General features: G+C 60.8%; 55 protein-coding genes (1 of these 55 only partly in view). 15 read left to right on the forward strand and 40 right to left on the reverse strand.

Annotation, left to right across the window (positions count from 1 at the left end; genetic code table 11):
* Positions 1-164 precede the first annotated feature (164 nt).
* The 3 genes from trhO to PIB16_RS10935 all read right to left on the reverse strand — a co-directional run bounded on the left by trhO (position 165) and on the right by PIB16_RS10935 (position 2,781).
* Entirely contained in the window at positions 165-1,109 is a 945-nt protein-coding gene (gene trhO, locus PIB16_RS10925; protein ID WP_104679886.1) for an oxygen-dependent tRNA uridine(34) hydroxylase TrhO, read from the reverse strand.
* A gap of 291 nt (positions 1,110-1,400) precedes the next feature.
* Entirely contained in the window at positions 1,401-2,309 is a 909-nt protein-coding gene (locus PIB16_RS10930) for a CHAD domain-containing protein (protein ID WP_065655373.1), read from the reverse strand.
* Positions 2,293-2,781 (reverse strand): CYTH domain-containing protein, encoded by a 489-nt coding sequence (locus tag PIB16_RS10935; RefSeq protein WP_065655372.1) that lies wholly within the window; start codon positions 2,779-2,781, stop codon positions 2,293-2,295. Before PIB16_RS10935 ends, PIB16_RS10930 begins: the two co-directional genes overlap by 17 nt.
* Positions 2,782-2,952: 171 nt before the next feature.
* Here PIB16_RS10935 and PIB16_RS10940 point away from each other — a divergent pair, with 171 nt between their 5' ends.
* The 4 genes from PIB16_RS10940 to PIB16_RS10955 all read left to right on the forward strand — a co-directional run bounded on the left by PIB16_RS10940 (position 2,953) and on the right by PIB16_RS10955 (position 5,615).
* The gene (locus tag PIB16_RS10940) at positions 2,953-3,591 is read left to right on the forward strand and encodes a 2-dehydro-3-deoxy-phosphogluconate aldolase (protein WP_065655371.1); all 639 of its coding nucleotides are present in this window, start codon (positions 2,953-2,955) and stop codon (positions 3,589-3,591) included.
* Between the two features lie 108 nt (positions 3,592-3,699).
* Entirely contained in the window at positions 3,700-4,395 is a 696-nt protein-coding gene (locus PIB16_RS10945; RefSeq protein ID WP_004445183.1) for a tellurite resistance TerB family protein, read from the forward strand.
* Between the two features lie 265 nt (positions 4,396-4,660).
* Complete coding sequence (locus PIB16_RS10950) at positions 4,661-5,353, forward strand: GNAT family N-acetyltransferase (protein ID WP_065655370.1); 693 nt, start codon at positions 4,661-4,663, stop codon at positions 5,351-5,353.
* Positions 5,340-5,615: a hypothetical protein gene (locus PIB16_RS10955; protein WP_065655369.1), complete on the forward strand. Its 276-nt coding sequence runs from the start codon at positions 5,340-5,342 to the stop codon at positions 5,613-5,615. The genes PIB16_RS10950 and PIB16_RS10955 overlap by 14 nt, the downstream gene beginning before the upstream one ends.
* Here the strand turns inward: PIB16_RS10955 and PIB16_RS10960 are convergent.
* From PIB16_RS10960 to PIB16_RS10970, 3 genes are all read right to left on the reverse strand, one after another.
* Positions 5,612-6,661, reverse strand: a complete 1,050-nt coding sequence (locus PIB16_RS10960; RefSeq protein WP_065655368.1) for a nickel/cobalt transporter — start codon at positions 6,659-6,661, stop codon at positions 5,612-5,614. The genes PIB16_RS10955 and PIB16_RS10960 overlap by 4 nt on opposite strands.
* Complete coding sequence (locus PIB16_RS10965) at positions 6,655-7,296, reverse strand: DUF1007 family protein (RefSeq protein ID WP_004433429.1); 642 nt, start codon at positions 7,294-7,296, stop codon at positions 6,655-6,657. The genes PIB16_RS10960 and PIB16_RS10965 overlap by 7 nt, the downstream gene beginning before the upstream one ends.
* A gap of 107 nt (positions 7,297-7,403) precedes the next feature.
* Positions 7,404-8,582: a hypothetical protein gene (locus PIB16_RS10970; protein ID WP_065655367.1), complete on the reverse strand. Its 1,179-nt coding sequence runs from the start codon at positions 8,580-8,582 to the stop codon at positions 7,404-7,406.
* A gap of 270 nt (positions 8,583-8,852) precedes the next feature.
* Between PIB16_RS10970 and PIB16_RS10975 the strand changes: the two genes are divergently transcribed.
* The 3 genes from PIB16_RS10975 (at position 8,853) to PIB16_RS10985 (ending at position 11,825) form a co-directional block, all read left to right on the forward strand.
* Complete coding sequence (locus PIB16_RS10975) at positions 8,853-9,140, forward strand: hypothetical protein (RefSeq protein WP_004433441.1); 288 nt, start codon at positions 8,853-8,855, stop codon at positions 9,138-9,140.
* 527 nt (positions 9,141-9,667) lie between these two features.
* On the forward strand, positions 9,668-10,315 hold the full coding sequence (locus tag PIB16_RS10980; RefSeq protein WP_065655366.1) for an outer membrane protein: 648 nt from the start codon (positions 9,668-9,670) through the stop codon (positions 10,313-10,315).
* Positions 10,316-10,643: 328 nt separating this feature from the next.
* Positions 10,644-11,825 (forward strand): MFS transporter, encoded by a 1,182-nt coding sequence (locus tag PIB16_RS10985; protein ID WP_065655365.1) that lies wholly within the window; start codon positions 10,644-10,646, stop codon positions 11,823-11,825.
* A gap of 28 nt (positions 11,826-11,853) precedes the next feature.
* Here PIB16_RS10985 and PIB16_RS10990 read toward each other — a convergent pair whose 3' ends face one another.
* The 3 genes from PIB16_RS10990 to PIB16_RS11000 form a co-directional block, all read right to left on the reverse strand.
* Entirely contained in the window at positions 11,854-12,846 is a 993-nt protein-coding gene (locus PIB16_RS10990; RefSeq protein ID WP_271045618.1) for a WD40 repeat domain-containing protein, read from the reverse strand.
* A gap of 483 nt (positions 12,847-13,329) precedes the next feature.
* Positions 13,330-14,445, reverse strand: coding sequence for a CobW family GTP-binding protein (locus tag PIB16_RS10995; protein ID WP_065655364.1), 1,116 nt, complete (start codon positions 14,443-14,445; stop codon positions 13,330-13,332).
* A gap of 113 nt (positions 14,446-14,558) precedes the next feature.
* Positions 14,559-15,359 carry a creatininase family protein gene (locus PIB16_RS11000; RefSeq protein WP_065655363.1) on the reverse strand — a complete coding sequence of 267 codons (801 nt, stop codon included), beginning with the start codon at positions 15,357-15,359 and terminating at the stop codon, positions 14,559-14,561.
* A gap of 79 nt (positions 15,360-15,438) precedes the next feature.
* Here PIB16_RS11000 and PIB16_RS11005 point away from each other — a divergent pair, with 79 nt between their 5' ends.
* From PIB16_RS11005 to PIB16_RS11015, 3 genes are all read left to right on the forward strand, one after another.
* Positions 15,439-15,948 (forward strand): MarR family winged helix-turn-helix transcriptional regulator, encoded by a 510-nt coding sequence (locus tag PIB16_RS11005; RefSeq protein WP_035263256.1) that lies wholly within the window; start codon positions 15,439-15,441, stop codon positions 15,946-15,948.
* Between the two features lie 134 nt (positions 15,949-16,082).
* Positions 16,083-17,105 carry a LacI family DNA-binding transcriptional regulator gene (locus tag PIB16_RS11010; protein WP_003505469.1) on the forward strand — a complete coding sequence of 341 codons (1,023 nt, stop codon included), beginning with the start codon at positions 16,083-16,085 and terminating at the stop codon, positions 17,103-17,105.
* A gap of 339 nt (positions 17,106-17,444) precedes the next feature.
* The gene (locus PIB16_RS11015) at positions 17,445-18,407 is read left to right on the forward strand and encodes a 2-hydroxyacid dehydrogenase (RefSeq protein WP_065655362.1); all 963 of its coding nucleotides are present in this window, start codon (positions 17,445-17,447) and stop codon (positions 18,405-18,407) included.
* A 162-nt stretch (positions 18,408-18,569) separates the two neighbouring features.
* Here the strand turns inward: PIB16_RS11015 and PIB16_RS11020 are convergent, their stop codons facing one another.
* The 11 genes from PIB16_RS11020 to PIB16_RS11070 all read right to left on the reverse strand — a co-directional run bounded on the left by PIB16_RS11020 (position 18,570) and on the right by PIB16_RS11070 (position 31,452).
* Positions 18,570-19,697 carry a Gfo/Idh/MocA family protein gene (locus tag PIB16_RS11020; RefSeq protein WP_065655361.1) on the reverse strand — a complete coding sequence of 376 codons (1,128 nt, stop codon included), beginning with the start codon at positions 19,695-19,697 and terminating at the stop codon, positions 18,570-18,572.
* Between the two features lie 215 nt (positions 19,698-19,912).
* Positions 19,913-20,725: a 5-deoxy-glucuronate isomerase gene (iolB, locus tag PIB16_RS11025; RefSeq protein WP_065655360.1), complete on the reverse strand. Its 813-nt coding sequence runs from the start codon at positions 20,723-20,725 to the stop codon at positions 19,913-19,915.
* A 187-nt stretch (positions 20,726-20,912) separates the two neighbouring features.
* Complete coding sequence (gene iolE, locus PIB16_RS11030; protein ID WP_065655359.1) at positions 20,913-21,821, reverse strand: myo-inosose-2 dehydratase; 909 nt, start codon at positions 21,819-21,821, stop codon at positions 20,913-20,915.
* 1 nt (position 21,822) lies between these two features.
* Positions 21,823-23,649 (reverse strand): 3D-(3,5/4)-trihydroxycyclohexane-1,2-dione acylhydrolase (decyclizing), encoded by a 1,827-nt coding sequence (iolD, locus tag PIB16_RS11035; protein ID WP_065655358.1) that lies wholly within the window; start codon positions 23,647-23,649, stop codon positions 21,823-21,825.
* Positions 23,646-25,562 carry a bifunctional 5-dehydro-2-deoxygluconokinase/5-dehydro-2-deoxyphosphogluconate aldolase gene (locus PIB16_RS11040; RefSeq protein WP_174000562.1) on the reverse strand — a complete coding sequence of 639 codons (1,917 nt, stop codon included), beginning with the start codon at positions 25,560-25,562 and terminating at the stop codon, positions 23,646-23,648. Before PIB16_RS11040 ends, iolD begins: the two co-directional genes overlap by 4 nt.
* A gap of 208 nt (positions 25,563-25,770) precedes the next feature.
* On the reverse strand, positions 25,771-26,586 hold the full coding sequence (locus PIB16_RS11045; protein WP_065655356.1) for a MurR/RpiR family transcriptional regulator: 816 nt from the start codon (positions 26,584-26,586) through the stop codon (positions 25,771-25,773).
* 274 nt (positions 26,587-26,860) lie between these two features.
* Positions 26,861-27,577 carry an ABC transporter ATP-binding protein gene (locus tag PIB16_RS11050; RefSeq protein WP_065655355.1) on the reverse strand — a complete coding sequence of 239 codons (717 nt, stop codon included), beginning with the start codon at positions 27,575-27,577 and terminating at the stop codon, positions 26,861-26,863.
* Positions 27,558-28,322, reverse strand: a complete 765-nt coding sequence (locus tag PIB16_RS11055; protein ID WP_065655354.1) for an ABC transporter ATP-binding protein — start codon at positions 28,320-28,322, stop codon at positions 27,558-27,560. Before PIB16_RS11055 ends, PIB16_RS11050 begins: the two co-directional genes overlap by 20 nt.
* Complete coding sequence (locus tag PIB16_RS11060; protein ID WP_065655353.1) at positions 28,319-29,326, reverse strand: branched-chain amino acid ABC transporter permease; 1,008 nt, start codon at positions 29,324-29,326, stop codon at positions 28,319-28,321. The genes PIB16_RS11055 and PIB16_RS11060 overlap by 4 nt, the downstream gene beginning before the upstream one ends.
* 1 nt (position 29,327) lies before the next feature.
* Entirely contained in the window at positions 29,328-30,191 is an 864-nt protein-coding gene (locus PIB16_RS11065; RefSeq protein ID WP_065655352.1) for a branched-chain amino acid ABC transporter permease, read from the reverse strand.
* A gap of 88 nt (positions 30,192-30,279) precedes the next feature.
* Positions 30,280-31,452: an ABC transporter substrate-binding protein gene (locus tag PIB16_RS11070; protein WP_065655351.1), complete on the reverse strand. Its 1,173-nt coding sequence runs from the start codon at positions 31,450-31,452 to the stop codon at positions 30,280-30,282.
* A gap of 377 nt (positions 31,453-31,829) precedes the next feature.
* Between PIB16_RS11070 and PIB16_RS11075 the strand changes: the two genes are divergently transcribed.
* The gene (locus tag PIB16_RS11075) at positions 31,830-32,201 is read left to right on the forward strand and encodes a hypothetical protein (protein ID WP_065655350.1); all 372 of its coding nucleotides are present in this window, start codon (positions 31,830-31,832) and stop codon (positions 32,199-32,201) included.
* Between the two features lie 27 nt (positions 32,202-32,228).
* Here the strand turns inward: PIB16_RS11075 and PIB16_RS11080 are convergent, their stop codons facing one another.
* The 7 genes from PIB16_RS11080 to PIB16_RS11110 form a co-directional block, all read right to left on the reverse strand.
* Positions 32,229-33,962, reverse strand: a complete 1,734-nt coding sequence (locus PIB16_RS11080) for a M14 family metallopeptidase (RefSeq protein WP_271045619.1) — start codon at positions 33,960-33,962, stop codon at positions 32,229-32,231.
* Between the two features lie 5 nt (positions 33,963-33,967).
* Positions 33,968-34,816 (reverse strand): ABC transporter permease, encoded by an 849-nt coding sequence (locus tag PIB16_RS11085; RefSeq protein WP_020811984.1) that lies wholly within the window; start codon positions 34,814-34,816, stop codon positions 33,968-33,970.
* Between the two features lie 6 nt (positions 34,817-34,822).
* Complete coding sequence (locus tag PIB16_RS11090) at positions 34,823-35,746, reverse strand: ABC transporter permease (protein ID WP_271045620.1); 924 nt, start codon at positions 35,744-35,746, stop codon at positions 34,823-34,825.
* A gap of 75 nt (positions 35,747-35,821) precedes the next feature.
* Positions 35,822-37,357 carry an ABC transporter substrate-binding protein gene (locus tag PIB16_RS11095; RefSeq protein ID WP_271045621.1) on the reverse strand — a complete coding sequence of 512 codons (1,536 nt, stop codon included), beginning with the start codon at positions 37,355-37,357 and terminating at the stop codon, positions 35,822-35,824.
* Between the two features lie 41 nt (positions 37,358-37,398).
* Positions 37,399-39,219 carry an ABC transporter ATP-binding protein gene (locus PIB16_RS11100; protein WP_271045622.1) on the reverse strand — a complete coding sequence of 607 codons (1,821 nt, stop codon included), beginning with the start codon at positions 39,217-39,219 and terminating at the stop codon, positions 37,399-37,401.
* Positions 39,216-39,386 (reverse strand): hypothetical protein, encoded by a 171-nt coding sequence (locus PIB16_RS11105; RefSeq protein WP_271045623.1) that lies wholly within the window; start codon positions 39,384-39,386, stop codon positions 39,216-39,218. Before PIB16_RS11105 ends, PIB16_RS11100 begins: the two co-directional genes overlap by 4 nt.
* Positions 39,387-39,862: 476 nt before the next feature.
* Positions 39,863-41,764, reverse strand: a complete 1,902-nt coding sequence (locus tag PIB16_RS11110) for a bifunctional sugar phosphate isomerase/epimerase/4-hydroxyphenylpyruvate dioxygenase family protein (protein WP_065655382.1) — start codon at positions 41,762-41,764, stop codon at positions 39,863-39,865.
* A 124-nt stretch (positions 41,765-41,888) separates the two neighbouring features.
* Between PIB16_RS11110 and PIB16_RS11115 the strand changes: the two genes are divergently transcribed.
* Entirely contained in the window at positions 41,889-42,581 is a 693-nt protein-coding gene (locus PIB16_RS11115; protein ID WP_065655345.1) for a TetR family transcriptional regulator, read from the forward strand.
* On the opposite strand, the gene aroQ is transcribed toward PIB16_RS11115, so the two are convergent.
* The 11 genes from aroQ to pcaD all read right to left on the reverse strand — a co-directional run bounded on the left by aroQ (position 42,556) and on the right by pcaD (position 51,155).
* Positions 42,556-42,999, reverse strand: coding sequence for a type II 3-dehydroquinate dehydratase (aroQ, locus tag PIB16_RS11120; RefSeq protein ID WP_065655344.1), 444 nt, complete (start codon positions 42,997-42,999; stop codon positions 42,556-42,558). The genes PIB16_RS11115 and aroQ overlap by 26 nt on opposite strands.
* Entirely contained in the window at positions 42,996-43,865 is an 870-nt protein-coding gene (locus PIB16_RS11125) for a shikimate dehydrogenase (protein WP_065655381.1), read from the reverse strand. Before PIB16_RS11125 ends, aroQ begins: the two co-directional genes overlap by 4 nt.
* A 72-nt stretch (positions 43,866-43,937) precedes the next feature.
* Positions 43,938-44,696 carry an amino acid ABC transporter ATP-binding protein gene (locus tag PIB16_RS11130; RefSeq protein WP_065655380.1) on the reverse strand — a complete coding sequence of 253 codons (759 nt, stop codon included), beginning with the start codon at positions 44,694-44,696 and terminating at the stop codon, positions 43,938-43,940.
* 204 nt (positions 44,697-44,900) lie between these two features.
* Positions 44,901-45,740 (reverse strand): transporter substrate-binding domain-containing protein, encoded by an 840-nt coding sequence (locus PIB16_RS11135; protein ID WP_065655343.1) that lies wholly within the window; start codon positions 45,738-45,740, stop codon positions 44,901-44,903.
* 41 nt (positions 45,741-45,781) lie between these two features.
* A complete protein-coding gene (locus PIB16_RS11140; RefSeq protein ID WP_035262651.1) occupies positions 45,782-46,432 on the reverse strand; it encodes an amino acid ABC transporter permease in 651 nt (216 codons plus the stop codon).
* A gap of 10 nt (positions 46,433-46,442) precedes the next feature.
* Positions 46,443-47,111, reverse strand: coding sequence for an amino acid ABC transporter permease (locus tag PIB16_RS11145; RefSeq protein WP_059758436.1), 669 nt, complete (start codon positions 47,109-47,111; stop codon positions 46,443-46,445).
* A gap of 369 nt (positions 47,112-47,480) precedes the next feature.
* Positions 47,481-48,542 (reverse strand): 3-carboxy-cis,cis-muconate cycloisomerase, encoded by a 1,062-nt coding sequence (locus PIB16_RS11150; protein WP_065655342.1) that lies wholly within the window; start codon positions 48,540-48,542, stop codon positions 47,481-47,483.
* A gap of 32 nt (positions 48,543-48,574) precedes the next feature.
* The gene (gene pcaG, locus PIB16_RS11155) at positions 48,575-49,195 is read right to left on the reverse strand and encodes a protocatechuate 3,4-dioxygenase subunit alpha (RefSeq protein ID WP_065655341.1); all 621 of its coding nucleotides are present in this window, start codon (positions 49,193-49,195) and stop codon (positions 48,575-48,577) included.
* A gap of 2 nt (positions 49,196-49,197) precedes the next feature.
* Positions 49,198-49,938, reverse strand: a complete 741-nt coding sequence (gene pcaH / locus PIB16_RS11160; protein ID WP_065655340.1) for a protocatechuate 3,4-dioxygenase subunit beta — start codon at positions 49,936-49,938, stop codon at positions 49,198-49,200.
* Positions 49,935-50,354, reverse strand: a complete 420-nt coding sequence (gene pcaC, locus PIB16_RS11165; RefSeq protein WP_065655339.1) for a 4-carboxymuconolactone decarboxylase — start codon at positions 50,352-50,354, stop codon at positions 49,935-49,937. The genes pcaH and pcaC overlap by 4 nt, the downstream gene beginning before the upstream one ends.
* A 3-nt stretch (positions 50,355-50,357) precedes the next feature.
* On the reverse strand, positions 50,358-51,155 hold the full coding sequence (pcaD, locus tag PIB16_RS11170; protein ID WP_065655338.1) for a 3-oxoadipate enol-lactonase: 798 nt from the start codon (positions 51,153-51,155) through the stop codon (positions 50,358-50,360).
* A gap of 94 nt (positions 51,156-51,249) precedes the next feature.
* Between pcaD and pcaQ the strand changes: the two genes are divergently transcribed.
* Positions 51,250-52,191 carry a pca operon transcription factor PcaQ gene (pcaQ, locus tag PIB16_RS11175; protein ID WP_065655337.1) on the forward strand — a complete coding sequence of 314 codons (942 nt, stop codon included), beginning with the start codon at positions 51,250-51,252 and terminating at the stop codon, positions 52,189-52,191.
* A 198-nt stretch (positions 52,192-52,389) separates the two neighbouring features.
* Here the strand turns inward: pcaQ and pobA are convergent, their stop codons facing one another.
* Positions 52,390-53,562, reverse strand: coding sequence for a 4-hydroxybenzoate 3-monooxygenase (gene pobA / locus PIB16_RS11180; protein WP_065655336.1), 1,173 nt, complete (start codon positions 53,560-53,562; stop codon positions 52,390-52,392).
* A 117-nt stretch (positions 53,563-53,679) separates the two neighbouring features.
* On the opposite strand from pobA, the gene PIB16_RS11185 reads away from it, so the two are divergent.
* Positions 53,680-54,603: a helix-turn-helix domain-containing protein gene (locus PIB16_RS11185; protein ID WP_065655335.1), complete on the forward strand. Its 924-nt coding sequence runs from the start codon at positions 53,680-53,682 to the stop codon at positions 54,601-54,603.
* Here PIB16_RS11185 and PIB16_RS11190 read toward each other — a convergent pair.
* Positions 54,573-55,334 carry an IclR family transcriptional regulator gene (locus tag PIB16_RS11190; RefSeq protein WP_065655379.1) on the reverse strand — a complete coding sequence of 254 codons (762 nt, stop codon included), beginning with the start codon at positions 55,332-55,334 and terminating at the stop codon, positions 54,573-54,575. The genes PIB16_RS11185 and PIB16_RS11190 overlap by 31 nt on opposite strands.
* A gap of 136 nt (positions 55,335-55,470) precedes the next feature.
* Between PIB16_RS11190 and PIB16_RS11195 the strand changes: the two genes are divergently transcribed.
* Positions 55,471-55,626 carry the beginning of a 3-oxoacid CoA-transferase subunit A gene (locus PIB16_RS11195; protein WP_065655334.1) on the forward strand. 552 nt of this gene lie beyond the right edge of the window, so the window shows 156 of its 708 coding nt (coding positions 1-156); it begins with the start codon at positions 55,471-55,473; the stop codon falls past the right edge of the window.

Raw genomic sequence — 55,626 nt, forward strand, 5'->3', positions numbered from 1 at the left:
AAACTGAACTGCCTGTTGTCCCGAACCGACATCGCAACCTCTCCGTCATCGCGACAGGAGTGAATCACAATCGTGGGATTTTGCAACGGGCTCCGGCGGGGAGAAGAAATACGCGGGGGCCGCTCAATCGAAATCCTACTCTGAATGCCGATAGCCGACCGGGCTTACCGCCCCAGATGCCGCTCGCCGCGCTTCTTGGCCAGTTCGATCTGCTGCTGCCGGTCGCGGAAGCGCTGGCGATCCTCTTCGCTGCGATCATCGTAGCAGCTTGGGCAGGACACGCCTTCCTCGAATTTGGGGGATAGGCGCACTTCCGGTGTGATCGGATTGCGGCAGGCGTGGCAAAGCTGGTGGTCGCCTTCGGCAAGGCCGTGCACCACCGAGACGCGCTCGTCGAAGACGAAGCAGGCGCCTTCCCACAGGCTTTCTTCTTCCGGCACTTCTTCCAGATATTTCAGGATGCCGCCCTTGAGGTGATAGACCTCGTCGAAACCCTGTTCCTTCATGAAGGCGGTGGCCTTTTCGCAGCGAATGCCGCCGGTACAATACATGGCGATCTTCGGCTTGTTGTGCAGGCCGGGATTGTTCTTCACCCAGTCGGGAAATTCGCGGAAGGTTTTCGTCTGCGGATCGACCGCGCCCTTGAAGACGCCGATGGCGGTCTCGTAATCGTTGCGGGTGTCGATGACGATCGTATCCGGATCGGAGATCAGCGCGTTCCAGTCGCGCGCCTCGACATAGGTGCCGACGATGCGGTTCGGATCGATATCCGGCACGCCCATGGTGACGATCTCTTTCTTGAGCTTCACCTTCAGCCGCACGAAAGGCATGTGCGAGGCGCGGCTTTCCTTGTGCTCCAGCGCGGTAAATTCCGGCTGAGCGCGCAGGAAGGAGAGCACGGCGTGAATGCCCGCATCCGGCCCGGCGATGGTGCCGTTGATACCTTCGGCGGCAAGCAGCAGCGTGCCCTTGACGCCGTTTTCCTGGCAGAGCGCAAACAACGGCTCGCGCAGGCTCTCGAACCGCGGCAGGCGGGCGAAATGATAAAGCGCGGCCACAAGGAAATCACCAGAGACTTCCGGGCGGGGGAAAATGGTCGTGTCGGTCATGGGCGCTGAAATACAGCGACGGCGGCCGCAAAGCAATATTTATCGGTGGGTTCGGGTATTTTGAAAATCGTCAAATCGGGAGGGTTTGCGGGCTTTCTGTCGCTCCTGCCGCCGTGTGCAGGCAACAGGGTGTTGCATTGGCGCCTCCGTCATTCCGGCCTTGAGCCGGAATCCAGCCGACTCGCGTCTGCGCGGCGGAGAGAATCTTTTCAGCCCAAGGACTTGGGCTGGCTGGATTCCGGCTCAAGGCCGGAATGACGGAGGTGGGTGAGCGCCGAAAGTGGCGTTAGCCTATTTCGCCGCCTGCCGCCACAACAGGCCGACGATGCGGCTTTCGGTGCGGACGGATTCGGAAAACACCTCGTTTGCCAGCGCAAGGCCTTCCGTGCGCAGCGCCTGCTGCCTCTCGATGATGGCGTCGAGCAGCAGGGCCAGCCGCTCGCCATTGCCGAAACGCTCCGGCTCGCGGTCGGCGACGGCGGCAAGAACCGAGAGATCGTGCTCGTGGCCGAGAATATCCACCAGCCGCTTGGTATCGGCCCGCTTGGCGCGCATGGCGGAAGGCCAGAGCCGGCGCATCAGGCCGAGATGCATCCAATAGGCCTGCCCGGACTTGCGCAATTCATGGAAATGCTCGGCGTCGGCCTGCTTATGGCAATCGGTGAGCGCCTTGCGCGCCCTTTTTCTCTGTTTCGCCCAGGCGCTTTTCAGCAGCCGGGCGGTGTCTTTCAACTCATCCGGCAGCGACAGGTCCTCGAGCTTCTGGCGCGCTTCCCCGCAGCCGGCAATGGCGGCGGCTATGGCCTCGTCGAGACCCGCTTCATGTTCTATGGCGTCGTCGCGGCGCGCGCGCAGCATCGCGGTGATCGAGCGCAGCGCTTCGCCCTGCGCATCGGAACGCGCGAAGGCCTCGAGATATTCCGCTGTTTCCACCAGCGCCGTTGCATCGCGCGCAAAGGCGAGGGAGCGGGCGATATCGCGAATACGGGCGTTTTCCTCGCGGCCGAAATCCGGTGCCGCCTTGCGGATGAGGCGATAGAGCGCGCGCAGCCGCTTGAACCGCTTGCGGGCGTCGTGCACGGCCTCGTGCGATCCGGACGGCTGGTCGCGAAGGATCGTGACCGTATCGTCGATCAGCTCCAGCCCGGCCCGACGGATTTCATTGTCGAAGGGCTTTTTCGGATCAATTCTGAAGGGCATCCGGCAAGTCTCCGTTCGGACAGTCCATGGCGAGCGACTGGTTGGAGAAGCGCTTGTCTCCGGTGACTTCCCTGCCCAGCCAGGACGGCAGATCGGGATCGGCATTCTCGTCGTTCATTTCCACTTCCGCCACCACCAGCCCGTGATATTTCCCTTCGAAAACATCCACTTCCCAGGTGAAGCCGCCATGATCGACGGTGTGGCGGGTTTTTTCGATCACCACGCCCGGCGCGCTCGCCATCAGCTCTTCGGCGTCCTTGAGGGGGATGGAATATTCATATTCGTCGCGGACAAGCGCGCTTGCGCCGATCTTGATGGTCAGGGTCGCATCGCGCTGGTCGACGATCCTGACCCGGACCGAGCGGTTTTCCATCGAGGCGACATATGCCTGCCGGAAAGCCATGCTATGCGTGACCTCATTGCGCCATTCACCGCCTGCAACAAGAAACTTCCGTTCAATTTCCTTGGCCATGCTGTCTCCGCGAACTGGGGCGCCAGATTATCGCAATATGATAGTGCGATGAAGCGAATTGATTGAAGTATCTGGATAAAAATGCGGCTGGCGCGCCTCGACATGAAAGCCGAGGCAGGCTAATCGGTAGACGGAATTTCAATCGTTTCAATTGCGCAAGGGAGGCTCATCTTGGCCCAGGAATCCGAAAAACTGCTCTCCATCCTCAAGCTCCAGCCGGTCGTGCCGGTGCTGATCGTGGATGATGCCGCTTCCGCCGTGCCGCTTGCGCGCGCTTTGGTCGCAGGCGGCCTGAAGGCAATCGAGATCACCATGCGCACACCGGCGGCGCTCGACGCCATCCGCGCGGTTGCAGCGGAAGTGGAGGGTGCGAATGTCGGCGCCGGCACCATTCTCAATGCCCGGGATTTCGAAGCTGCGGCGGAAGCCGGCTCCACCTTCATCGTCAGCCCCGGCATCAATAAAAGCGTGCTGGAAGCCGCACGCGGTTCGAAGGTGCCGCTGCTTCCGGGTGCTGCCACCGCCAGCGAAGTCATGGCGCTGCGCGACGAGGGTTACAAGGTGCTGAAGTTCTTCCCGGCCGAACAGGCCGGCGGCGCGCCTTATCTCAAGGCGCTGTCCTCGCCGCTCGCCGGCACGGTCTTCTGCCCCACCGGCAGCGTGTCGCTCAAGAACGCCAATGACTATCTCTCCCTGCCGAACGTCGTCTGCGTCGGCGGCTCCTGGGTTGCCCCGCGCGAACTGGTGGCGACGGGTGACTGGGCGGGCATTACCAAGCTTGCCGCCGAAGCCGCCGCACTGCGCGCCTGATTTGCATTCTGTCAAACCCGTTCACGAAGGCGTGAGCGGGTTTGACATTTGTATTCGGCCCACGGCTTCCTATCTCCCCTGTAGATTTGACCTCTACAGGAGATTTTGATGTTCGACGCCAAGAAGCTTCTTGAACAATTCCTCGGCTCTCAGGTGCCGGGCCTTTCGGGAAGCGTCCGTGACAGAGCCGGGCAGGCCGCCGATATCGCAAAGAACAATCCCCTCAAGGCCGGCGCGCTCGCCGCCGCCATTCTCGGCACCAAGACCGGCCGCAAGCTCGCCGGCAATGTCGCCACCATCGGCGGTGTCGCCGCCATCGCCGGTCTCGGTTACCTCGCCTACAAGAATTACAAGTCCGGCCAAGCGCCTGAAGCAGCGCCAAAACCCGAGCCGGAGCTTCTCGCCCCGCCGGCCGATTCCGCCTTCCACCCGCAATCGCCAGCCCTTTCCAATGATTTCGCGCTGAAGCTCATCCAGGCGATGATCGCCGCCGCCAAGGCGGATGGTCATATCGATGAGAAGGAGCGCGCCAATATCATGGACAAGGTGCAGGTCTCCGGCCTCGATAGCGAAGCCGAGCGTTTCCTCGAAAAGGAACTGGCCGATCCGCTCGACATCGACGCGCTGGTGGCTGCCGCCCGCACGGAAGAGCAGAAGGTGGAGCTTTACACCGCCTCGCGGCTTGCCATCGAGGCCGATACGCGGGCGGAGCGGGGCTATCTCGACCTCCTGGCCGGGCGGCTTGGGCTGCCGGATGCGCTGGTCGATCATATCGAGGCGACGGTGGTGGCGGCGAAGGTTTGAGGATAGCCTCGGCGGGTGCGGTTTACCCCCCTCTGCCCTGCCGGGCATCTCCCCCTCAAGGGGGGAGATCGGCAGGAGGCGCTACCACCACTTCATTCGCAAACGTTGAGAGAGGCGAGAAATAGCCGCTTGTCGATCTCCCCCCTTGAGGGGGAGATGCCCGGCAGGGCAGAGGGGGGTAAACCGCACCCGCCCACCCGACACATGCACTGTTGTCATCCCGCCCCGCTTGCCCTAATCCTTCTCCCAGCAAATGGGGAAGAGAATGCGCGATCTGAGTGATTTCAAGGGATGTCCGCCGCCGCAGCCGGTGGTGTTGAAGGGCCGTTACGTGACGGCGGAGCCGTTCGATCGCGAAAAACACCTTGCAAGGCTCTGGGCCGCACTTGGCGGCGAGGGCGTGAATGCGCTGCTCAAATATTTCCCGCAAAGCGCCTTTCCCGATGCCGACGCTTTCGGCGACTGGCTCGTCGGCGCGGGGCAGAAGCTTAACTGGGTCACGCTGGTCTTCGTTGAAAACGCCACCGGCGATATCGTCGGCATGGCGAGCTATATGCGGCCCGATCCCGCCAATGGCGTGGTCGAGGTCGGCTCCGTCGCCCATGGCGCGAAGATGAAGCGCTCGCCTCTTTCCACCGAGGCGCATTACCTGATGGCGAAACATGTTTTCGAGGATCTGGGGTATCGCCGTTACGAGTGGAAATGCCACAATGAAAACGAGCCCTCCAAGATCACGGCGAAGCGTTATGGCTTCACCTTCGAGGGCGTTTTCCGCCAGCATATGATCTCGAAGGGGCAGAACCGCGATACGGCGTGGTTTTCCATGATCGACGGCGAATGGCCGCTGATCGGCAAGGCCTTCGAAGCCTGGCTTGCGCCGGAGAATTTTGCGGCCGACGGCGCGCAGAAGCGCAAGCTTGAGGATATCCGTGCGGAGTTTGCCGATGCCATTGCCTGAAAAGCCTGCGCCTGAACACTCGGCGCCTGAAAACCCGGCACCTGAAAAGGCGCGCCCCGGCAAGAAGGATTGGTCGCCGGCCTTCGCCGCCGCCCTCATCATCGTCGGTTTCGGGCTGGTCTTCTTCGTCATGCCGAAGATCATGCTGTGGCTCGGCGATTATTCGCCCTGGCTCGCCGCTGCCTTCGGCACGGTGGCCGTGCTGTGTTTCTTCCTGCTGTTCTGGCTGCGCGCCCGTTACCAGCGTCGCCGTGACGGTTAGAGCTTAAGCGACGCGCCGAGCAGCAACAGCCCCATGATGAGCACGAACAGCGCACCGGCGATCTCTATCGCATGGCTGATGCCGGCTGCCCTGCGGCTGCCGGGGCCGGCGAAACGCACGGCGAGGCCTTTTGCCGAGACGGCCATGATGGCGAGCAGCGATACCGTTATGGCCGTGCCGAGCGACATGGCGAGGACGGAAAGCACGCCGCCGAGATAAAGCCCGTTCAGAAGCGCGAAGCTCATGACGATGATCGCGCCAGAGCAGGGCCTGAGCCCCACGGCGATGATGGCGGACCATGCCTCGTGCAGGCTGAAGTTCTTGCCCTTGAGCAGCGTCGGATCGGGCGCATGGGATTTACCGCAGGCGGCGCAGAGATCGCCCGTGCCGTCATGGTCGTGATCGGCAAAAACCGGCTTGCCCTGGAACCGCAGCCCCGTGCCCATGCCGGTGGTCCTGCCGACCGCGGTTTCACCTGCCGGCGCGAAAACCGCGACAGGCTCGCGCCGGATACGCAGCGACCAGAGCTTTCGCACCAGCAGCCAGGCGCCGAACAGCGCCACCATGGCGAAGCTGGCGATTTCCATCGCCTGCGTCGCCTTCGTCATGGTGATGGAGGTGCCGCGCAGCACCAGCCAGGCCGCACCGACGAGGCCGATGGCAACCGCACCCTGAAGGAGCGCCGAAACGAAGGAAATGAGAATGCCGCGTTTCAGCTGCGTCTCATTGGCGATCATATAGGACGAAATGACCGCTTTGCCGTGGCCGGGACCGGCGGCATGGAAAACGCCATAAGCAAAGGAGAGGCCGATCAGCGAGCTGAGCGCCCAGCCATCCTCACGCATGGCCTTCAACGCGCCGGTCAGTGCCCGATAAAACATCTGCTGGTGCACGTTGATCCATTGCATCAGCGGGGCGAAGGGGCCGCCGACGGAAAAGGAAGGTTCGGCCGAGCCGATGCCGAGCGGCGATTGCGCATGGGCCGCACCGGCCGCGACAATGAGGCCAATGGCGACTGCGAAGAGGCCGGCCCTGCGGCTCAGCATGAGACCTCCAGCCGGGTGGCGAAGAGCTTGGTCATGTCGGTGCCGGTCGGATCGTTGAAGAAGGCGTCGGTGAGCGTGCCCTGGTTCTGCGAGATCACCTCGTCGGGATCGGGACGGACGACATGATGCTTGCAGGCATTCAGGTCCTTACCCTGCGTGGCGATATCGCCGTCCTTGGCGAAATCGATTGCCGTATACATGGTCGGATCCCAGGCGCCGAAGCTGAGCTTGCCCTTGACGGCCAAAGGCTTTGTCGGCTTCACCGAGAAGAACATCAGGATCTGCTGATCCTTATAGTCCACGTGAATGGCCTCGGGCTTCGAAAATTCCACCGGTTTTCCATTGGCGGTGATGAAGGTGTAGTAGGAATATTCGGCGAGCGATTCCAGCACGGTATTGCCGATCTCGGCCAGCTCGTCCTTGTCGAGCTTCAGATCGCTGTTCTTGTCGTAGTCCATCACCACGCTTGCCGAGAACATCTCGTCGAAACGCCAGATGTTGCGCACTTCCTGAACGGTGCCGTTCGGCCCCTCGACGATTTCCATGCGGGCTTCGGCAAAGATATGCGGATGGGCCGCCGCGGCGACGGGAACGCAGGCAAGGCCGGCCGCGAGGAGCAAAAAGCGTCTGTTCATTATCCGGTCTGTCCTGCCTTCGAATCTGGAAGGCCTGACTCTAGCAGAAATTGGGACCGAATTTCGACCTGATGCGTCCGATCCTTCGCGCGGGCCGACACTAAATTTCAGAAGGTGCCGCTGAAACGCGAGGTGATGCTGGAGCCGCTATAGGCAAGATCGGTATCGCGCTCGCCATGCAGCAGTCGGTTGAACTCCACCTCCAGCTTGCTGTTCTTGCCGGTATCGAAGGAGAGCGTCGCGACCAGCCGGCGCTCGCTGGTATCGTAATTATAATAGATCCAGTCCTTGTGGACCCGGTGCAGCGCAAGATCGAGCCCCACCTTTTCGGTGAGCCTGCTTTTGATGACGAATTGAAAGCGGCGATGGAATTCGGCAATCGGGTCATCCGGGTCGAAAAGCGCATAGTCCTGCGAAAAGCCCGCGCCGAAGGCGATACGCTCGGTGGCCTTCACCTCGGCCTCGGCCCGCAGATAGGGGCGGGTGCGCTTTACCTTGTCGCTGATCTCATCGCCGGAAATGGAGGTGAAGCCCGCTTCGGCCAGAACCGCGAAACGGTCGGAGAACCCGTAACCATAGGCCAGAGAACCTCGCAGCGTATTGGCCGGGAAACGTTCATATTTTTCCTGCTGCCCCTCCGGCACGGCGATACGGTCGTAAGCAAGCGTCAGCCCGGCCTCGCCGCCGCCGAGTGATCGTGCATGTTCGGCCTTCAGCGATAAAAGCGCCTCGTTCGCTTCCAGTCGGGTGGGCAGGAAATAGGCCGGGCGGAACCGCGCCTTGCCTTTCATCAGGCTGGCGAGGCTTGCCGTCAGCGTATTCTTGCCGCCAAGGGCGAGGATGCCGAGCTGTGAAGACGCCTCCAGCTTTTGATCCAGCTGCCGGTAACCAATGTCTTCTTCCGGCAGGTGCAGGAAAATATCGCCGGCATCGCTGCGGGTGCCGCGCAGCTCAAGGGCCCATTCCAGCTTTTCGGAAAATCGTTTGGTCAGCCCCAGCGCCGCGATGGTGTTATGTTCATTGGCGAAACGATAACGGGGCAGGCGAACCTCTTCCTGCTCGAGCGAATAACGCAGCTCAGCCCCTTCCAGCGCGATCTTGCCGTTCAGCCCGAAGCCGGCACGCAACGAAATCGCGCTCAGCCGGTTGGTGTCGGCGAAATAATTGCTGTCATAAGCAATGCCGGATTTATAGGTAACATTGTGCTCATCGGCCTCTTCCCCCGCCCGCGCGCCGCAGGCGCAGGCAAGCCCGAGAACAAGCGCGATATATCCCCCCACCCGCATTCGCATCTCCGGTATCTAATTAAGCAATATCTTATATTTGGATGGTTAATAAAGTTTCCCGCACCGCTTTACTGTCGCGACACAGGTACCGACCGGCATTGTTTGAGCAAGGGGCGGAAGCGCAAAGATGCGATATGTAAAATTTTATTAAAATCGCAAGTATTAGTGTTAATCGTTTATTGTAATATTAGCCTTTGCTTGAATTAGAATCCTCTAAATATACAGTTCAGTTACGCCAGATGGCGTGATCAAACAAAAGAGGAGAGAGAAATGATTGCTAAGTTCGCTTGTGTAGCCGCTATTCTTACTGTCGCTTCCGTTGGTCAGGCCAATGCGGGCGGTCTTCTGGGAGGAATCCTGTCCGGCAACAGCAACAAGGGCGGCGCCCTTGTCGTCGTCTCGCCCAGCATCGATCTGGGTGTCAGCGGCATCCTGTCCAATAACGGGATCCTGAACGGCAACAAGACCGGCATCCTGAACGGTGTGCTGAACGGCAACAAGACGTCCGTCGATGTCATCGACAACAAGAATGACGGCGGCAAAAAGCGCCGCCACTAACTGAGACGTGGAACGGGATGGCGAAACCATCGGGCTTTTCTCCATCCCGCTCCAACGCAACAGCTCGAAAATCATCAGGGATTTTCGACGCAGACGATGCGCGCAGCGCATAAGCCGGCAATGATCCTTGAGTTGCGTGTGTTTGACGCATGGCGTTTCCGGCAAGAACAAACGGCGCATCGCATGACTGGAAGAGGGCCTCGCGGCCCTCTTTTTTTATTCTGGATGCTCCACCAGCACCTTGTGTCCGCCGATCCGTGACCGCTTCGGAAAGGGGTGTGCGCCGATGCATATTTATATTTTTATATTCTAATTTCTATGTCGGTAATAAATGAAATTATAAAGTAAAAATATGATCTATATTTTAAAATACTTTCAATTTTGCTGCTGTTGTTACTTGCTTTTAACTTTTGGATGTTTCAATTAACACGTGTCCACGACTCGCCATTTGTGATTGTGATTTCGGTGGCGGTTCTGTTCGCGGCTCGCATTTCGGCGGGTAAGGAAGTTTTGAAGGAGCTATTTTCATGTTGAAACAATCATTTCTCGCGCTCGCCGCGCTCGGCGTTCTTTCCGGCGCAGCCATTGCTGCCGATGCCGTCAGCGACATTCCGGCAGCACCTGTCGTCAACGATGCCGCGCCTGCCTTCTCCTGGGACGGTTTTTACGCCGGTGTTTCGGGCGGCTATGGCTGGGAGCGGTTGAAAACGATTGAAGACGGTGAGACCGACAAGCATAGTTTCGATGGCGCTCGCTTTGCGGGCTTTGCCGGTTACAATGCCGAAGTCGCGCCGTCCGTCATTCTCGGTGTCGAGGGTGATCTCGGTTATGCCTGGGGCAAAAAGACGATCAACCTCAGCAAGGTTTCCTCGGGCCTGAACGGCTCCGCGCGCCTGCGTGCCGGCTATGCGGTCGACCGCGCCCTGATCTACACCGCCGGTGGTTACACCGCGACGGACAGCGAGATCAAGACGCCCTTCGGCAATACCAGCAAGATGCTGAATGGCTGGACGATTGGCGCCGGCATCGATTACGCCTTCACCGACAACGTATTCGGCCGTCTCGAATATCGTTACAACGACTTCGGCAAGGAAACCTACACTGTCCGGGGCATTTCCGCCGATGGAAAGCTCAGCGAACATGTCGTCAGCGTCGGTCTCGGCGTAAAGTTCTGATTTGCGGATTTTCGTTTCCGAAGAGGGTCGCCCATCTTTGCGGTGGCGGTATCGGGGGCGACAGTTCGACGCATATCGATCCATAACCAGCCCGGCGGCAAGAAAAACCGCCGGGCAGGTGCTTCTAATTGAGTGACACGGGCTTGCGGTTGAGGGCTTGCGTCCAGCCCCAGGGCGGCAGCCAGGCCCGGCATAAAAGAAGCGGCTTCGCCTTTAACCGGCAATGAAACCGCATTCTGCTTTCCAAGCAGGCTTGAACAGCGGGCCTTTTTGATGTGATGGTGGTCGCCGCCATCCCGTCCCGCCTCCCAGCCTTCAGTCGATTCCCATGCTCCAGAAAAGCACTTTGCCGGGCGCTTTCGATCGTCAGGCCTATTTGATCGCCCTGCTGGTTTTTATTGCCGGCAGCACCAATGCGGCTGTCGTGCCATTTATCGGTTTTTACATCATCCAGGTGCTCGGCCATCCGCCGGCCACCGTCGGTTTTTACAGCGTCACGGCGGCGCTGGCTTCGATTGCCGCCAGCCGTGTTTATGGCGAGCGTGTCGATGCCGGGGTGCGGGTGAGGCCGTTGTTGATGCTTTCCGTGTGCGGCGCTTTTGTCGCGGCCGCGGCGGCGAGTTTCGGGCATCTGGCGCTGCTGGTGGCGATAACGGCGACCGGCATGGGGCTTTCCAATGCCGCCAGCACGCTCATTTTCAGTTACGGCCGGTATCATGGCCGGGTGAAGGCGCTCGATACGGCCGCCTATAATGCCTTCCTGCGGACGATGGTGTCGCTGGCATGGATGCTGCTGCCTGCCGCCGCCTATCTGATCTTCGATCTTGCCGGCGCGAAGGCCGTGTTCGTGAATGCCATGCTGATGGCGGTCATCTGGGGCGGGCTTGCCCTTGCGGTCGTGCCGCGCGACCAGACCAGCCCGATGGAGCGGCGACAGGCGGGTGACGACGATACAGGGCGCAACCTGCCGCTGCTTCTGGCGGCGGCGGCCAGCTTCTGCATGTCTTTTGCCCATGCTCTCTGCGCCTCGGCCCTGCCGGTGTTTCTGGTGCGGGAGGTCGGCCTGCCGGATTACGTGCCGGGCCTGTCGCTCAGCGTCAAATGCGCCATGGAGGTTCTGTTCATCCTGCTTGCGCCGCGAATGATGCGCCGCTTCAGCGCCCGCCTGCTTCTGGGCGTTTCGGCGGTGATGGCCATCGTCGCTTTCAACGTCATCGCCTCGGTCACCACATTGCCAGCCATGATCGCGGGCGCGGCGCTGGAAGGCGCCTATTACGGCCTTTGCGCCGGCACTTGCCTCACCTTCGTGCAGGGCTTTGCGCGCGGCCGCACGGCCCGGGCGACGGCGCTCTACATGAACTCCATCTTCCTCGCCGCGCTTTTTGCGGTGCCGCTGATGGGGTTCGTGTCGCAATATGCAAGTTTCGGCGTCTCGATCCGGCTCGCTTCGGTTGGCGCGGGCGCGGCCTTGCTGCTGTTGTTTTTGACGCGGCGGCAGGTGGGGGAGTAGGGCGGCCTGTTACCCCCGTGTCCATCCCTCAAGCCGAAATATCGATGATCCCGCAATCCCCGGCTTCGGAGGCGAAGGCAAGCAGCTTGCCCGTGGCGCTCCAGTCCATGCCGGTGATGGCGCCCTTGCCGGGGCGCCGCAGCAGCGCTTCCTTGCCATCGGCAAGGCGAACGCCGAGGATCATGCCGTCGATGAAGCCGATGGCGAGCACATCTTCCACCGGGTGGAAGGCGACATTGGTGACCATGATGTTGGCGCGGCTGCCGAGTTCTTCCGGGGACTTGCCCATCGGGCCGTCCTTGCCGGCAAACGGCCAGACGATGGCTGCCGGCGCGCCGGAAGAGGCGAGCCATTTGCCTTTTGCCGACCAGGAGACGGATTTGACCTTGGCGGGATAACCCGTCATGCGCATGTGGCGCGCTTCCATGCCGCCCTTGGTGGCTTCCATCTTCCAGCCGTGCAGGGCATTTTCCTGCATGGTAGTGACGAGGAACTTGCCATCGGGCGAAAAGGTGACGCCCGTATGGGCGCCCTTCCATTCCAGATCGACGGGATCGCCGGCGGTCGCCACCCAGTGCAATGTCACACCGTTATAACGGGCAACGGCAATGCGCAGGCCCTTGGGCGCAAACGCGATGGCCTCCACCGTGCGCTCTTCCTTGAATTCCTTGACCGTGCCGTCCGACAGCCGGACGAAACTGGACTTGCCGACGCCATAAGCGACAGCCTTCTGCGGTCCGCCGGCAACCACGCCCACCCATTTGCGCGGCACGTTGGCGATTTCGCCGATGCTGCCGTCATGGCCGATGCGCAGCACACGGCCGTCCTCGCCACCGGAAAGCAGCGTGGCGCTATAGGAATCGCGCACGCAGGTCAGAAGCCCGTCATGTGCCTCAGTCACCTTCTCGCCGCCATCCAGCCGATGAATGGTGCCGGCGGCGGTGGCAAACAGGGGAATGTCGCCGAGAAAATGGGTCGAGACCACGTGGCCTTCGATATCAAGCGGGGCAACAGTCGGCATGGGGCATCGGTCTTTCGTATCTGTGTCGGATGGGACGACGATGTCGACCCCGGCGGCAGGCATGGTTCTAAAGCATTTCCGGCAAAAGCGGAACCGCTTTTACGTTCGGACGATTCGTGAAATCAAGGAGATAGAGCGATTTGTGGTAGAGGAACCACCCTACAGGACAGTTAAAATCATTGACGCGCCGGCGCTCCGGGCTCACCCCCCTCTGTCCTGCCGGACATCTCCCCCTCAAGGGGGGAGATCGGCAAGACGCTTTCTTGTCACTTCATTCTCGACCGTCGAGAGGTGCGAAACCTCGCCACGGGCCGATCTCCCCCCTTGAGGGGGAGATGTCCGGCAGGACAGAGGGGGGTGAGCCCGGAGCGCCGGAGTGTCAATGATTTTCAACTGCCGTATACGGTGTCGAAGAACGCGCGTCGGGCGGATGACGGACGCAGCCGCACCCCGGTCTGGCACCGGGGTGACGGGGCCAAACGATCAGGCCGTCGCGAGGCAGGCGTTGAAGCTCTTTTCCAGCTTCTCGCGGTCCAGTTCGCGGCCGATGAAGACGAGGCGGCTTTCGCGTTTTTCGTCTTCCTTCCACGGGCGCTGGTGGTCGCCCTCGATGATCATGTGCACGCCCTGCACCACGTAACGTTCCGCATCGCCCTTGAAGGCGATGATGCCCTTGAGGCGCAGAATGTTCGGGCCATCGGTCTGGGTGACCTTCTGGATCCACGGGAAGAACCGCTCAGGGTTCATCTCGCCGCCGCGCAGCGAGACCGACTGCACCGTCACATCATGGATCGGCGAAACCGCGCCATGGTGATGGTCGTGCCCATGATCATGATCATGATCGTGGTGATGATGCCCGTGGTCATGGTCATGATGATGATGGTCGTGATCGTGGTGGTGATGATCGCAATCAGGGCCGCAAACATGGTCGTCATGGCCATGCTCGAGGAAATGCGGATCGTTTTCCAGCGCGCGTTCCAGGTTGAAGGCGCCCTGATCGAGAACCCGGGCGAGATCGACACCGGACCGGGTGGTCTTGTAGATGCGGGCGGAAGGATTAATGGCGCGCACGATATCCTCGATGCGGGCGACTTCCTCCGGCGAAACGAGATCGGTCTTGTTGACGACGACGACATCGGCAAAGGCGATCTGGTCTTCGGCCTCGCGGCTGTCCTTCAGGCGCAGCGGCAGGTGCTTGGCGTCAACGAGGGCAACGACGGCATCAAGCTCGGTCTTGGCGCGCACATCGTCATCCATGAAGAAGGTCTGGGCGACTGGAACGGGATCGGCAAGACCTGTCGTTTCAACGATGATACCGTCGAAACGGCCGGGGCGGCGCATCAGGCCTTCCACGACGCGGATGAGGTCGCCGCGCACCGTGCAGCACACGCAGCCATTGTTCATCTCATAGATTTCTTCATCGGACTCGACGATCAGATCGTTATCGATGCCGATCTCGCCGAATTCATTGACGATGACAGCGTATTTCTTGCCGTGGTTCTCGGAGAGAATGCGGTTGAGAAGCGTCGTTTTGCCGGCGCCGAGATATCCCGTCAGGACGGTGACTGGAATGGGCTTGGCTATAGCTGTTTCGGTCATGGAAAACCCCGCGTGGAGAGAGGCCGTCAGGCCTCAGGAAGATGTGTCGTCGTCCATATAGGCGCGACGTCCGGGCAGTTCAAAGAGATTTTGACCGAATTCGGCCATGGCACTCAAATTTTGTTATGAAATAACGTTATGTCAAAAGCGTGGATATCTTCAAGCAGTTCGACAAGGCCTTTTACGGCATGGGAAATCAGCCTTTCGCCCTTTTCCGCAGTGGCGGCGGCGGCGTTTCCGGCAACGCCGTCGGGGTTCAGATCGCTCATCAGCCAGCCGAATGCATGCGGGCCATAGGCGCGCAGGTGTTTGAAGCGGCTGGCGAAATCGCTCTGGCGGGAGGGAAAGTCTTCGGCCTTCTGCATCGCCACGCGTTCGGGATGAAGCGCCAGCATGACCGATGTTTCGATATCGCCGCCATGGATGTCGATCGCCTTGTCCTCCGGCTTCACGATATCGGCCGGTACGCCGAAACGGGTCCAGCTTGTGGCGACCGCCAGCATGCCGAAACGGGCGCGGGCCTCGGTTGCGACGATGGTCATCAGCGGTGAGTTGCCGCCATGGGCGTTCAGCATCACGAATTTGCGCACGCCCTTTTTATATTCCGCCTCGGCGATGCCGAGCCAGCGCTCGATGGCCTCATCGTAACGCAGGGTTTTCGTGCCCGGCACATTCATGTGTTCGATGGAATAGCCGACCGGTTCCGCCGGCAGGAAAGAGACGGGCAGGTGGGCGGGCAGGGTGGCGGCGAGACGGGCGGCGATGCCTTCGGCAATCAGCGTATCGGTCTCGAAAGGCAGGTGCGGCCCATGCTGTTCATGCGCGCCGAGCGGTAGCACGGAAATTGCAGCTGTTGCGCGAAGATGCGGGTCTGTTACGTTTTCGTCGTGATAATGCGTGTATGAGTTTGGCATATGGCAGTCCGCGCGTGCATTCGTTAAGGATTTCCAGCAACATATATCGGTTCCGCCACAGGGTAAAAGGCACTCGCATATGAGCAAGGACAAAACCGGGCATAAGGACAAAAGCGCCAAGAAGGAAAAGGGCGGCAAGAAGGTAAAGGACGCCAAAAAACGGGATGAGAATTTCAACCCCGAGGAACTGGCGCAATCCATCACCCAGGCGGCCCGTTCCATGCGCACGGCGCTCAGCCACAGCCTTGCCGAAAGCGGGCTTTATGCGGGCCAAGACGGCGTTATCCTGGCGCTGGCGCAGGAAGGCAGTCTCACGCCGGGGCAGATCGCCCAGAAACTCGGCGTCAAAGCGCCGACCATGACGCGCACCATCGGCCGCATGGAAGCCCAGGGCTTCGTGGAACGCAGCGGCGACGATGAGGATGGCCGCGTGACGCTGGTGAAGCTGACGGAAGCGGGTTTGAAAAGCGTCGAACACATCAATGTTTCCATCGCCAATTGCGGTGCAAGAGCCGTTGAGGGGCTTTCGGCCAAGGATGTGCGCAACATCGTTAAACTCTTGAAGGCAATAGACGCCAATCTTCAATAATTTTTGCTGAAATTTTTAAAAGAACCATCTGTTTTGTGGGTATTCCTTAAACGGGTTGCGGATTTTGTTTAAATTGTTTAATTGCAATTTAAACGGAGCCATCCGTCACTAACACGCGTTTGGGGAGGAATGCCGTGGCCCAAAAGGTCAAACTGTCCACGATTGCCGAAAGCCTCGGTCTTTCGACCGCCACCATTTCTCTTGCATTGCGCGACAGCCCGCTGGTGGCTGCCGATACGCGGGACAAGATCAAGGAACAGGCGCGGGCGCTGGGATACATCTACAACCGCCGCGCCGCCAGCCTGCGCACCTCGCGTTCCGGCATTGTCGGCGTGGTATTCCATGATGTGATGAACCCGTTTTACGGGGAAATTCTGAAAGCCATCGAAAGCGAGCTGGACCGCAGCCGCCAGACCTTCATTCTTTCCAACCATTACGATTCGGTAGAAAAACAGCGCACCTTCATCGAAACGCTGCTGCAGCTCGGCTCGGACGGCATCATCATGTCGCCCGCCATCGGCACGCCGATCGAGGACATGACGCTGGCCGAGGAGAACGGCATGCCCGCCATTCTGGTGGCCCGTTCGATGGATGGCGTCGACATGCCGACCTATCGCGGTGACGACAGCTATGGCATTTCACTTGCCACCAACCACCTGATCAGCCTCGGCCACCGCACCATCGCCATGGTTGGCGGCACCGACCAGACCTCGACGGGGCGTGACCGTTACCAGGGTTACGTCAATGCGCTGCGCAAGGCGGGCATTGAGGTCGATCCGAACCTGCGTATTCCCGGCCCGCGCTCCAAGCAGGGCGGTTTCGAGGCTGCCGTGCATTTCCTCTCCCTGCCGCAGAAACCGACGGCGGCCGTCTGCTGGAACGATCTCGTTGCCATCGGTCTCATGAATGGCATTTCCCGTGCCGGCCTGGTGCCGGGTGTCGATATCTCGGTAACGGGCTACGACGATCTGGAGGAAGCTGCCATCGCCACCCCGGCGCTGACCACGGTTTCTAACGGCCAGGCCGAGGTTGGGCGCCTGGCTGCGCGCGCGCTGCTGGACCGGCTGGCGGGCAGCCACGAGCCTGATGGCATTCACCTCATCAAGCCGGAAATGCGCATCCGGCAATCGACCGGGCCGGTGCGGCCGCGGGTGTGAGGCTTCAGACGATGGGAAATGGTGCGCGTTCTGTGCATTGCACCTTTCCGTCATTCCGGCCTTGAGCCGGAATCCAGTCACCGCGTGTCTACGCGGTGAAAAAGACTCTCTCAGCCCAAGGACTTGGGCTGGCTGGATGCCGGATCCAGTCCGGCATGACGGTGAGGGCGCTTAAAAAAATCGGCATGAAACTTCCGTCTGCCCCCATAGCATCCCCTTATTGCCCTTTTCACGGCCGTGTTTGTTTGAAAGGATCGCCGCCCAGAGGAGTGGGATGGCGAAAGGTTCGCCTGAAACCCGCTCCGGCTATCGGAATGTTATCAGGAGGAATATCCGCTCATGTCTGACAAAAAGGCCGTCGTTCTCGTTCCCGGCAAGATAAACCCGCGCGTTCTCGAACGCCTCGAAGGCAAGGTCGAGATCGTGACTGTGCCTGCCGGCGCCGAGCCGGTTCTGCCTGATGGTGCGGCCGAGCGTGTTAACGCCATTGCCGTTTCCGGCGTCGTCAACGCCAAATGGATCGATGCGTTGCCGAAGCTCGAGATCATCGCCAATTTCGGCGTGGGTTATGATGGCGTCGACGCCAAACATGCCGCCACACGCGGCATCGTGGTGACCAATACGCCTGATGTGCTGAACGACGAGGTGGCGGATACAACGATTGCGCTTTTGATCAACACCGTGCGCCGTCTTTATCAGGCCGAGACCTGGCTTCGCGACGGCAAATGGGTTGGTGAAGGCCCGTTCGCGCTGTCGCCGTTTTCGCTGCGCGGCCGCAAGGTAGGTCTCTTTGGCATGGGCCGCATCGGCCAGGAAATCGCCAAGCGGCTGGAGCCTTTCAAGGTGGAGATCGGTTACCACACCCGCAGCAAACGGGATGGCCTCCCTTACACCTATTACGGCTCGCTGAAGGAGATGGCGGAAGCCGTCGATATCCTCATCTGCATCGTGCCGGGTACGCCGGAAACGCATAAGGCGATCAACGCCGAAATCCTGACGGCGCTGGGGCCTGATGGCGTGTTCATCAATGTCGGGCGCGGTTCCAGCGTCGATGAGGATGCGCTTCTGCAGGCGCTTAAGAGCGGTGCTGTGGGCGCTGCCGGTCTCGATGTGTTCTATGCCGAGCCGAAAGTCCCGGAAGCCTTCCTGTCGCTGCCGAACGTCTCCCTGCTGCCGCATGTCGCCTCCGCCTCGGTTCCGACGCGCAACGCCATGGCCGATCTGGTGGCCGACAATATTCTTGGCTGGTTCAGGGACGGCAAGGTGCTGACGCCGGTGCCGGAAACGCCGGTCAAGGGGTAATGCTTTACCGCCACACGCCCGTCACCCCGGACTAGATCCGGGGTCCAGCGCGATCAAGTCCTTGATCGCGAAATACTCCTCTCACGGCGCAGACGCGCCGTGGCTGGATACAGGCTCAAGGCCGGTATGACGGAAGAGAGGTTCTCGCCCTTTGTGGGCGTTCTATTCCGCAATCTCCGCGCTTCCCACCCATCGCCCTTCGGCAAATGATCGCGCCATGGCATGAATGCTGCGCTCGATCTTCAGCCCTTCCTCGAAATCGATGATATGGGCCTTTTTCCCCTCGATTGCCGTGATCAGTTCCCGGCATTCGATCACCTTCAGATCGTTGAAGCCGAGGCCGTGGCCGGGGGCGGGGATGAAGCGGTCATAGGGCTTGTGGTGCGGCGCGGTGAGGATTGTTCTGAAACCCTGTTCTTCCGGGCGTCCATCCGTGGTGTAGAGCTGGAACTCGTTCATCCGCTCCTGATCGAACAGGATCGAGCCGGTGGAACCATAAATCTGGATGGCGATGCGGCCCTTGCGCCCCCAAGCGGAACGGTTGGCAATGAGCACGGCGGAAATGCCGCCTTCGAGCTTCAGCAGCACGCTGGCAAGATCGTGCGTCTCGACGGCGCGGTCGCCACCGCCGGCAAGCGGGCGGGTTTCGTAAGGTTTCACCATGTCGGTGATGGCGCTTTCGGCATGGCCGAAGAGGGCGAATAGCAGGGACAGAGGGTGCACGGCAAAATCGTCCAGCGCGCCGTAACCGGAGGAAGCTTCGCTCTTCCAGTAGAAGGGCTGGGTGGCATCCGCCATGAAGTCCTCGTCCATTTCGGCGCGGACGTGATAGACTCTGCCGATGGCGCCTTCGTCGATCAGACGACGTATATGGCGGATGACGGGGTTCTGGATGTAGTTGTAGCCCATCGCTGCCGCCTTGCCTGAGCGGCGGGCCGCATCGCGCATCTTCACCGCGTCAGCAAAAGCGGGCGCCATCGGCTTTTCACACCAGACATGTTTGCCGGCCTCAAGGGCGGCAATGGCCATTTCCGGGTGGAAGGCGTTGGGCGTGGTGACCGAGATCACGTCGATCTCGGGGTCGGAAAGCAGGTCGCGCCAGTTGCCCGTCGAACGGGTAAAACCGAACTCGGCGGCTTTCTTCGCGGCAAGCTCGGGGTTAACTTCCGCGAGCGTCACGAGGCGGGGGCGTTCCACATCGCCGAAGACGCTGGTGACGTTGTTCCACGCCAGCGCGTGGCATTTGCCCATGTAACCGGTGCCGATAAGGCCCACGCCAAGAGCGGCCATGGTATTTTCCTCCCGAGATTTTTAGAATGAAATCAATGCATTGAGCGTTTATTGAAATGTGGCAGGCGAAACAAAGGTTCTCCTCCCTCATCCCTGTGCTTGTCACAGGGATCCAGCCAGCCCAAGTCCTTGGGCTGGGAAGGCTCTCCCCGTCGCGCAGACGCGCGCCGGCTGGATTCCTGTGACAAGCACAGGAATGAGGACAGGTGAGTGAATTACGGATTATCCCGCTTGAAAATCCAGTCGTGATCCGGGTGGTTCTTGAACCGCCATTTGCGCATCGGCCCCGCCATCACGTTCAGATAATACATCTCATAACCATAGGGCGCGCCGCAGGGGTGGTGACCCTTGGGCACCAGCACGACATCGCCGTCCGACACCGCCATGGTCTCATCCAGCGAACCGTCTTCGGTGAAGACGCGCTGGAAGCCGAAACCCTGCGCCGGGTTGAGGCGATGATAATAGGTCTCCTCCAGATAGGTCATATCTGGGTAGTTATCCTCATCATGCCGGTGCGGCGGATAGGATGACCAGTTGCCCGACGGCGTGAAGACTTCCGTTACCAGCAGGCTGTCGGCCACATCGCGTTCTTCCATGGCGATGGGGAAAATGTAACGCGTATTGGCGCCCTTGCCACGCTCGGTGAGCTGCACGCCATTCGGGCCGATCTGCTGCGCCTCGCGGCTGCCTTTTTCGCCGGGTGCGGTGCAGACGCCGATGGTGCAATCCGTTGTGGCGGTCAGCGACCATTCGGAGCCGGCCGGAACATAAACGCAATGCGGCGGCTTGCGCTCGAACACATTCATGCGGTCGCCGAGTTCACCGAAGTCCTTACCGCCTGCGGAAATCGTCGCCTTGCCTTCAACCAGCACGAGGATGACTTCCGTGTCGCCAGTGTTTTCCGTTGCCGTCTCGCCCGGCTTCAGGCGGTAGAGGCCGAAACCGACATAACCCCAATCCGCGCTTTGGGGCGTGATATCGTGCACCTTGCCGCTGGTCGCGACCGGCTTGCGCAGAAGTGAGGTCATGGTGGTTTTCCTTTTTGGTCAGTCGTTCGTCGGTTCTTGCCGTCTCGTCACCCCGGCCTTGAGCCGGGGTCCAGCCGACGCGCGTCCGCGCGGCGGGGACAACTCTTTTCAGCCCAAGGACTTGGGTGGCTGGATACCGGCAAGGCCGATATGACGGGCGGGATATGCCGCCCGTTATCGGTTCAGCTCAAGCAGCCTGAGCCTTGTCCAGCCCTGCTTCGCGCGCAAAAGCCTTCAGCGATTTCAGCCCGAGGCTCTGATATTCGAACGGGTTGCGCACGTCAGGGTCCTGTTCCGCCTCGATCACCAGCCAGCCGCTGTAACCATGCTCCGCCGCCACTTTCAGAACCGGTGGGAAATTCACGCCGCCTTCGCTGTCGCCCGGCACGGTGAATACGCCACGGCGAACACCTTCGAGGAAGGAGAGCCGCTCATTGCGCACCTGATCGGCAATGACGGGGCGCACGTTCTTGGCATGGATATGGCCGACGCGGCCCATATATTTCTGCGCGACGCGCACCGGATCGCCGCCGCCGAACAGGCAATGGCCGGTATCGAGCAGCAGATGCGTCTTGGGGCCGGTATGCTTCATCAGGAGATCGATTTCCTCTTCGCTCTCGACCACCGTTCCCATGTGATGGTGATAAACGAGGGTGATACCCTGTTCTGCGGCAAAGGCGGCCAGCGCCTCGACGCCCGCGCCGAATTTCGCCCAGTCCCCGGCCGCAAGGCGCGGGCGGTCGACCAGCGCCTTGTTGTCATCGCCATGGATGGCATTGGAGGTCTCGCAGACGATGATGACCTTCGAGCCCATGGCTTTCAGCAGGTCAAGCGCCGGCTGCATCGCCTTCTTTTCGGACTCGATGTCGTCGGTCAGAAGGTTCAGCGAATGCCAGCCGGAGACGAAGGAGAGGCCGCGCGGCGAAAGCACGCCCTTCAGGCCTTCCGGCTCGGTCGGGAACTTGTGGCCCTTCTCGATGCCGTCGAAACCGATCTTGGCGGTTTCATCGAGGCATTGTTCGAGGCTGATATGCGCGCCCAGCGTGCGGTCGTCGTCGTTGGACCAGGCAATCGGGTTGGTTCCGTAACGGATCATCTTACTGTCTTTCCTTGACATGGTTTTCATAACGGACGCGGGCCGGGCCGATTTCGGCGCGGTCGGAAACTTCAGGCACCGCGACATCCCACCAGTGACCGCCGGCCTGCGGCGTCGGGTAAGGGTCGGTATCGATAACGATGACGGTGGTGCGGCTGGAGGCACGGGCTGCCGCAAGCGCCTCTTCCAGCTCGGTAATGGTGGAAACCTTGCGCGCATCCGCCCCCATCGAGCCTGCATGGGCCACGAAATCGATGGCGATCGGGTTGACGTTGGTGTGGGCGTAGAGATTGTTGAACTCCGCGCCGCCGGTTTCCATCTGCAGCCGGTTGATGCAGCCGTAACCGCGATTGTCGGTGATGACGAGCGTGATCTTCACGCCCATGGCAACCGAGGTCGCAAGCTCGGAATTCATCATCATGTAGGAACCGTCGCCGACCATGACGATCACGTCGCGGTCCGGTTCCGCCATCTTGATGCCGAGGCCGCCGGCCACTTCATAACCCATGCAGGAGAAGCCGTATTCCATGTGATAGGAGAGCGGCAGCTTGGATTTCCACAGCTGGTGAAGCTCGCCCGGCATGGTGCCGGCCGCGCACATGACGACGGTATTGTCACGCGACTGGCGCTGCACCGCGCCGATGACCTGCATGTCGGTGGGCAGGCTGTTGGCATTGTCCTCGCCCGGCGCTGCCGTATCGGCATCGGCCTTTTTAAACCATGCAGCCTTTAGGCCGGCATCCGGCGCCGCAAAACGGTGGCTGCCGAGTGCTGCGGAAAGTTTCTCAAGCCCGATCTTCGCATCCGCCGTCAGGCTGATCGCATCGTGCTTGGCGCTGTCATAGGGCTGAACGTTAAGCGCCAGGATTTTGCGGTTCGGGTTCTTGAATAGCGCCCAGGAGCCGGTGGTGAAATCCTGAAAACGGGTGCCGACACCGAAGACCAGATCGGCCTTCTCGCTGATGATATTGGCGCTTTCCGCGCCGGTGACGCCGACGGGGCCGAAATTCAGATCATGGTCCCAAGCGACGGCCGATTTACCGGCCTGCGTTTCGACGACGGGAATGGAATGGGTTTCAGCAAAGCGCTTCAGGGTTTCGGTTGCGCCCGCAAAATGCACGCCGCCGCCGGCAACGATGATCGGGTTCTTCGCCGCCTTGAGCGCAGCGACGGCTTCATCGAATTCCACCACGTCCGGTTCCGGGCGGCGCTGACGCCAGACACGCTTTTCGAAGAAGCTCTCGGGGTAATCATAGGCTTCCGCCTGCACATCCTGGCAGAAGGCGAGCGTGACAGGGCCGCAATCGGCCGGGTCCGTCATGGTGCGCATGGCGCGGGGAAGTGCGGTCAGCAATTGCTCCGGCCGCATGATGCGGTCGAAATAACGGCTGACGGGGCGGAAGCAGTCATTCACCGTCATCGTGCCATCGCCGAAATCTTCGAGCTGCTGCAAGACCGGATCGGGCCCACGATTGGCGAAGACGTCGCCGGGGATCAACAGCACGGGAAGGCGGTTGACATGGGCAAGGGCGGCGGCCGTCACCATGTTTGCCGCACCCGGGCCGATGGAGGAGGTGACCGCCATGGCGCGGCGGCGACGCAGCTGCTTCGAATAGGCGATGGCCGCATGGGCCATGGACTGCTCGTTCTGGCCGCGATAGGTCGGCAGTTCGTCGCGGATACCATAAAGCGCCTCGCCGATGCCGGCGACATTGCCATGGCCGAAAATGGCCCACATGCCGGCGATGTAGGTTTCGCCATGTTCATTCATCTGCGCTGCCAGGTAACGAACCATGGCCTGCGCAGCCGTCAATCTGATTGTCTTCACGCTGCCTCTCCCTTTTTGGCGCGCGCCTCATCCCAAATGCGGCACAGGCTGGTATAGCGCTGCGCCATATCCCTGACCGCTTCCTCATCGGTCATCTTGCCGCCGAGCCAGCTGCGGGCGGCATCCGCGAAAATCGTGCGGCCAACGGCGAAACCTTTGACCAGATCGAAACCGGCGGCAAGGCGGAAGCTCTCTTCCAGCTCGCTTTGCGGCGCGTCGAGACCGAGAACGACGATGCCCCGCACGTAAGGATCGTTGCGATGCACGGCGTCGCAGGCGTTTTTCCAGGCCGCGCGGGTCTTCATCGGCTCCAGCTTCCACCAGTCGGGATAGACGCCGATCTCGTAAAAGCGCTCGATGATGCGGGCGGCGGTCAAATCGTCGGTCGGGCCGACCTTGGAGGGAATGACCTCCAGCAGCATTTCCAGCCGGTTGCGTCGTGTCGCCTGGAACAGACGCGTGACCGTCTCTTCCTGCGCGGCGCGCATCTCATCCGTATCGTCGGGATGATAGAAACACAGAACCTTGACGACATTTTCAAGCGGCCATTCGGAAAGACCGCCGAAATCCTTGCCGAGATCGGGTTCCAGCGTCAGTGGGCGCGAACCTGGCCATTCCACCGGGCGGCCGATCCACAGGCCCGAGCCGCTGGCGGCAAACAGGGCGTCACGTCCGAGACGGCCATCGCAGAGAATGCCGTAACCCGGCCTGTCGCCGGCAACATGCTGCGCGGCCTGAAGGCAGAGTTTCTTGAAAGCGCCGATCTGCTCGTGCTTGACGCCAAGCTCGTCGGCGATGGCTTCCAGCTGCATGCGGTGGTCGAAGGCGAAGACGCGCATCGTGTCCCAGTCGCCCTTGCGGTTGGTTGACCAATGCACCTGCTCCAGCGCCTCGTCCTTGCGCAGTGCCTTATTGCGAATGCCCGCCTTGAAGAAATATTGCAGTTCTTCCCAGCTTGGATAGGCGGGCGTGCAGCCATGGCGGGAGACGGCGAAGGCGCCGCAGGCATTGGCGTATTTCAGCGTTGTCGGCCAGTCCTCGCCGCGCAGCCAGCCGCGGAACAGCCCGGCCATGAAGCCATCGCCCGCACCCAGAACGTTGAAGACCTCGATCGGGAAACCTTCGCCCGTCTCGCCATCGTCGAGGCTGGAAGGAATGTCGCCGGCGAAAACCGAAGCACCCATCGGGCCGCGCTTGCATACCAGCGTCGCATTCGAGACCTTGCGCACGGCGTTCAGCGCGGTCAGCGTATCGGTGGAGCCGCCGGCAATGTGGAATTCCTCTTCCGTGCCGACGATCAGGTCGAAGAGATGCAGGGTGGATTGCAGCTTGGCGGTGACCTTCTGCGATTCGACGAAACGGCTCTCGCCATCGCCGTGGCCGGCCACACCCCAGAGATTGGGGCGGTAATCGATATCGAGCGCGGTCTTTGCGCCATTTTCGCGGGCGAGTTTCAGCGCCTTCAGCACGGCCGCTTCCGTCTTCGGATGCGACAGATGCGTGCCGGTGGCGCAGACGCAGCCTGCCTCGGCAATGAAGGCGGGATCGATATCGTCTTCGCTGAGCGCCATGTCGGCGCAGTTTTCGCGATAGAAGATCAGCGGGAACTGGTTCTGGTCGCGAATGCCGAGCAGCACCAGCGCGGTCAGCCGCTCCGGGTCCGTCTTCACACCGCGCACATCGACGCCTTCGCGCACCAGCTGTTCGCGGATAAAGCGGCCCATATGCTCATCGCCGACACGGGTGATGACGGCGCTGTTGAGCCCGAGGCGTGCAGCGCCGGCTGCGATATTGGTGGGAGAGCCGCCGATATATTTGGCAAAGGAGGCCATGTCCTCCAGACGGCCGCCGACCTGCGAACCGTACAGATCGACAGACGAGCGCCCGATCGTGATGAGATCAAGTTTTTTCAAAAGGTTCCTCCTTAGCACCGCACCTCGGTACGGTCTGCCTCACATGTCTGGAGCGGCATTCAGGCGACGATCGCCCGCATCTTTCGCCATCCCGCTCCGATGAGCCTCCTCCGCTCATTTTCGTTCGTCACGAGACGGACGATTATGGAATGCCCGTTTCATGGATTTGGATCATAAATTCTATTTTTTCCGTTTTCAATAAAAATATTCAGGCTGTTTTGCGCGTTCCCACAGCCACGGCCAGCGTAATGGCCAGACAGAGCGTGGCGGAAAGCGAGCGGAACGCGCCGAAATCGATCTCGGTGACGGTCAGCAGCGTCGCGCCGGATTTGCGCAGCGGATTGACGGCGGAATCGGAAAGCGCCACGATCGGAATACCGTTGGCGCGGGCGTTTTCCGCCAGCTCCAGCGTTTCCGCGGAATAGGGAGAAAAGGTGATCGCGATCAGCGCGTCGTCACGGGAAATGGCGCTGATATTGCCGAGCCCGCCGACCGCACTGTGCAGAACCGCCGGCACCTTCATCTTCTCGAAGGCGTAAGCGAGATAGCTGGCAATGGGGAAAGAGCGCCGCAGACCGATGATATGCACGGTGCGCGCCTTCGCCAGCGCCGAAACCGCCTCGTCAAGCTGGCGGGTATCGACCGATTTCAGCAGCATTTCCAGCGAGGAACGGCCGGCCTCCACGAATTCGGCAAGCAGGCCCGATGCGCTTTCATCGCCCTTCTCCCGCAGATGGTCGAGTCGCGTGGCATAATCCGGCCAGCCGCCGACATAGGAATCGCGGAACAGCCGCTGCATTTCCGAAAAGCCGGAAAAGCCCATGATCTGGCAAAAACGCATGAAGGCCGAGGGCTGCACGCCAGCCCCTTCCGCCATTTCGGCGACGGTGGAAACGGCGATGCGATCCTGATTGGAAGCGACATAATCGGCGCATTGCCGCAATCGTTTCGGCAAACCCTCCGCGACCTGGAGCAGCCGCTCCTCAAAAGCCTTTACGGATTCTGGCGCCTCGATTGCCGTCATTGTCGTTCCTTTGTGCAGACTGAAATCGTGTGCACTTTAACTGCAGTGGAATTTTTATTCCATTGGGTTTTTTGAGGAAGGGCAAATGAGACGGCGGGGGCTTTGTGTGATCGGTAACCCTCCGTCATTCCGGCCTTGAGCCGGAATCCAGCCGGCGCGCGTCTGCGCGGCGCGAAGAGTCTTTTCACCCCAAGGATTTGGGGTGGCTGGATACCGGCTCAAGGCCGGTATGACGGAGATTGTATATATGAACGCGCAACGGCGATGCATTCACTCAATGCAACCCGCCAACCCCAAGATGCGTATCGATAATATCCGGGTTTTCCGCAAGATCGCTGGATGGCCCTTCCCAGACGATGCGGCCGCGTTCCATGATGATGGCGTGGTCGGCGAAGTCGATGGCCATCTGAATGCGCTGTTCGACGAGGAGGATGGTCATTTCGCCCGATTGCGCCAGTTTGGAGAAGGCGGCCATCAGCTCCTCGCAGATGACGGGGGCGAGGCCTTCGAGCGGCTCGTCGAGAAGCAGCACGCGCGGTTGGCCGAGAATCGTGCGGGCGGTGGAGAGCATCTGCTGTTCGCCGCCCGAAAGTTGCGAGCCGAGATTGCGGCGGCGCTCTTTGAGGCGCGGAAACAGCGTGTAGGCTTCCTCGATGGCCGATTTCGGCCGGGTCTTGAGACCGACGAAGAGATTTTCCTCGACGGTGAGGGTGGGAAACACATCCCGCGTCTGCGGCACGTAGCCGAGGCCGGCCTTGGCGCGGGCGGCGCTCGGAAGGGCGGCGATGTCCTGCCCGCCGATACGGATATCGCCGGAAAAACGTTTCGTCTGGCCGGCCAGCGTGGCGAAGAGGCTGGTTTTGCCGACGCCGTTGCGGCCAAGAACCGCGAAACGCGAGCCCGACGGCACGGAAAGCGACAGGCCCTCGATGACGCGGGTGGGGCCATAACCGGCGGTGAGGTTGACGATTTCAAGCGGCGCTGCGGGCATCGGCGTAACTTCCCAGATAGGCTTGGCGGACTTCCGCATTGCTGGTGACGTCTTCCGGCGAACCGTCGAAGATGACCGCGCCTGCGGCTAGCACCACCACACGTTTGGCAAAACGGAAGACCAGATCCATGTCGTGCTCGATCATCAGGATCGCGAGGTCGGCCGGCAGCCGGTCGAGCGCCTGTTCGATGCGCGCGGTTTCCGTGGAAGGCACGCCGGCGGCCGGTTCGTCCAGCAGCAGGATTTTCGGGCGAAGCGCCATGGCAAGCGCGATCTCGATCAGCCGCTGCTGGCCATAGGCGATTTCGCGCACCTTTGTTTCGGCAAGTGCGATAAGGCCAAGCGTGCCGAGAATATCGCGGGCTTCGCTCATCACCGCAGGCATGGCGCGGTAACGGCCGAAAATCCGGCCCGTTTTGCCTTCGCGCTGGAGAATGGCAAGCGCCACATGTTCCTCAGGCGTCATGTCCTGAAACAGCCGCGTGACCTGGAAGGAGCGCACAAGGCCGCGCTTCACCCGCTGGCTGGCGCTGAGGCCGGTCACGTCCTCGCCGGCGATGCGCACCGTGCCGGCCGAGGGCTTGATATTGCCAGTGACGAGATTGACGAAGGTGGTCTTGCCGGCGCCATTGGGGCCGATCAGCACCGTGCGGTCTCCCGGCGAAAGCGACAGCGAGACATTGTTGGTGACGACGAGGCCGCCAAAATTTTTCTTGAGGCCGGAGACTTCGAAAATGGCGCTCATTTGCGACCTCCACGGATGCGCGCAATGATCTGCTCACCCGCGCCATAAAGCCCGCGCGGCGCAAAAAGCACGACGGCAATCAGCAGCAGGCCGACAATGGTGAGCCAGTGGAACGGATTGGCGGCGGAAACGACATCTTCGAACCACATGAAGGTGACGGTGCCGATCAGCGCGCCGTAAAGCGAACCCGCGCCGCCGAGCACCAGCATGACCAGCGCTTCGGCCGAAAGCGTGAAGCTGAGGCTGTCGAGACCGACGACCTGGGTGGAAATGGCGTTGAGCGCACCGCCAATGCCGGCGACGATGCCCGATATGACGAACATCTTCAAAATCGTGCCGTTGACGGCGCCGCCCATGGCCTGAATGCGGATGCTGTCCTGCTTGACGCCGCGGCACAACATGCCGAAGGGCGAATTGACCACCACCCTGAGGGCGAGGAAGACGACGAGCAGCAGACAGACGCCATAGATATAGGCGGTGCGGCCGAAAAGGTCGAATTCGAAGGTGCCGAACAGCGCGTCCGGGGAAACGCCGGCAAGACCGTCGCTGCCGCCCGTCCAGCCCGATGCCTTGTTGGCAGCCTCATGGAACAGGTGGATGACGGCGATGGAAAGAACGAGCTGCGGCAGGCCGTGGGCGCGCAGGAGAACCGTGCCGGAGACCAGCCCGGCGACGCCGCCCGCGCCTGCGCCGATCACGGTCATGAGCAGCGGATCGGTAATCTCGAAATGGGCGGCGGCAATTCCGGCAGCATAGGCGCCCGCGCCGAACAGCGCGGCATGGCCAAGCGTGGCGACACCGCAATAGCCGGTAACGAGATCGATCGACAGCACGAGAAGCGCGATGGCGATGATACGGGTCAGAAGCGCCAGATTATCCGGAAACAGGTAATAACCGGCAATGGCGGCGATAATGATGAGGAGCGGCCCCGCAAGCGTGCGCAGCGGTGAGCGCGCCTTCGGGATTTCTGCCGTTTCAGTCACGTCGTTCATGAGCACCGCCATCTCATTTCGCCCTTCCGAGAAGGCCGCGCGGGAACAGCGTGATGATCACGATGACCGCCAGATAAAAGAAGAATTCGCCATATTCGGGGGCAAGATACCGCCCGGTCGTATCGATGGCGCCGAGCAGCAGACAGGCGATCAGCGCGCCGGGAATGGAGCCCGCGCCGCCGACCGAGACCACCACGAGGAAGGTCACCATATAACGCAGCGCATAATAGGGTTCGACCGGCAGCAATTCCGCGCCGATGACGCCGCCCATGGCGGCAAGGCCAACGGCGATGGCGAAGCTGACGGCATAGATGACCTCGGTGCGAACGCCGAGTGCGGCCGCCATGGCGGCGTTATCGACAGCAGCGCGCAGCTTGATGCCGAAGGCGGTCTTTTCGAAGGTGAACCACAATGCACCGGCAACGGCCAGACCGCAGGCAATGGCGAAGATGCGGTGGGTGGCGATGGTGCGGAAGCCGAGATCGGTGGGGCCGGCCAGCTGCTGCGGCAGCGGAATGGTCTTCAGCGTCGGGCCGAAGACGAAATTGGCGATGCCGATGATGCAAAACGTGATGCCGATGGTCATCAGCACCTGTGTCAGCTCCGGCGCGCCATAGATGCGGCGATAGAGAAAACGCTCAAGCGGAATGGCGATGACGATGGTGCCGACAATGGCGACGAGGATCGCCAGGGCATAACCGAGGCCGAGGCCATGGGCGGCATAGGAGGCGAGATAACCGCCGATCATGGCGAAGGCGCCATGCGCCAGATTGACCACCCGCATCAGCCCCATCGTCACCGAAAGGCCGATGGAGATGATGAACAGGACCATGCCATAGGCAAGCGCATCGACAAGGATGCTGAAGACCGTCTGCATGCTGAAAAATTCCTCCCGGTGCTGCAATACCCATCCGGGCCGGACCCAGGCCGCGACGCGCGGCCCGGAACTTCTCTACGAGCCGCCGTTACTTCGCGGCGGCGAGGCCCGGATCGCCCTGTTTTTCGAAGGTCTGGACTTCCTTGTTGTAATAATTGCCGTCATCGCCCTTGGCCACTTCGCGCAGGTAGATATTCTGCGTGATGTGGCGGCTTTCCGGATCGATGCTGACAGGGCCGCGCGGGCTTGTCCAGGAAAGACCCTTCACCGCGTCCACGGCCTTTTCCGCATCCTGCTTGCCGCCAGTAGCCTCGATCATCTTGCTGATGACATACATGCCGTCAAAGGCGCCGACGGAAGGGAAGGAGAGCTCCTTCGGGTTGCCGATCGCCTTGGCGGCGGCCTCCACGAAGGTCTTGTTCTCAGGGGAATCATGCGAGACGGCGTAGTGGAAGGTCGTCTGCATGCCGAGCGCGGCTTCGCCAAGCGCCGGCAGGTCGGATTCCTGCGTCAGATCGCCCGGTGCGAAGAGCTTGACGCCTGCGGATTTCAGGCCGTTATCGTTGAAGGCCTTGACGAAGCCGAGCGTCGTCGGGCCCGACGGCAGGAAGGCGAAGACGCCTTGCGCGCCGGAATCCTTCACGCGCTGCATGATCGGGCTGAAATCATTGGTGGAAAGCGGCATGCGGATGCTTTCGACAACTTCGCCGCCGGCGGCGGTGAAGGCCGCCTTGAAGGCGTTTTCGGCATCGACGCCGGGGCCGTAATCGCTGACCAGCGAAATGACCTTCTTTACGCCGCCATCAAAGGCCACCTTGGCGATGGGGGTGGAGGTCTGCCAGGTGGTGAACGAGGTGCGCACCACATAGGGGCTCTTGGTCACGATGGCCGAAGTGGCGGCATTCATGATGACCATCGGCACATTGCCCTGCTTCAGCAAAGGCGTGACGGCCATGGCGTCGGGGGTGAAATAGAAGCCGGCGAGATATTGTACGCCTTCCTTCACCACCAGTTCCTGCGCCAGCGCCTTGGACTGCGCCGGATCGGCCTGCGGCACATCGCGATAGACGACCTCTACCGTATCGTCGCCGACCTTGTTGCCGTGCAGCGCGAACCAGGCATCGATGCCGGCCTTGAAGTTCTTGCCCTGCAGCGCGAAGGGGCCGGAGAACGGACCGACCACGCCCACCTTGATTGTATCGGCATAAGCGGCAGTACTGAAGCAGATGGCCGCGATGGCGGCGGTGATCCGTAATTTCATGATTTCCTCCCAATTGATCCGTGGCTCCCATCCACCGATCCAGACTGCCAGATTGATGAGTGCGGTGGCCAAAGTAAAATGAAATAAGGGGGGTGATAAATAACCTGACGGTTATCAATACCCGTCTCGCCGGGTTTGTCTCATGTAAGATCGCACAATAGTGATCATCCCGTGATTCTCAATGTATAGCGCCGCCGCAGCCATCACGACCGGTGTTTTCGCGGCACGTGGTATCGAAATGCTTCCTCATGAAAACCAGCTTTTGTGACATGTTTCGAAAATGACGGTCATACCCGCGCAAGCCTCGTGCCTTAACCAGTTCTAAGGGGATTGTTTGTAGCCTCGCGAAGCATATTGTGAACTTTATTTGGTGTCTGATGGGCGAATATCAAAATAGAGTTGTTGAGTTGATGCGAGATCGCGTTGGCGAAAGTATACTCAACAATAAGATCGAGCGCCGCGAAGCATTTCTTCGCAAGGCGCTGGCGCTGTATCACGTCATGGGCGGAGACGCGCAAGGCATGCACGCTGCGGTGGAGGATGTGATCAACCTGCAAAAGCCGAGTGTCGATGTCGCTATTGGCGACGTGATGCATGAACTGGCAGCAATCGGTCACGTCGCCGATCTCGATATTATTCAGGCCGGGTACAACAAGCTTGATGCCGCTAATCTGCATATTCTAAGCAAGGGCAAGAGGCTTTTGCAGAAGCAGCGGGACCAAAAACTCGCCAGCACGGCGGGAAAATAGGCCGCCCATCGAGGGCGGCCCGCAATATCAGGCCACTTCCCCGACGAGAATCTCCTGCCAGGCATCATAGGCGGAGAGAACCGTTTCCATCTGTGCGGTGTGGCCGGTGATGAAGTCGTTGCCGTAGATCGTCTCGTCCGGATATTCGGTGATCAGCGTCATCGGCACGGTGTGGCGGTCGTCGACGGAGGACAGGCACGGGAAGCCGTTGATGATGCGGAAACCGGTTTCGCCGGCGTGGATTTCATAAAGCGCGATCTGGCGGTTATTGTAATCGAGCAGGCCGGGAATGGCGCCGAGATGGCGGGTTACCCGGTCGAGCAGGGCTTCGGCCTGCCTTTCCCAGTCCGCATGGTGGCGGATGATGAGGAAGAACCCTTTCGGCAGCGTCCACATGGCGAAATTGCGCGGGACATAACCGGAAAGCGGCCGGGTCCATTCGTGGGATGGATAACCGTGCAGGTTCACATGCAGGCTGGCGCCGCTCATCTCCTGCGCCCTGAAACGGATTGCCTTCTCGTTGAGATGGACGCCCGAATTTTCCCGCGTGCGATATTCGAGATCGTCGCCGAGCGCCGTGTAACGCGCCGCGTGATGCATGTGGCGCGGATTGTCGGCTCTCAGCCGTTGATGCAGGGCGTAACCGTCAGGATTTTCCAGCGGCGAAATGGTGAAATGTGCGCCCCTGCGCTCGGCAAGTTTACGGGCAGCGCGGATCGCGCCGACGATGCCTGTGGTCTCGTTGGGGTGCTGCCCGCCGCTGATCATCACCGCGGCATCGCTGCCGGCGACATAACGGGCGGCGAGAATACGGCCGGAACGGGAATGGGCCTCGAATGCTTCGCCGCCGATCTCTTCAAGCAGTTTTGCGAGCTGGCCTGCAGCAACCGGTTCGCTGGCCGTATCGATCTGCTGTTCACGGCCATCGAGAAAGGCGGTGGTGAGCGTGCGCGCCTCGATGCGGACGGAGACTTCGCCTTCGCTTTTGACAATTTCCGGCACGATCTGGCCGGGCTTCAGGCCCCGGTCACCCAGCGGCCGGCCGGACTTCTTCTGGAAGAATTCCAGGAGCGAGAAATAGAAATCCTCATGCAGGGCTTCGCGCAGGCTGACGACCTCATCGCCGAGGGCAAGTGGCAGATCTTCGGCCGGATGCGCGACGCGGATGTTCAGCTCCTCGAAATAGGGCTCTTCATCGCCCCAGCCATGGTTGGCGACGGCATGGATCGCCGCTTCGAAAAGCCGTTCGTAATCCGTCTCCAGCCGCTCGCCCACAGCATCGCCGGCAAGCCGGAACCAGCCCGTGGGTGAAACATTGGTTTCGCCGACGATATCGGTGTGCACCCGGTTTGGCGCCAAAATCTTCAGGGTTTCCTTCTTGCCGTTGCGGCTCAGGGTAACATCATAATGGAAGGCGTCGTCGTTCCGGGCGACGAAGTCGATCGTCGCATCGCCCACCAGAGCCGCCAACGGATAGGCTTCCAGCCGGAAACGATTGGCGGGGGCGTTGGCGTGCACCGGGTAACGCACCTCGATGGTGTCGACGCCATCCAGATTGATCTCTTCCATAAAGGTGAAGAGAAGCGGCTTGTAGGCGCTGCGGATGCGGGCGCTGACGCCTTTTTTCTTCAGCCGGTTTTCGGCTTCGCGGCGGCTTTTGGCATCATCGAAGCTCCATGCCTCGAAGGACTGGCCCGGTTCGGCATTGGCGAGAAGCGCATCCAGCGTGCGTTCGAAAGTCTGGTCGAAAATCTGGCTCATCGCTGTTACCTCGAGGTTCTGCCGGTGGGGTCGAGGCTATCGCGCAGCCAGTCGCCGAGAAGGTTGAGGCCAAGCACGGTCAGAAGGATGGCAAGACCCGGGAAGACGCTGACCCACCATGCCGTCTGCAGATAGGTCCGTCCATCCGCCAGCATGCCGCCCCAGCTCGGAATGGTCGGATCGACGCCGAGACCGAGGAAGGTAAGGCTGCTTTCCAGCAGGATATTGTTGGCGACGTTGAGCGTCATCAGCACGATGACCGGGCCGATGAGGTTCGGCAGCAGGTGCTGAAGAATGATGCGCCAGTCCTTCACGCCGATGGCGCGGGCGGAAAGGATGAATTCCCGCTCCCGCAGCGTCAGCACCGAGCCGCGCACGAGACGGGCATATTGCACCCATTGCGAGACGATCAGGAGGATGATGGTGTTTGTGAGGCTGCCGCCGACAATGGCGATGAAGGTGATGGCGAGCAGAATGAAGGGCATGGCGAGCTGGATATCGGCAAAGCGCATGACCAGCATGTCCCAGAAGCCGCGATAATAACCGGCGACCAGTCCGACCGCGACGCCGAAGATGACGGCGCCGATAACCGAGGTGAAACCGACCAGCAACGAAATCTTGCCGCCGGCGACGACGCGGGCGAGCACGTCACGACCCAGCGGATCGGTGCCGAGCGGATGGGCGGCATTGGCAAAGGGCTTGGCAAGGCGCGCCATCAGGTCGATCTTGTCAGCCCCGCCCGGAAACAGCACGTCGGAAAAGACGACGGCAAGGCAGATGACTGTCGTGAGGAACGCGCCGAGGACGAATTCTAGATTGGTGAAGCGCGCGAGACGCGAGGTTTTGGCAGCCATCGTCACTTACTCCGTGCGGATGCGCGGATCGACAAGCCCATAGGCGATATCGACCAGAAGGTTGATGCCGACGATCATCAGCGACAGCACGGTGATGACGGCCTGAAGCACGGGATAATCGCGCGCGCCGACCGCATCGAAAGCCAGCGTGCCGAGGCCCGGCCAGTTGAAGACGCGCTCAATGACGACGATGCCGCCCAGCAGCCCACCAAATTGCAGGCCGAAATAGGTGATGAGCGGAATGGCGCAGTTGCGCAGCGCGTGTTTGTAGAGAACCTTGTTTTCGCTGAGGCCCTTGGCGCGCGCCACCATGACATATTGCGAGCGCAGCGTATCGAGCATGGCTGTGCGCACCAGGCGCACATTGGTGGCGGTGAGGATGACACCCATGGTGACGGCGGGCATGATGTAGCTGGCAAAACCGCCCATGCCGCTTGGCGGCAGCCAGCCGAGCGTGATGGAGAACAACAGCACCAGCATGGTGGCTAGCCAGAAATTCGGGAAGGACAGGCCGACGAGCGAAAATATGCGGATCACCTGATCGGCCGTCTTGCCGCGCGAGGTCGCCGCCTTGATGCCGAGCGGGATGGAAAGCGCAATCGACACCGCCATGGAGATGAAGGCGAGAAGCAGCGTTGCGGGCAGGGCATCGGCAATGAGGCGCGAGACCGGCGTGCTGCCGGTGAAGCTGCGGCCGAAATCGAGCGTCAGAAGCCCCTTCAGGAAGCTGAAATATTGCACGAAGAACGGCCGGTCGGTGCCGAGCGCCGCGCGGATGCGCGCCAGATCATCTTCCGTCATGCTGCCGCCGCCCTGGAACATGGTGACGGCGGGGTCACCCGTCAGGCGGATGGCGAAAGAAACGAGAAGGGTGATGGCTATGACGACAAAAATCGCCTGCAGCAATCGCTTGATGAGGAAACCGGCCACGTTTTTTACCTTGAAGAGAAGTTCTGCCTTGCCCGCGCGTGGCGGGCAAGGCGACTTATGAGAGGATTAACCAGCTTATTCGACGGTGACGTCGGTCAGCTTCAGGCGGTTGTCCGGCGGTGCGACGAAACCCTTGACCCGCTTGTTGATGCCGTAAATGGCATTGGTGTTGTAAAGCGGGATTTCCAGCGCGCGTTCGGCGGTATAGCTGCCGATTTCCTTGAGGATCTTTTCGCGCGCGGCACGGTCGGTCAGCGGACGCTGGGATTCCAGCAGCTTGTCCAGCTTCTCGTCCTTGTCATAGGGGTTCCACTTTTCACCCGAGTGATACATGGAATAGGCCGTGTTGTCGTAATCGAAGGTCCAGCCGCCCCATTTCTGCTGGAACATCGCGCCGGTCTTGCCCTGCGGTATGATGTCGTTCAGCAGCACGTTGGTTTCGTAAGGCTTGATGGTGGCGGTGATGCCGACCATGGAGAGGTAGCTGGAAATAACCTGCGCCACCTCGTTCATCGTTGCGTCATTGCCGCGGATATCGATCTGGAGCGCCGCACCCGGCTTGACGCCGGCTTCCGCGAGAAGCTTCTTGGCGCCTTCCGGATCGTAGGGCAGCGGTTTCAGATCGGCGTCATAGCCGAAGGAAAGCGCACTCTGGAAGCTGGCGATTTCGGAAGCCTGACCGGCGAGGATCGACTTGACGATCGTACCGCGGTCGACCGCCATGATGATGGCCTTGCGCACCTTCGGATCGGCAGTGATGCCGTCACGGGTGTTGAAGCGCAGCGCATCCACCGTCGGGCCGGGAACGCTGACGATCTGAAGCTTGGAATCGCCTTCGATGACCGGGATCATGCCAATCGGGATGGTGGGCGGAATGACGAGATCGACGCGGCCTGCCTGCAATTCGGCAACGGCGGTCGCCGGCTCGGCGATGAAGCGGTATTCAAGCTCGGAAAGCTTCGGTGCACCACCCCAGTAATCCGGGTTGGCTTCCAGCTTGATATTGGTCTTCGGTGCGTAGGAAACGAATTTGAACGCGCCGGTGCCGACGGGGTTGAGGTTGAAATTGTCCTCGCCCTTTTCCTGAATGTACTTCGGCGGCACGATCATGCCGCCATAACCGGCAAGCTTGGTCAGAAGCACCGGATCGGGCGCCTTCAGCTTCATGTCGACGGTGTAATCGTCGATGACATCGACGCTTTCGATGGCGACGTAGTTGGAACGCTGCGGGCCCTTGGCACCCTGTTCGCCGAGAAGGCGCTCGAAGGTGAACTTGACGGCGGCGGCGTTGAAGGGCTCGCCATTGTGGAACTTGACGTTCTGGCGCAGCTTGAAACGGATGCGCTTGCCCTCATCCAGCTCTTCCCAGGATTCGGCAAGGCCGGGCACAACCTTCAGGTCCGGGCCGCGATAGGTGAGGCCATCGAAGATGTTGGTGGCGACAGCCGCCCATTGCACGAGGAAGGTGTCGATTGGATCCCAGCTGCCCGGATCCTGCGGGCTGGAAATGGTCATCTTGCCGGCGGCGAAAGCCGGTGCGGCGGTAAAGGCCGTTGCGGCCATGGCAAGCGCGACGAACGTTGTCGTCATCCCCTTCTTGATTATTGTCATCTACCTGTTCCTCTTCAGATGGTTGTGGTTCTGGTTGTTATTCAGGCGCTCTTCGCGATGAAGTGGCCCGGATTGATTTCCTCATGGGCGAGAATGGCCGGCTCATCGCCGACACGGCGCACGGGATTGGGTATTTCTCCTTCGATCATCGCGATGCGGCGCTCGATGGTCGGATCGGCCACCGGCACGGCCGAAAGCAGGCGGCGGGTGTAATCATGCGTCGGCGTTTCGAAGACCTGGCGGCGGCTGCCCATTTCCATGATCTGGCCAAGATAAAGCACGGCGACGCGGTGGCTCATCTTTTCCACCACCGCCATGTCATGGCTGATGAAGAGATAGGCGAGCCCGCGTTCGGCCTGCAAATCCATGAACAGATTGATGATCTGCGCCTGAATGGAGACGTCGAGCGCCGACAGCGCCTCGTCTGCAATGATAAGCTTCGGATCGGAAGCGAGCGCGCGGGCAATGCAGACACGCTGGCGCTGGCCACCGGAAAACTCGTGCGGATACCGCGCGGCGTGCTCGGAGGAGAGGCCCACACGCTCCAGCAATTCATCCACCCGTCGCTTTACGGCCTTCTGATTATTGATCAAACCATGGGTGTTGATCGGCTCGGCAATCGAAAAACCGACCGTCTTGCGCGGATCGAGCGAGGCGAAGGGGTCCTGGAAGATATATTGCACTTCCTGGCGCATGCGGAAACGCTCCGCCGCCGACATCTCAGAATAGCTGCGACCATTGAAGGCAATTTCGCCCGAGATGGCCGTCTGCAATTGCTGGATGGTGCGGCCGATGGTGGATTTGCCGGAACCGGATTCGCCCACCAGCGCCAGCGTTTCGCCGGCGTGAATATCGAAGCTCACCTTCTGCACGGCGCTGAGGCGGTGCGTCGCCTTGCCGAACAGGTTTTTGCGGATATCGAAGCGGACAAACAGGTCCTTGACCGACAGAAGCGGCTTGGCGTCGTATTTCGCCGTGTTTTGCACGCGCTCTTCGCCGACCACGACCGGCTGGCCGTCCTGCAACACGGTGAGCGGCAGGCGCTTGGGAAACTCTTCGCCTTCCATGCTGCCGAGGCGCGGAACGGCGGACAGCAGGGCGCGCGTGTAAGGGTGCTGCGGGTTGGCGAAGATATCCTTGACCGGGCCTTCCTCGACCTTCTTGCCCTTCCACATGACGACGACGTCATCGGCCATTTCCGCCACCACGCCCATATCGTGGGTAATGAAGACCATGCCCATGCCGAGCTTCTTTTGCAGGTCGCGCATGATGTTGAGGATTTGCGCCTGAATGGTCACATCCAGCGCCGTCGTCGGCTCGTCGGCGATCAAAAGCTTCGGCCGGCAGGCGAGCGCCATGGCGATCATCACGCGCTGGCGCATGCCGCCGGAAAGCTGGTGCGGATACCGCTTCAGAAGCTCGGCGGCATCGGGCAGGCGCACCATTTCGAGCAGCGTCTGTGCTTCCGACATCGCTGCCTGCTTGCTCATCTTCTCATGCAGGACAAGCACTTCGCAGATCTGGTCGCCGATGGTGAAGACCGGGTTGAGCGAGGTCATCGGCTCCTGGAAGATCATGGCGATCTCCTTGCCGCGGATCGCGCGCATCTCTTTCTGAGACGCCTTCAGCAAGTCCTTGCCTTCAAACAGGATTTTGCCGGTGGGGTAGGTCGCGCCCATCATGTCGGCAAGGCGCATGGTGGAAAGCGAGGTGACCGATTTTCCCGACCCGGACTCGCCGACGACCGCGACAGTGCGGCCGGGCTCGACGCTGAAGGAGATATCGTCCACGACGCGGCTATTGCCGAACTCGACGCTCAGGCCTTCGACCGAGAGGAGGGCGTTTGCGGGTGCGGCAGTCATGTCAGCGTCTCCGGCGTGGCCTGCGCGGCAAAGCTGGCGCGGCCATGTGAAAATGAGGAAGGGGAAAATGTCTCGGGCAGGCGCGTGCTGGGCGACGCCATGGGCAGGGACGGGAATGTCGCGAAGAACTGCATGTCTTCAGGCCGCTTTGTCGGCAAAATGCGCATTGGCCGTCGCCCGCGGACACGGCACATTCGATGTCACCGAAGCGCCGCAGGCAACCTCATCGGTACCGGCCGGATGATTTGCGTCGGCCGCAGATTCGACGATGCGCATGTAACTCTAATTCCCCACCCTTGTTTTGCCGAAAAAGCTAACAAAACCGAACAATCATGTCCAGAGTGTTGAACAATTTTTGTGTACTGCTCTACAAATGCGCAACGTGCATTTTAATTTGGCGCAGGTTCGTTCGGGATGGGACCAAACAGCGAGCAGTGGTTCGTTGCACTCACCTCCCTCATCTCTGTGCTTGTCACAGAGATCCAGTCAGCCCAAGTCCTTGGGTTGAAAAGATTCTTCCCGCCGCGCAGACGCGCATCGGCTGGATCCCTGTGACAAGCACAGGGATGAGGAGGGGGAAGGTGGCGGCAGGCTGAAAGGAGCACCCTCTTAGCTCAATGCCACCCGGTTTCCATGCAGGCTGTTATTCCTTCGGCATGCCGACCGGCGGCGCAAGCCGTCTTTGTGCGGCAATGCGGAAGGGGGCGTTCATTGCGCCATAACCGCCATAGGCTCCGCGCCTTTCGATGATTTCGAAGAAGAAACCCTCGCCGAAGGTGCGGCTGTAGATCTGGAAATATTCACCATTGTCGTCGCGGTCATAAAGAATGCTCGCGGCCCGCAGCGCATCGGAAAACTCCGGCTCCAGCCCGAAACGGGCTTCCAGATCGTCGTAATAATTGCGCGAGATCGGCAGGGCGTGGAAACCCCGCGCCTGCAGGGCTTTGGCTGTGGCGAAGATATCGTCGGTGGCAAACGCGATGTGCTGGATGCTGGTGCCGAAGCCCTCGGCCAGAAATTTGCCGGCGAAAGTCTTGCGATTGTCCGCACCGTTCATGGTTAGACGGAAATGCGGTGAGGGCACGCTTTCAATCGCCTGGCTGCGCACCAGCCCGCCCGGATCGACCACATCGACCATCGGCGTGCGCCGCGTCGCAAACAGCGAGGTGTAGAATAAAAGCCAGGTCAGCATTTCATCGTAATGCGTTGTTTGCGCAAGATGATCGATCCGCCTGAGGCCGGCGTCGCCTTCCGGCGTTCGGCCTTCCGTCGGTACGAATTCATTGTCCCAGATGGAAGAAAGCTCCGGTGAACCGTCAAGGAAATAGATGACGCCGTTGCCCACGCCCTGAATGGCGGGAACGGCGACCTCGCCTGACTTACGCGGCTCGGCGAATGTAGGCGCGCCGAGCGCTTCGGCCCGTGCCAGCGCTGCTGCGGCATCATCCACCTTCAGCCCGAAGGCATAAGCATTGGTGCCATGGATGGAATAGGAGGCTCCCGCGAAACTGTCGCCACCATCGCTGGTATTGATGACGATGCGAATATCGCCCTGCGTATAAAGATCGACATCGCGGTTGCGGTGCCGGGCGGTGTTTTCAAAGCCGAGCGTGGCGAGAAGGGCTTCCAGATTAGGCTTTTCTTCCGGTGCCGTGGTGAATTCGACGAACTCCACTCCTTGCGTCTCCACCCGTTCCGGCATGGCGGGCACATCGATGCGGATGTCGGGTTCGAGACGGCGCACCTGGTCCATCAGGTTGATGAGCGAGCGGTGGCCGTCTTCGGCCAGCAGCCGTGCCGAGCCGCCGCGGAACTGGTCGTTGAAGATTTCGAGCGATAGCGGGCCGCTATAGCCGGTTGCCGCCACGGCGCGCATGAAATCCACCACCGGCAGATCGCCTTCGCCCGGCATGTTGCGGAAGTGGCGGCTCCAGTAGAGCAGGTCCATGTCGATCAGCGGCGCATCGGCAAGCTGCACGATGAAAATCTTGTCGCCGGGAATGGAGCGGATCGAATTGGGATCGATCTTGCGCGACAGCGTGTGGAAACTATCGAGGATGATGCCGACATTGGCGTGATCGGCGCGGCGCACCACCTCCCAGGCATCGCGGTGATCGCTGATATGGCGGCCCCAGGCCAGCGCCTCGTAACCGACGCGCACGCCATGTTTTGCCGCAAGCTCGCCTAGCTGATGGAAATCGGCGGCGGCGCGGTCGATGCCGCCGAGCGAGACCGGCGAGACATTCGAGCAGATCAGCATCAGGTCGGTGCCGAGTTCGCCCATGATGTCGAATTTGCGCTGAGCGCGCTCGAAGGCGCGGGCACGGTGGGGTTCCGGCATGCCCTCGAAGTCGCGAAAGGGCTGGAAGAGGGTAATCTCAAGGCCGTGATCGGCGGCTAGCGCCTTCACCTCGCGCGGCGAAGCATCGTAGGTCAGGAAATCGTTTTCAAAAATCTCAACGCCCGAAAAGCCTGCCTTGGCAATCGCCGCCAGTTTTTCGGGGAATTCGCCACTGATCGATACGGTTGCAATGGATGTGCGCATTGGCATGCCGTGTCCTGCTGTGTCATAGCTCGCCATATTGCCTTCCTTTTCAGCCTTATGTACTGATTGGTTAATAATACGGGCGTGGGCGGTAACCGCAAGCCCAAGGGTGGATTGATCGACCATGACGAAAACCGCGACCTCCAAAGGCACAGCAGAAACTCGCCCGGCGAAAAGAGACCCGGAGGGTGTGCGGCGCGATATTCTGTCCGTGGCTATGGAGGAATTTTCGCAAAACGGTCTGTCGGGAGCGCGGATCGACGAGATCGCCGCGCGCACGCGCACGTCCAAGCGCATGATCTATTATTACTTCACCGACAAGGAGAGCCTTTATCAGCATGTGCTCGAAGAGGCATATGCCAAGGTACGCGGTGGGGAAAGCGATCTGGGCCTGGATGATCTGGAGCCTGTGGCGGGACTCGAGAAGCTCTGTCGGTTCACTTTCGATCACCACCGGCGTAACCCGGCCTTCATCCGAATGGTGATGATCGAGAATATTCACCACGGGCGGCACATGCAGTCTTCCGGGACGATACGCGAGTTGAACCGCACCGCCATCGAGGCGCTGGAGAGCGTGCTGGTGCGCGGCCAGCAGAGCGGCATCTTTCGGCAGGGCATCGACGCCTTGGAATTGCACTGGCAGATCAGCGCCCTGTCGTTTTTCAACGTCTCTAATGTCGCGACGTTCTCGTTTATCTTTGGCGACAGCCTGTTTACCGATGAAGGCCAGGAGACCTTGTCGCAGCACGCCAGCGACATGGTGCTGCGTTATGTGCTGGCGCCCGCCCATCTCACGAAGATCGTGAAAGACGCTTGATAAGGTGGCTGAGAGCCACCTCGTATCCTTCGATACCCAACCCAGCGATCACGCCCTCTGCACGGGGCGAAATGTAGGAGTGGTGCCGGAAGGCCTCGCGCTTGTGAATGTTCGAGATGTGCACCTCGATGACGGGAGCCTCGAAGGTATTCAGGGCATCGAGGATCGCTACAGACGTGTGTGTGAAAGCACCGGGATTGATGACGATGCCCGCGGACTTGCCGCGGGCTTCATGGATCCAGTCGATGATCTCATATTCCCGGTTGCTCTGGGCAAAAAACAGCGTGTGGCCGGCAGCGTCGGCGATGGCGCGGCAGTTTGCTTCGACGTCGGCAAGCGTTTCATAGCCATAGATTTCCGGCTGACGCTGGCCAAGCAGGTTGAGATTGGGACCGTTGAGGACCGTAAAGAGGCTCATGCTACGCCCTCCGCCATGCATAGTTCGGTGAAATGCGCCGTCATGCGCTCGGCGTCCGGCTCGCGGCCGCAAAACAGCCGGAAGGCTCCAACGGCCTGGAACACGGTCATGCCGCCGCCTGGCAAGGTGCGGCAACCCTTCTGGGCCGCGGTGGCCAAAAGCTCTGTCACAAGCGGCATGTAGACAATGTCGGCCACCCAGTGTCGCTGTTCGATCAGATCGGCGGCAACAGGCATGCCGGGATGGGCGGGCATGCCCATCGGGGTGGCGTGGATCAGGCCATCTGCATAGGGCAGGGACGCAGCCGGGTCCTTCACCGCAAAGGCGCGGTCCTCACCAAAACGGCCGTTGAGGTCCTGCGCCAGGCGTTCTGCCCTTGCCATATCCCGATCAAAAACATCGAGACGGGCAATGTCGAGCTTCAACGCCGCGTGTGCGACGGCAACCCCGGCGCCACCCGCGCCGACCAGCAGTGCCCGATCGCGTTTTGCATCCGGCAGGCCACGGACAAAGCTTTCGTGAAAGCCGTACCAGTCCGTATTATGGCCGATCCGTCGCCCATCGCGAAAAACCACCGTATTGACCGCGCCCAGCATCCGGGCGTCGTCCGACAGTTCATGCAGATGCGGGATGACCGCCTGCTTGAACGGATGGGTAATGTTGGTGCCGGCAAACCCGCGTGCTTCGAGCTCGGAAAGAAGCTCCGGAAGCGCCGTTTCCGGCAGCTTGCGGGCGGTGACATCCACCAGCTCGTAGGAATAATCGAGGCCGTGCGCCGCCCCTTCGCGCATGTGCAGCGCGGGCGATTTTGAAAGCTGTATATCGGCGCCAATCAGGCCGACCTTGAAGGATGTTTTCTCTGTCATGATCACGTGTCGCTCATCGGACGGTGTGGGAGAGGCGGGATTATCCCCGCCTGTCTTAAGAGCGCGCGAACCTCAGTGGTGGGCGAGAATTTCGCCGAGGAACGTGCGCGTGCGCTGGTGCTTGGGATCGCGGAAGAATTCCTCCGGCGGGCCTTCCTCGATGATCTCGCCGTCCGACATGAAGATCACCCGGTCGGCCACCTGTCGTGCAAAGCCCATTTCATGGGTCACGCAGATCATCGTCATGCCGTCGCGGGCAAGGCCGATCATGGTGTCGAGCACTTCCTTGACCATTTCCGGGTCGAGCGCCGAGGTCGGCTCATCGAACAGCATGGCCTTCGGCTCCATGCACAGCGCCCGGGCGATGGCAGCGCGCTGCTGCTGGCCGCCGGAAAGCTGGGCCGGGTACTTGTCTGCCTGGTTGAGAATGCGCACGCGCTCCAGATATTTGCGCGCCGTCGCTTCCGCATCGGCTTTCGACAGGCCCTTCACCCGCATGGGCGCCAGCGTGCAGTTTTCCATGATGGTCTTGTGCGGGAAGAGATTGAAGCTCTGGAACACCATGCCCACTTCGCGGCGAACCGCATCGATGGCGCGGCTGGAATCCGACAGCGTCGTTCCCTCGACCGTGATCTTGCCCTCCTGGATTTCCTCCAGATGGTTGATGCAGCGGATAAGCGTTGATTTTCCCGAACCGGACGGCCCGCAAAGAACGATTTTTTCGCCTTTGCGAACCGTCATGTTGACGTTTTTAAGCGCGTGGAAGGCTCCATACCACTTTCCCACCCCTTCAAGGGCGATCAGCGGAGCCTGAGCGGCGGATTGCGGCATGGAACGTTCCTTCATGCTAAGCAGGAGTTTCAGTTGACGATGCAGGGGGACGTCGTCTTCAAATGTTCTGGCACTTGCACTCGCAGGCGTCAGGATTGGCAGCAAGCTGCCAATCCTGACGCCAAGCGCAGTGCGCATGCTGTCTCTTGTCTGAAGATTCCCATCGGTTTCCCGATATTTCGATCTTGCACCGCGGGTGAAGGGTCACTTCACGGTGAACGGGATATCAGGCAGGCTTTCCGGGAATGCGGGCACTTCGCGCTTCATCCACTTGTCGTAGATCTTGGCGAGCTGGCCATCCGACTTGATCTTGTCGAGGAAGGCGTTGATGGTTTCATTCCAGTCCTTTTCACCCGGGCGGGTGCCGGCGCCATTGTAAAGCGTCGTCAGGTCGAACTTCGATTCGTATTTTCCATCAGCAGCCTTGTTCAGGCGGTCACCGTAGAACTGGTTGCCGCCGACGACTTCAACCTGGCCGGAAACGAGCGCCTGGATGTTGGCGGCGTCGTCGTCAAAACGCAGAATGTTGGCCTTGGAGCCGGCCCCGGCGGTGATAGCAGTGTCCATGGCGCTCGACTTCGGAACGCCGACGGCAACGCCGGTCAGATCGTCGTAACCAGCAATCTTCTTGTCCTTGGGACCATAGACGGAGAGCACGTTACCGGCATAGGGCTTGGAATACTGGATGGTCTTGGCGCGCTCTGCAGTCATGCCCATGGTTGCGAAAAGGACATCGACCTTGCCGGTCAGCAGTGCCGGAATACGGTTGGCGACAGCGAGCGGTACGAACTCAACCTTCACGCCAAGATAGTCGGCGAAAGCCTTGCCGATATCGGCATCGAGACCGTCCTGAACGCCGCTGGAATTGACGAAGCCCCACGGCGAGTTGTCGCCCTGAATGCCGATGACGACCTTGCCCTTGGCCTTGGCCTCTTCCACGGTGCCGGCAAAAGCATCGACCGGCGCCACGAAGGGCAGGGCAACCGTCGCCGCAGCGAGTGCGAGCATCGCACGACGTGAGAATTTCATGCTGGTGGTTTTCATCTTTTGCTCCTCCTTACAAAGCTGATGAGATCTTCATGGACTTAGCGGGTTGCGGTCTGCAGCCGCTTTTCAACGCTGGCGCCCCACAGGGAAAGCGGCCAGCAGATCAGGAAATAAATGACGCCGACGAGGGCGAAGACGGTGAGCGGGCGGAACGTCTGGTTGGAGACGATCTGGCCGGCGCGCGACAGCTCGACGAAGCCGACAATGGCCGCAAGCGAGGTGCCCTTGATGAGCTGCACGAGGAAACCGATGGTGGCCGGCAGCGAAATCTTGAAGGCCTGCGGCAAAACCACGTCCTTCATGCGCGAGATGTAATGCAGGCCGAGCGCATTGGCGGCTTCCGTCTGGCCCTTCGGCACCGCCTGGATGCCGCCGCGCCAGATTTCGCCGAGGAAGGCGCTGGCATGCAGCGTAAAAGCGATGGCGACCGCAATCCAGGCATCGACATTGAGGCCAGCAAGCGCCACGCCGTAATAGACCACGAAAAGCTGCATCAGGAGCGGCGTACCCTGAAAGACGGCGATGTAACCGGTGCTGGCGCGCTGGATCGCCGGGCTATCCGCGACGCGGGCAAGCGCCACGCAAAGGCCGAAGACGCCGCCGCCAATAAAGCCGATGATGGTCAGCGCAAGCGTCCATTTCAGGCCTTGCAGCAGGAAGAAGAGTTCGTTGGGACCGATGGATGCCATTGTCTTTTCCTCACTTGACCGGATAGCTGAAGGATGCGCGGGAGATGAGCGAGAAAATGCCCATCATCAGCGAGGAAATGACCAGATAAAGCAGCGTGATCGAGAAATAGACCTCGAAGGACCGGAATGTATCCGCCTCGATCTTCTGCGCCACCGAGGTCAGCTCGTAAGCGGCGATCGAGGTGCAGACCGAGGTGGTCAGCGTCAGCATGATGAACTGGCTGGTGAGCGAGGGATAGACCGCCCGCAGCGCCGGCTTCAGGATGATGTGCCGGAAGATCTGCGCACGGTGAAGGCCGAGCGCAAGCCCCGCCTCCACCTGGCCCTTGGGAATGGAATCGACCCCGCCGCGAATGATTTCAATCGCATAGGCGCCGCCGTTCAGAGCCAATGCAATGATGGCCGTTACCGTCGGGTTGAGCTTGATGCCGATCTGCGGCAGGGCGAAGAAGATGAAGAATATCTGCACCAGAAACGGCGTGTTGCGGATTGTTTCCACAAAACCGATGACGAGGCCGCGCAGCAGCTTGAACCGCGAGCGGCGGGCGACGACGCCCAAAACGCCGATGACGGTGGCGAGCGACATGCCGGCAATCGCAAGGCCGATCGTCGCCAGACAGGCTAAAAGCAGCTCGGGAAGGCGGTCTATGACCGCCGAAAAATCGAGACTGTAAGACATTCTTCCTCCCAACCCGTTCGGGTCCGGACAGGCGTTTCGCCTTGTCCGCATTGCTTTGGAAACCTTGCGGCGCCAAAGCCCTCCATTTGTCGTTCACTGTCGCCGCAGGCTTCAAAACCCTTGTCGGCGGCAGGCTGTTAATCTTAATGTTTGTACCAGTTAGTTCATTTTTGTGTCAAGCGGCATGTCCGGTTAAAAAGCAGCTTTCATGCTGTTTTTTCATTTTCAGGATTTCTGAATAAAGTCTTTTTTATCAATGACTAATGCGGAAAAGCGCAATCACTTCCCGCGCGTCGTCGCATCGTCTCCGGCTGCTGTTCGGCAGCGCCCGAAAACCCAGTTTGCACACGAAATCGACCGGCCTTGCGGCTAGTTTTCGCCCGTGCCCAGCCTGTCTATCTGCTCGGCCAATCGCCCGGCGATCAGCAGCGAGGCGCCGGTTGCCGTCACCATTTGCGGCAGCGACAGCCATTCCAGCATCCAGCCCGCGCCAGATCGTTCCTGTTCGTGCACGAGCGACTGGTGCAGGGCGGATATCTGCACCGCATTGAAGCGTGCGAGCGTCACCAGCGTTTCGGCATTGACCGGGTTCTGTTTGTGCGGCATGGCCGAGGATCCGCCGCCGCCGGAGAGGCGGATTTCCGCACCGAGTTCGGCCATCAGCGCAATATCCTGCCCGAACTTGCCGAGCGCGCCGGTGATCAGCGAGAGCAGATTGGCGAATTCGGCGATGCCGTCGCGCTGGCTTTGCCATTGCGGCCTATCGGCAAGGCCGAGCCGTTTTGCGAGATCGGCACGCACCGCTGCGGCATTGTCGCCAAGCTTTTCCAGCGTACCGGCCGCGCCGCCGAATTGCAGGGCGAAGCCGCTCTGAGTAAAACTTTCGAGCCGCAGCAGGTGGCGTTCCAGCGGCGCAGTCCAGCTCGCCGCCCGGTCGGCGACGGTGATGCCGATGGCGGCCTGCATGCGGGTATAGCCCGTCAGTGGGTTGTGGCCGTCGCGGGAGGCAAGGTCTCCCAGCGTATCGATTAGGCGGCCGAGCCGGGCGGAGATGATTTCCGTCGCAGCCTTCAGCCGCAACATCAGGCTGGTATCGATGACATCTTGGCTGGTGGCGCCGAAATGCACCCTTTCCGCCGCCTGGCCGGCGACCGCCGCGCGCATCTGCCGGATGAGTTCGGGAACCACGACGCCGTCCTTCGCGACGCCATGGCGAAGCGCGGTCATATCGGCGGCAAAGTCCGAAAGCCGCGAAACGATTGCTTCTGCCGCATCCTCGGGGATGATGCCGGCCTGCGCTTCCGCCTGCGCCAGCCCCGTCTCGAAACGGACCATGGCGTCGATATCCGCTCTTGCCGAAAACAGCTCGACGATCTCGCTGTCGCCGAAGAGGCCTGACAAAAACGGATGCTCGAAGGGGGAAAGGCTCATCTTCCGTCTCGCTTTCTTTTGCGCGATATGCGTCAGATATCGAAAAACACGGTTTCGCCTTCGCCCTGAAGGCGGATATCGAAACGATAGACGTTGCCTTCCTCTTTTTTGGCGACAAGCGTGGCGATGCGGCTTTTCTGCTCGATGCGGGCAAGAACCGGATCGGCGGCATTGGCCTCCTGTTCTTCGGGAAAATACATGCGGGTTTGCAGGCCGATATTGATGCCGCGTGCGACGATCCAGAAGGTGATGTGCGGCGCCATCGGCCGGCCATCGCGGAACGGCACCTTGCCGGGCTTGATGGTTTCGAAGACGAACTCACCCGTATCCATGTCGCCGGGCGAGCGGCCCCAGCCGATGAAATTCGGATCGGCCTTGCCCCGCGTTTCGCTGGGGCTGTTGTAATAACCGTCGGTATCGGCCTGCCAGATTTCGATCAGCGCATCCTTCAGCGCCATGCCCGCACCGTCATAGACCGTGCCGCGCACGCTGATGCGTTCGCCGCGGGCCTTGTCGTTATAAAGCGGACCGGAGCCGAGATCCTTCTCGAACACGCCCTCGATGCCGACGAAATTCGGCGTGCACCCGATATGCACGTAAGGGCCGGCCGTCTGCGAGGCGGTTTCCTTGAGATAGTTGAGCGGCTGAACCATGGTCAGTTGCCCTCCATGCGGTTTTCGAAAAGGGTCGAGCGGCGCCCGCGCAGAACGATATCGAACTTGTAAGCCAGCATGTCCATCGGCAGCGTCGCATTCATGTCCAGCGGCGCGATCAGCCTTCTGATCGCATCCTCATCCGGAATGGTCTTGACGATCGGACATTTCCAGATGAGCGGGTCGCCTTCGAAATACATCTGGGTGATGAGCCGCTGGGCGAACCCGTGGCCGAAGACCGAGAAGTGAATATGGGCCGGCCGCCAGTCATTGACGCCGTTCGGCCAGGGATATGCGCCCGGCTGGATGGTCTTGAACCAATAATAGCCGTTCTCATCCGTGATGGTGCGGCCGACGCCGCCGAAATTCGGATCGATGGCGGCGAGGTAGCTTTCCTTCTTGTGGCGGTAGCGTCCGCCGGCATTGGCCTGCCAGAATTCCACCAGCGCGCCATCCACGCCGCGGCCACGCTCGTCCAGCACCCGGCCGTGCACCAGAATGCGCGGCCCGACCGGCATTTCGCCGGGGCGGGCATAGTTGAGGATGAGGTCGTTATCCAGCGGGTTCAGCATGCCATGGCCGAAGACCGGGCCGGTGATCTCGCTCCTAGTGCCTTCCAGCGAAATCAGCGCGCGTTGCGGCGAACGCAGGATCGAGGTTTTGTAGCCGGGCGCATAGGCGAGCGGATGGATGTCGCGGTTGCGTGCGAAGAACGGTCCGGTTTCCGGCGGCTGGTTGCTCATTTCGTCTCCTCCTCGCTGGAACTATCGGCTTTCATGCTGGCCAGGGCAAGCTTGGCGATTTTGAAAGCGTGGTTGGCGGCGGGCACGCCGGCATAGATCGCCACATGCAGCAGCGCCTCGCGAATATCCGCCTCGGTGGCGCCGGTATTGGCAGTGGCGCGCACATGCATGGCCAGCTCTTCGTCCTGCCCGAGTGCGGCGAGCAGGGCGATGGTGACCATCGAGCGCTCGCGCTTCGTCCAGTGGTTGCCAGACCACACCGTTCCCCAGGCGGCTTCGGTGATGAGCTGCTGGAAAGGTTGGTCGAAACCGGACGTCATGGTCTGCGCCCGGTCGACATGGGCGTCGCCGAGCACGGAGCGGCGGGTTTTCATGCCCTGTTCGAAACGTTCGTTCTTGTCGATATGGTCCGCCATCGGTCAATGCTCCGGCAAGGTCTTGAGAAAAATGCACGCCGCCTGCGCGTAGGTGAGCGGCTGTTCAAGGCAGGGAATATGGCCGCAGCCGGCAATGGTGACAAAGCGGCTTGCGGGAATGAGACCGGCCAGCGATTGCACCAGTTCCGGCGGTGTTGAGCCATCCTGATCGCCCGCGACACAAAGCGTCGGCACGGCGATGCGCCCGGCCTCTTCGGTAAAATCCGCATCGCGGATGGCGGCGCAGGTGCCGCTGTAACCGGCTTCCGGCTGTTGCGAAAGCATGTTGCGCGCGCCGGAATAGGCGGCATTGTCAGGCTGACGGAAGGCGGGTGTGAACCAGCGCTCCATGACGGGATCGACCAGCGAGACGAGGCCGTCCGCGGCGATCTTGTCGATGCGGGCGTTCCACATCTCGGCCGCGCCGATCCTGTGGGCGGTGTTGCTGAGCAGGAGTGCGCGCACCAGATCGGGACGGCGGGCATAAAGCCCCTGCGCAATCAGGCCGCCCACCGACAGGCCCCAGATGATCGCGCTCTTCACGCCAAGATGATCGAGGAGTGCGATCAGATCGCCGGCATGATCGTCGATGGAATAGGGGGTGTGTCCGATATCGGAAAGCCCGTGGCCGCGCTTGTCGTGCAGCACATAGGCATAATCATCTCCGAGCGCTTCGATCACCGCATCCCAGATGCGGAAATCGGTGCCGAGCGAATTGATGAAGGCGATGACCGGCTTGCCTGTGTCCAATCCCTTGATGCGGTAATGGATCACGGTCTCGCCACAGCGCAGAAAATGCATGATGTGCTCCTCCTGCCGGGGATATTGCAAGCGGGTTCCGGTTAAGTAAAATGACATTATCGATGAAAATCATAACCTGTGGATTATATGAGCGATGGTCGATCAGCGTATCAAGTTCCGCCACCTGCAGACTTTCGTGGAGGTGGCGCGGCAGAAAAGCGTCATCCGCGCTGCGGAAATCCTGCATGTCAGCCAGCCGGCGGTGACGAAGACGATCCGTGAGCTGGAAGATATTCTCGGCGTCTCGCTGTTCGACCGGGAGGGGCGCGGCATCCGCATCAGCCGTTATGGCGAGGTGTTCCTGCGCCACGCCGGCGCGACGATGACGGCGCTCAGGCAGGCGGTCGATTCGGTATCGCAGGAGGCGGCGCGCGCCGGTCCGCCGGTGCGGGTCGGCGCTCTGCCCACGGTGTCTGTTCGCATCATGCCGAAGGCGATGGCCGGTTTTCTGGCGGAAAAGACCGGCAGCCCGGTGAAGATCGTCACAGGCGAAAACGCCGTGCTGCTGGAACAATTGCGGGTCGGCGATCTCGATCTTGTTGTTGGCCGTCTGGCTGCACCGCAGAAAATGGCGGGTTTTTCCTTTGAGCATCTCTATTCGGAAAAGGTCCGCTTCGTGGTGCGCGCCGGCCACCCGCTGTTGTCGCCCGGCCTTTCGGTGTTCGATCACCTGCATGAATATCCCGTGCTGATGCCGACACGCCAATCGGTCATCGGCCCTGTCGTCGAGCAGTTTTTGATCGCCAACGGCGTGCCGGCCCTGCCGATCCGCATCGAAACCGTGTCCGACGCCTTCGGCCGCGCCTTCCTGCGCACCAGCGATGCGATCTGGATCATCTCGGAAGGCGTGGTGGCGGCGGATGTGGCGGATGGTGTTCTGGCTATCCTGCCCGTCGAGACCGGCGATACCAGCGGCCCGGTGGGGCTGACGGTGAGGGCCGATACGCAGCCCTCGCTGCCGCTGTCGCTGCTGATGCAGGCTATTCGCGAGGCGGCGGGCGAGTTGCTGGATGGGAGGCCGGAGGCCGGTTATTGAGATGAGAGTGAGAGCCGGAAAAGTCTGAGAACCTCTCCTCCGTCATTCCGGCCTTGAGCCGGAATCCAGCCACCGCGCGTCTGCGCCGTGAAAAGAGTCTTTTGCGATCAATGACTTGATCGCGCTGGACCCCGGATCAGGTCCGGGGTGACGGGTGTGAAAACGGTAGAGATAAAAGCCGCGTGTCTGGGGCAGCCCCTAATAGGGAAGCCCCACATAATTCTCTGCAAGCGCGGTGGAAGCGGCGCGCGATTGCACGAGGTAGTCCAGTTCCGCTTCCTGAATGCGCTGGCCGAAATCTCCTGTGTCAGGGAAGCGATGCATCATCGTCGTCATCCACCAGGAGAAACGCACGGCCTTCCAGACCCGGGAAAGCGCCTTCTGCGAATAGCCGTCGATGCCGGCCTCGGAACGGTCGCGATAAAATTCGATCAGCGCCTCGCTCAGATAATGCACATCGCTGGCGGCGAGGTTGAGACCCTTCGCGCCCGTCGGCGGCACGATGTGGGCGGCGTCTCCGGCCAGAAACAGCCTTCCGAACCGCATCGGTTCACAGACGAAGGACCGGAGCGGCGCGATGGATTTTTCAAAGGACGGGCCGGTGACCATGGCATCCGCATGGTTTTCCGGCAGGCGGCGGCGGATTTCGTCCCAGAAACGCTCGTCGCTCCAGTCCTCCGGCCGGTCCTCCAGCGAACACTGAATGTAATAACGGCTGCGGGTGTGCGAGCGCATGGAACAGAGCGCAAAACCGCGCGGGTGGTTGGCATAGATGAGTTCATGGTTGACGGGCGGCACATCGGCCAGAATGCCGAGCCAGCCGAAAGGATAGACCTTCTCGAATTCCTTGATGGCGCCCTGCGGCACGGATTTGCGGCTCACCCCGTGGAAGCCGTCGCAGCCGGCGATGAAATCGCAATCGATCCGGTGGCTTACGCCGTCTTTCTGATAGGTGACATAGGGGCTGGCACCATCGAAATCATGCGGCTCGACATTGCCGGCGTCGTAGATGGTCACAAGGTTTGCCGCTTCGCGGACATCCATCAGGTCATGGGTCACTTCGGTCTGGCCGTAAACCATCACATGGCTGCCGCCGGTCAGGTCGAAGAGATCGATACGGTGGTCGCGACCGTCGAAGGTCAGCGAAAATCCGTCATGCGGCAGGCCTTCCCGGTGCAGGCGCTTGTCCGCGCCCACCTTTTCCATGAGCTGCACCGTGCCTTCCTCCAGCACGCCGGCGCGGACACGGCCGAGAATGTAGTCCTTGCTGACCCGGTCGAGAATGACGGTCTCGACGCCTTCTCTGGCCAGAAGCTGGCCAAGCAGAAGCCCTGAAGGGCCGGAGCCGATGATGACGACCTGGGTGCGCATTGTTTCCTCCCGAACTTGTCTCCTATCAAGAAATTGACCAAGGGATGCGGCAAGCTCAATGGACTTTCTGATCGGCAAATTGCACAATCCGACCATTGTGCGGAGGAGCGAAGGAACATGCGGCTTGCTGCGAGTGAGGGTTTGTATGGCGAAGAAGCGGTGCAAGGCACTGATTTCCGGTTTCATTGCGAGACGCTTTTTTCGAGAAGCAGCCTGCACCGCTTTGAAATCGGCCTGCACCGTCACGCTGCGTTTCAGCAAATCTTGTACATTTGGGGCGGCGAGGGCGATGCGCTGCTGGATGGCCGCATCGAGGCGATCCGCCCGCCGGTCGCCATTGTCGTGCCGCCGGGGTTTGAGCACGGATTTCGGTTTTCGCGCGATATTGGCGGGGTGATCGTTACCGTGCTGCCGGGCGCCCTGCCGGCCTCGGTGCAAGCGCTGCTGCTGCGGAATTTCCAGCGGCCTGTCCTGTTGCCGTTGCGGGATTTTACCGATGGCGAACGTCTGCGCAGCGGGTTCGAACAGATTTCCGCCGAATATGAAACACGCGAGACGGGCCGGGATGCCATCATCGAAGGTCAACTGGCCATCGTGACGGCGCTTCTGGCGCGGGCGGCGCGGCCGCTCATGGAAGGCACCGGCGAAGGTTTAGCGGAGCAGCGTTTCGAACTTTTGCTGTCACTGATTGCACGCCATATTCGCGAGCCGCAAAAGGCGGAGTTTTATGCGAAGAAGCTCGGTCTTTCCGAGACGCATCTCAACCGTCTGGTCCGCTCCGTTTCCGGCCTCAGCCTGCAGCGGCTGATCGCCAAACGTCAGATCGAGATCGCCCAGCAGGAGCTGATCTTTACCGTTTCCAGCGTGCAGATGATTGCGGAGGGGCTGGGTTTTGCCGATCCGGCCTATTTCAACCGGTTCTTCAAGCACGAGACCGGCATGACCCCGCGCGCCTGGCGGCTGGCGGAGCAGCGGAAAATGGGGGATTCCGGGGCGCGGCAGGTGCCGCTTCAGACGAGCATTCTTGCCAGTTCCCGCTGAACGGCAAGAAGCGCGGGCAGGTATCGCTCCACGAGGTCTTCCATCGAGGCGACCGAGGCGGCAAGCCCGACATTGAGGGCGGCCACCGTCTGCCCGCGCATGGTTTTCAGCGGCACTGCAATGGAGCGAAGGCCGATCTCCACCTCCTGATCGATCAGCGCATAACCGCGATGGCCGGTGGCCTCGATTTCGGCGAGCAGAGCGTCCATGCTGGTAATGGTCTTTTCCGTACGGCCGACCAGCCTCGAGGCTTCGAGAATGTCGCGCTGCCGCTCGGCAGTCTGCGCCGAAAGAAGAACCCGGCCCATGGAGGTGCAATAGGCGGGCAGGCGCGAACCCGGCATCAGCGCAATCGACATCACCCGCTGCTGCGCGGCGCGGGCCACATAAACGATCTCGGTCTCATCCAGAATGGAAACGGAGGTGCTCTGTCCGATCTCTTCGGAAAGGCGGTCGAGCAGCGGCTGCACGATGCGCGGCAGCGGCATGGTGGCAAGACAGCCGGTGCCGAGGCGCAGCACCTTCGGCGTCACGGTAAAGAACTTGCCGTCATAAGCGGCATAACCGAGTTCCGAAAGCGTCAGCAGGCAGCGCCGCGTCGTGGCGCGGTCCAGCCCGGCAATCTCGGCGGCATCGGAAATCGACAGTCGCGGCCGCTCGGCGCTGAAGGCCTCGATCACCCGCAATCCCTTGGCGAGACCGCCCATCATGTCTCTTTCGCTGACGGCCATGTTGAGGCTCCATTTGTGCGATATACGAACAAAAATCATATAACGCACAAAATCCTTGCCGTCGAGGCGGTTTCGGATTTACCTCGTGCTCAGGCAGCCTTGCGGGTTCCATCCGTCCGGCTGGATGGAGGTTTTAATGGACAAGACAATCAAGAGCGCGGAAGAGGCGCTTTCCGGCATCGGTGACGGTGCGACGATCATGATCGGCGGTTTCGGCGGCTCCGGCGCGCCCATCGAACTGATCCATGCGCTGATCGACAGGGGCCCGAAGAACCTGACGGTCATCAACAAC

Source organism: Agrobacterium sp. ST15.13.015, from assembly GCF_027871645.1.
GTDB classification, from domain to species: Bacteria; Pseudomonadota; Alphaproteobacteria; order Rhizobiales; family Rhizobiaceae; genus Agrobacterium; species Agrobacterium leguminum.

Coding starts and splice junctions, on each gene's coding strand:
- PIB16_RS11000 (WP_065655363.1), bottom strand. CDS start 15,359: ATGCCAAACTCATACACGCATTATCACGACGAAAACGTAACAGACCCG.
- PIB16_RS10965 (WP_004433429.1), bottom strand. CDS start 7,296: ATGAACAGACGCTTTTTGCTCCTCGCGGCCGGCCTTGCCTGCGTTCCC.
- PIB16_RS10935 (WP_065655372.1), bottom strand. CDS start 2,781: ATGGCCAAGGAAATTGAACGGAAGTTTCTTGTTGCAGGCGGTGAATGG.
- PIB16_RS11140 (WP_035262651.1), bottom strand. CDS start 46,432: ATGGCATCCATCGGTCCCAACGAACTCTTCTTCCTGCTGCAAGGCCTG.
- PIB16_RS11060 (WP_065655353.1), bottom strand. CDS start 29,326: ATGGCGGTGCTCATGAACGACGTGACTGAAACGGCAGAAATCCCGAAG.
- PIB16_RS11105 (WP_271045623.1), bottom strand. CDS start 39,386: ATGCGCATTTTGCCGACAAAGCGGCCTGAAGACATGCAGTTCTTCGCG.
- PIB16_RS11135 (WP_065655343.1), bottom strand. CDS start 45,740: ATGAAAACCACCAGCATGAAATTCTCACGTCGTGCGATGCTCGCACTC.
- pcaH (WP_065655340.1), bottom strand. CDS start 49,938: ATGAGCAACCAGCCGCCGGAAACCGGACCGTTCTTCGCACGCAACCGC.
- pobA (WP_065655336.1), bottom strand. CDS start 53,562: ATGCGCACCCAGGTCGTCATCATCGGCTCCGGCCCTTCAGGGCTTCTG.
- PIB16_RS11055 (WP_065655354.1), bottom strand. CDS start 28,322: ATGAGCGCCATTTTCGAAGTCTCCGGCCTCAAGAAAAATTTTGGCGGC.
- pcaD (WP_065655338.1), bottom strand. CDS start 51,155: ATGCATTTTCTGCGCTGTGGCGAGACCGTGATCCATTACCGCATCAAG.
- pcaC (WP_065655339.1), bottom strand. CDS start 50,354: ATGGCGGACCATATCGACAAGAACGAACGTTTCGAACAGGGCATGAAA.
- PIB16_RS10945 (WP_004445183.1), top strand. CDS start 3,700: ATGTTCGACGCCAAGAAGCTTCTTGAACAATTCCTCGGCTCTCAGGTG.
- PIB16_RS11015 (WP_065655362.1), top strand. CDS start 17,445: ATGTCTGACAAAAAGGCCGTCGTTCTCGTTCCCGGCAAGATAAACCCG.
- PIB16_RS11115 (WP_065655345.1), top strand. CDS start 41,889: ATGACGAAAACCGCGACCTCCAAAGGCACAGCAGAAACTCGCCCGGCG.
- pcaQ (WP_065655337.1), top strand. CDS start 51,250: ATGGTCGATCAGCGTATCAAGTTCCGCCACCTGCAGACTTTCGTGGAG.
- iolB (WP_065655360.1), bottom strand. CDS start 20,725: ATGACCTCACTTCTGCGCAAGCCGGTCGCGACCAGCGGCAAGGTGCAC.
- PIB16_RS11095 (WP_271045621.1), bottom strand. CDS start 37,357: ATGACAATAATCAAGAAGGGGATGACGACAACGTTCGTCGCGCTTGCC.
- PIB16_RS10930 (WP_065655373.1), bottom strand. CDS start 2,309: ATGCCCTTCAGAATTGATCCGAAAAAGCCCTTCGACAATGAAATCCGT.
- PIB16_RS11065 (WP_065655352.1), bottom strand. CDS start 30,191: ATGCAGACGGTCTTCAGCATCCTTGTCGATGCGCTTGCCTATGGCATG.
- iolE (WP_065655359.1), bottom strand. CDS start 21,821: ATGATCCGTTACGGAACCAACCCGATTGCCTGGTCCAACGACGACGAC.
- aroQ (WP_065655344.1), bottom strand. CDS start 42,999: ATGAGCCTCTTTACGGTCCTCAACGGTCCCAATCTCAACCTGCTTGGC.
- PIB16_RS10980 (WP_065655366.1), top strand. CDS start 9,668: ATGTTGAAACAATCATTTCTCGCGCTCGCCGCGCTCGGCGTTCTTTCC.
- PIB16_RS11080 (WP_271045619.1), bottom strand. CDS start 33,962: ATGAGCCAGATTTTCGACCAGACTTTCGAACGCACGCTGGATGCGCTT.
- trhO (WP_104679886.1), bottom strand. CDS start 1,109: ATGACCGACACGACCATTTTCCCCCGCCCGGAAGTCTCTGGTGATTTC.
- PIB16_RS11150 (WP_065655342.1), bottom strand. CDS start 48,542: ATGAGCCTTTCCCCCTTCGAGCATCCGTTTTTGTCAGGCCTCTTCGGC.
- PIB16_RS10990 (WP_271045618.1), bottom strand. CDS start 12,846: ATGCCGACTGTTGCCCCGCTTGATATCGAAGGCCACGTGGTCTCGACC.
- PIB16_RS11020 (WP_065655361.1), bottom strand. CDS start 19,697: ATGGCCGCTCTTGGCGTGGGCCTTATCGGCACCGGTTACATGGGCAAA.
- PIB16_RS11070 (WP_065655351.1), bottom strand. CDS start 31,452: ATGAAATTACGGATCACCGCCGCCATCGCGGCCATCTGCTTCAGTACT.
- PIB16_RS11045 (WP_065655356.1), bottom strand. CDS start 26,586: ATGACGGCAATCGAGGCGCCAGAATCCGTAAAGGCTTTTGAGGAGCGG.
- PIB16_RS11185 (WP_065655335.1), top strand. CDS start 53,680: ATGCGGCTTGCTGCGAGTGAGGGTTTGTATGGCGAAGAAGCGGTGCAA.
- PIB16_RS11145 (WP_059758436.1), bottom strand. CDS start 47,111: ATGTCTTACAGTCTCGATTTTTCGGCGGTCATAGACCGCCTTCCCGAG.
- PIB16_RS11100 (WP_271045622.1), bottom strand. CDS start 39,219: ATGACTGCCGCACCCGCAAACGCCCTCCTCTCGGTCGAAGGCCTGAGC.
- PIB16_RS11005 (WP_035263256.1), top strand. CDS start 15,439: ATGAGCAAGGACAAAACCGGGCATAAGGACAAAAGCGCCAAGAAGGAA.
- PIB16_RS10995 (WP_065655364.1), bottom strand. CDS start 14,445: ATGACCGAAACAGCTATAGCCAAGCCCATTCCAGTCACCGTCCTGACG.
- PIB16_RS11190 (WP_065655379.1), bottom strand. CDS start 55,334: ATGGCCGTCAGCGAAAGAGACATGATGGGCGGTCTCGCCAAGGGATTG.
- PIB16_RS11110 (WP_065655382.1), bottom strand. CDS start 41,764: ATGCGCACATCCATTGCAACCGTATCGATCAGTGGCGAATTCCCCGAA.
- pcaG (WP_065655341.1), bottom strand. CDS start 49,195: ATGGTTCAGCCGCTCAACTATCTCAAGGAAACCGCCTCGCAGACGGCC.
- PIB16_RS11125 (WP_065655381.1), bottom strand. CDS start 43,865: ATGACAGAGAAAACATCCTTCAAGGTCGGCCTGATTGGCGCCGATATA.
- PIB16_RS11050 (WP_065655355.1), bottom strand. CDS start 27,577: ATGCCCGCAGCGCCGCTTGAAATCGTCAACCTCACCGCCGGTTATGGC.
- PIB16_RS10975 (WP_004433441.1), top strand. CDS start 8,853: ATGATTGCTAAGTTCGCTTGTGTAGCCGCTATTCTTACTGTCGCTTCC.
- PIB16_RS10950 (WP_065655370.1), top strand. CDS start 4,661: ATGCGCGATCTGAGTGATTTCAAGGGATGTCCGCCGCCGCAGCCGGTG.
- PIB16_RS11130 (WP_065655380.1), bottom strand. CDS start 44,696: ATGCCGCAATCCGCCGCTCAGGCTCCGCTGATCGCCCTTGAAGGGGTG.
- PIB16_RS11075 (WP_065655350.1), top strand. CDS start 31,830: ATGGGCGAATATCAAAATAGAGTTGTTGAGTTGATGCGAGATCGCGTT.
- PIB16_RS10960 (WP_065655368.1), bottom strand. CDS start 6,661: ATGCTGAGCCGCAGGGCCGGCCTCTTCGCAGTCGCCATTGGCCTCATT.
- PIB16_RS10985 (WP_065655365.1), top strand. CDS start 10,644: ATGCTCCAGAAAAGCACTTTGCCGGGCGCTTTCGATCGTCAGGCCTAT.
- PIB16_RS10970 (WP_065655367.1), bottom strand. CDS start 8,582: ATGCGGGTGGGGGGATATATCGCGCTTGTTCTCGGGCTTGCCTGCGCC.
- PIB16_RS11085 (WP_020811984.1), bottom strand. CDS start 34,816: ATGGCTGCCAAAACCTCGCGTCTCGCGCGCTTCACCAATCTAGAATTC.
- PIB16_RS10955 (WP_065655369.1), top strand. CDS start 5,340: ATGCCATTGCCTGAAAAGCCTGCGCCTGAACACTCGGCGCCTGAAAAC.